Annotated in this window: 59 protein-coding genes and 2 pseudogenes (1 of these 61 cut by a window edge); 32 read left to right on the top strand and 29 right to left on the bottom strand. The window is 63.0% G+C overall.

Annotated elements, in window-relative coordinates; all coding sequences use genetic code 11:
- Together NKH78_RS29090 and NKH78_RS29085 are read right to left on the bottom strand one after the other, a co-directional pair.
- Positions 1–44: the beginning of a hypothetical protein gene (locus tag NKH78_RS29090; protein WP_352739639.1), read on the bottom strand. It extends 256 nt beyond the left edge of the window; only the first 44 of its 300 coding nucleotides appear in the window; it begins with the start codon at positions 42–44; its stop codon lies off the left edge, out of view.
- A gap of 14 nt (positions 45–58) precedes the next feature.
- Positions 59–571 carry a DinB family protein gene (locus tag NKH78_RS29085; RefSeq protein WP_352479264.1) on the bottom strand — a complete coding sequence of 171 codons (513 nt, stop codon included), beginning with the start codon at positions 569–571 and terminating at the stop codon, positions 59–61.
- 77 nt (positions 572–648) lie between these two features.
- On the opposite strand from NKH78_RS29085, the gene NKH78_RS29080 reads away from it, so the two are divergent.
- The 5 genes from NKH78_RS29080 to NKH78_RS29060 all read left to right on the top strand — a co-directional run bounded on the left by NKH78_RS29080 (position 649) and on the right by NKH78_RS29060 (position 4,449).
- Positions 649–1,359 carry a glutathione S-transferase family protein gene (locus NKH78_RS29080; protein ID WP_352884852.1) on the top strand — a complete coding sequence of 237 codons (711 nt, stop codon included), beginning with the start codon at positions 649–651 and terminating at the stop codon, positions 1,357–1,359.
- A 464-nt stretch (positions 1,360–1,823) separates the two neighbouring features.
- Complete coding sequence (gene bluB / locus NKH78_RS29075) at positions 1,824–2,459, top strand: 5,6-dimethylbenzimidazole synthase (protein ID WP_352739643.1); 636 nt, start codon at positions 1,824–1,826, stop codon at positions 2,457–2,459.
- A gap of 155 nt (positions 2,460–2,614) precedes the next feature.
- Positions 2,615–2,911, top strand: a complete 297-nt coding sequence (locus NKH78_RS29070; RefSeq protein ID WP_352884851.1) for a DUF1905 domain-containing protein — start codon at positions 2,615–2,617, stop codon at positions 2,909–2,911.
- Positions 2,912–3,151: 240 nt separating this feature from the next.
- Positions 3,152–3,574: a nucleoside-diphosphate kinase gene (gene ndk / locus NKH78_RS29065; protein WP_352739645.1), complete on the top strand. Its 423-nt coding sequence runs from the start codon at positions 3,152–3,154 to the stop codon at positions 3,572–3,574.
- A 266-nt stretch (positions 3,575–3,840) separates the two neighbouring features.
- Entirely contained in the window at positions 3,841–4,449 is a 609-nt protein-coding gene (locus tag NKH78_RS29060) for a class I SAM-dependent methyltransferase (RefSeq protein WP_352739647.1), read from the top strand.
- 74 nt (positions 4,450–4,523) lie between these two features.
- On the opposite strand, the gene NKH78_RS29055 is transcribed toward NKH78_RS29060, so the two are convergent.
- Positions 4,524–4,793 carry a hypothetical protein gene (locus NKH78_RS29055; RefSeq protein ID WP_254820285.1) on the bottom strand — a complete coding sequence of 90 codons (270 nt, stop codon included), beginning with the start codon at positions 4,791–4,793 and terminating at the stop codon, positions 4,524–4,526.
- A gap of 194 nt (positions 4,794–4,987) precedes the next feature.
- Entirely contained in the window at positions 4,988–5,755 is a 768-nt protein-coding gene (locus NKH78_RS29050; protein ID WP_352705323.1) for a YbaY family lipoprotein, read from the bottom strand.
- Positions 5,756–5,949: 194 nt separating this feature from the next.
- Here NKH78_RS29050 and NKH78_RS29045 point away from each other — a divergent pair, with 194 nt between their 5' ends.
- Both NKH78_RS29045 and NKH78_RS29040 read left to right on the top strand, forming a co-directional pair.
- Positions 5,950–6,750, top strand: a complete 801-nt coding sequence (locus NKH78_RS29045; protein ID WP_352507907.1) for an HvfC/BufC family peptide modification chaperone — start codon at positions 5,950–5,952, stop codon at positions 6,748–6,750.
- Positions 6,751–6,755: 5 nt separating this feature from the next.
- Positions 6,756–7,248, top strand: a pseudogene (locus NKH78_RS29040) (DoxX family protein).
- Between the two features lie 18 nt (positions 7,249–7,266).
- Here the strand turns inward: NKH78_RS29040 and NKH78_RS29035 are convergent.
- From NKH78_RS29035 to NKH78_RS29015, 5 genes are all read right to left on the bottom strand, one after another.
- A complete protein-coding gene (locus NKH78_RS29035) occupies positions 7,267–7,737 on the bottom strand; it encodes a molybdenum cofactor biosynthesis protein MoaE (protein ID WP_352689597.1) in 471 nt (156 codons plus the stop codon).
- A gap of 3 nt (positions 7,738–7,740) precedes the next feature.
- Positions 7,741–7,998, bottom strand: coding sequence for a molybdopterin converting factor subunit 1 (gene moaD, locus NKH78_RS29030; protein ID WP_352507910.1), 258 nt, complete (start codon positions 7,996–7,998; stop codon positions 7,741–7,743).
- A gap of 1 nt (position 7,999) precedes the next feature.
- Complete coding sequence (gene pgsA / locus NKH78_RS29025; RefSeq protein WP_254820290.1) at positions 8,000–8,596, bottom strand: CDP-diacylglycerol--glycerol-3-phosphate 3-phosphatidyltransferase; 597 nt, start codon at positions 8,594–8,596, stop codon at positions 8,000–8,002.
- Between the two features lie 100 nt (positions 8,597–8,696).
- The gene (gene uvrC / locus NKH78_RS29020; protein ID WP_502899872.1) at positions 8,697–10,775 is read right to left on the bottom strand and encodes an excinuclease ABC subunit UvrC; all 2,079 of its coding nucleotides are present in this window, start codon (positions 10,773–10,775) and stop codon (positions 8,697–8,699) included.
- Positions 10,772–11,548 (bottom strand): SDR family oxidoreductase, encoded by a 777-nt coding sequence (locus NKH78_RS29015; RefSeq protein ID WP_352739649.1) that lies wholly within the window; start codon positions 11,546–11,548, stop codon positions 10,772–10,774. Before NKH78_RS29015 ends, uvrC begins: the two co-directional genes overlap by 4 nt.
- Before the next feature lie 420 nt (positions 11,549–11,968).
- Here NKH78_RS29015 and NKH78_RS29010 point away from each other — a divergent pair, with 420 nt between their 5' ends.
- On the top strand, positions 11,969–12,619 hold the full coding sequence (locus NKH78_RS29010) for an outer membrane protein (protein WP_254820293.1): 651 nt from the start codon (positions 11,969–11,971) through the stop codon (positions 12,617–12,619).
- A 75-nt stretch (positions 12,620–12,694) separates the two neighbouring features.
- Here the strand turns inward: NKH78_RS29010 and NKH78_RS29005 are convergent, their stop codons facing one another.
- The 3 genes from NKH78_RS29005 to NKH78_RS28995 all read right to left on the bottom strand — a co-directional run bounded on the left by NKH78_RS29005 (position 12,695) and on the right by NKH78_RS28995 (position 15,324).
- On the bottom strand, positions 12,695–13,291 hold the full coding sequence (locus NKH78_RS29005; protein ID WP_352479252.1) for a glutathione S-transferase family protein: 597 nt from the start codon (positions 13,289–13,291) through the stop codon (positions 12,695–12,697).
- Between the two features lie 492 nt (positions 13,292–13,783).
- Positions 13,784–14,203, bottom strand: a complete 420-nt coding sequence (locus tag NKH78_RS29000; RefSeq protein ID WP_352479251.1) for a hypothetical protein — start codon at positions 14,201–14,203, stop codon at positions 13,784–13,786.
- Positions 14,204–14,697: 494 nt separating this feature from the next.
- The gene (locus NKH78_RS28995; protein WP_352778869.1) at positions 14,698–15,324 is read right to left on the bottom strand and encodes a DinB family protein; all 627 of its coding nucleotides are present in this window, start codon (positions 15,322–15,324) and stop codon (positions 14,698–14,700) included.
- On the opposite strand from NKH78_RS28995, the gene NKH78_RS28990 reads away from it, so the two are divergent.
- Positions 15,323–15,925 carry a TetR/AcrR family transcriptional regulator gene (locus tag NKH78_RS28990; RefSeq protein WP_352778863.1) on the top strand — a complete coding sequence of 201 codons (603 nt, stop codon included), beginning with the start codon at positions 15,323–15,325 and terminating at the stop codon, positions 15,923–15,925. The two genes, NKH78_RS28995 and NKH78_RS28990, sit on opposite strands and share 2 nt — an antisense overlap.
- A 38-nt stretch (positions 15,926–15,963) precedes the next feature.
- Here the strand turns inward: NKH78_RS28990 and NKH78_RS28985 are convergent, their stop codons facing one another.
- The 5 genes from NKH78_RS28985 to NKH78_RS28965 all read right to left on the bottom strand — a co-directional run bounded on the left by NKH78_RS28985 (position 15,964) and on the right by NKH78_RS28965 (position 19,551).
- Positions 15,964–16,716 carry a sulfite exporter TauE/SafE family protein gene (locus tag NKH78_RS28985; protein ID WP_352739651.1) on the bottom strand — a complete coding sequence of 251 codons (753 nt, stop codon included), beginning with the start codon at positions 16,714–16,716 and terminating at the stop codon, positions 15,964–15,966.
- Positions 16,717–16,841: 125 nt separating this feature from the next.
- Positions 16,842–17,294 carry a hypothetical protein gene (locus tag NKH78_RS28980; protein WP_352739653.1) on the bottom strand — a complete coding sequence of 151 codons (453 nt, stop codon included), beginning with the start codon at positions 17,292–17,294 and terminating at the stop codon, positions 16,842–16,844.
- A gap of 124 nt (positions 17,295–17,418) precedes the next feature.
- Positions 17,419–18,267, bottom strand: coding sequence for a 23S rRNA (adenine(2030)-N(6))-methyltransferase RlmJ (locus tag NKH78_RS28975; RefSeq protein ID WP_352739655.1), 849 nt, complete (start codon positions 18,265–18,267; stop codon positions 17,419–17,421).
- Positions 18,264–18,875, bottom strand: a complete 612-nt coding sequence (locus NKH78_RS28970; RefSeq protein WP_352739657.1) for a hypothetical protein — start codon at positions 18,873–18,875, stop codon at positions 18,264–18,266. The genes NKH78_RS28975 and NKH78_RS28970 overlap by 4 nt, the downstream gene beginning before the upstream one ends.
- Positions 18,876–18,879: 4 nt before the next feature.
- A complete protein-coding gene (locus NKH78_RS28965) occupies positions 18,880–19,551 on the bottom strand; it encodes a TetR/AcrR family transcriptional regulator (RefSeq protein ID WP_352739659.1) in 672 nt (223 codons plus the stop codon).
- Between the two features lie 85 nt (positions 19,552–19,636).
- On the opposite strand from NKH78_RS28965, the gene NKH78_RS28960 reads away from it, so the two are divergent.
- The gene (locus NKH78_RS28960) at positions 19,637–20,104 is read left to right on the top strand and encodes a carboxymuconolactone decarboxylase family protein (protein ID WP_352739661.1); all 468 of its coding nucleotides are present in this window, start codon (positions 19,637–19,639) and stop codon (positions 20,102–20,104) included.
- Positions 20,105–20,131: 27 nt separating this feature from the next.
- Here NKH78_RS28960 and NKH78_RS28955 read toward each other — a convergent pair.
- From NKH78_RS28955 to NKH78_RS28935, 5 genes and pseudogenes are all read right to left on the bottom strand, one after another.
- A pseudogene (locus NKH78_RS28955) lies at positions 20,132–21,058 on the bottom strand (aminoglycoside phosphotransferase family protein).
- A 92-nt stretch (positions 21,059–21,150) separates the two neighbouring features.
- Positions 21,151–21,600, bottom strand: coding sequence for a DNA polymerase III subunit chi (locus tag NKH78_RS28950; protein ID WP_352647401.1), 450 nt, complete (start codon positions 21,598–21,600; stop codon positions 21,151–21,153).
- A gap of 38 nt (positions 21,601–21,638) precedes the next feature.
- The gene (locus NKH78_RS28945) at positions 21,639–23,135 is read right to left on the bottom strand and encodes a leucyl aminopeptidase (protein WP_352739665.1); all 1,497 of its coding nucleotides are present in this window, start codon (positions 23,133–23,135) and stop codon (positions 21,639–21,641) included.
- Between the two features lie 81 nt (positions 23,136–23,216).
- Positions 23,217–23,600, bottom strand: coding sequence for a VOC family protein (locus tag NKH78_RS28940; protein ID WP_352507925.1), 384 nt, complete (start codon positions 23,598–23,600; stop codon positions 23,217–23,219).
- 73 nt (positions 23,601–23,673) lie between these two features.
- Positions 23,674–24,840: a flavin-containing monooxygenase gene (locus tag NKH78_RS28935; protein WP_352739667.1), complete on the bottom strand. Its 1,167-nt coding sequence runs from the start codon at positions 24,838–24,840 to the stop codon at positions 23,674–23,676.
- 354 nt (positions 24,841–25,194) lie between these two features.
- Between NKH78_RS28935 and lptF the strand changes: the two genes are divergently transcribed.
- The 7 genes from lptF (at position 25,195) to NKH78_RS28900 (ending at position 33,261) form a co-directional block, all read left to right on the top strand.
- On the top strand, positions 25,195–26,397 hold the full coding sequence (gene lptF, locus NKH78_RS28930) for an LPS export ABC transporter permease LptF (protein ID WP_352739669.1): 1,203 nt from the start codon (positions 25,195–25,197) through the stop codon (positions 26,395–26,397).
- Positions 26,394–27,479: an LPS export ABC transporter permease LptG gene (gene lptG, locus NKH78_RS28925; protein WP_352479326.1), complete on the top strand. Its 1,086-nt coding sequence runs from the start codon at positions 26,394–26,396 to the stop codon at positions 27,477–27,479. The genes lptF and lptG overlap by 4 nt, the downstream gene beginning before the upstream one ends.
- Entirely contained in the window at positions 27,479–29,896 is a 2,418-nt protein-coding gene (locus NKH78_RS28920; protein ID WP_352739671.1) for an LPS-assembly protein LptD, read from the top strand. The genes lptG and NKH78_RS28920 overlap by 1 nt, the downstream gene beginning before the upstream one ends.
- Positions 29,897–30,009: 113 nt before the next feature.
- Positions 30,010–30,936 (top strand): peptidylprolyl isomerase, encoded by a 927-nt coding sequence (locus tag NKH78_RS28915; RefSeq protein WP_352647392.1) that lies wholly within the window; start codon positions 30,010–30,012, stop codon positions 30,934–30,936.
- 13 nt (positions 30,937–30,949) lie between these two features.
- Positions 30,950–31,969 (top strand): 4-hydroxythreonine-4-phosphate dehydrogenase PdxA, encoded by a 1,020-nt coding sequence (gene pdxA / locus NKH78_RS28910; RefSeq protein WP_352739673.1) that lies wholly within the window; start codon positions 30,950–30,952, stop codon positions 31,967–31,969.
- 83 nt (positions 31,970–32,052) lie between these two features.
- Entirely contained in the window at positions 32,053–32,892 is an 840-nt protein-coding gene (rsmA, locus tag NKH78_RS28905) for a 16S rRNA (adenine(1518)-N(6)/adenine(1519)-N(6))-dimethyltransferase RsmA (protein ID WP_352689587.1), read from the top strand.
- 75 nt (positions 32,893–32,967) lie between these two features.
- Complete coding sequence (locus NKH78_RS28900) at positions 32,968–33,261, top strand: DUF1330 domain-containing protein (RefSeq protein ID WP_352739675.1); 294 nt, start codon at positions 32,968–32,970, stop codon at positions 33,259–33,261.
- Here the strand turns inward: NKH78_RS28900 and gmk are convergent, their stop codons facing one another.
- The 7 genes from gmk to fabD form a co-directional block, all read right to left on the bottom strand.
- On the bottom strand, positions 33,262–33,918 hold the full coding sequence (gene gmk / locus NKH78_RS28895; RefSeq protein ID WP_254820312.1) for a guanylate kinase: 657 nt from the start codon (positions 33,916–33,918) through the stop codon (positions 33,262–33,264).
- Between the two features lie 33 nt (positions 33,919–33,951).
- Positions 33,952–34,842: a YicC/YloC family endoribonuclease gene (locus NKH78_RS28890; protein ID WP_352739695.1), complete on the bottom strand. Its 891-nt coding sequence runs from the start codon at positions 34,840–34,842 to the stop codon at positions 33,952–33,954.
- Positions 34,843–34,979: 137 nt separating this feature from the next.
- Positions 34,980–36,200: an endolytic transglycosylase MltG gene (gene mltG, locus NKH78_RS28885; RefSeq protein WP_352479235.1), complete on the bottom strand. Its 1,221-nt coding sequence runs from the start codon at positions 36,198–36,200 to the stop codon at positions 34,980–34,982.
- 93 nt (positions 36,201–36,293) lie between these two features.
- A complete protein-coding gene (gene fabF, locus NKH78_RS28880; protein ID WP_254820314.1) occupies positions 36,294–37,556 on the bottom strand; it encodes a beta-ketoacyl-ACP synthase II in 1,263 nt (420 codons plus the stop codon).
- A gap of 34 nt (positions 37,557–37,590) precedes the next feature.
- The gene (locus NKH78_RS28875; protein WP_006203723.1) at positions 37,591–37,827 is read right to left on the bottom strand and encodes an acyl carrier protein; all 237 of its coding nucleotides are present in this window, start codon (positions 37,825–37,827) and stop codon (positions 37,591–37,593) included.
- Positions 37,828–38,014: 187 nt separating this feature from the next.
- Positions 38,015–38,752 carry a 3-oxoacyl-[acyl-carrier-protein] reductase gene (gene fabG, locus NKH78_RS28870; RefSeq protein ID WP_352739677.1) on the bottom strand — a complete coding sequence of 246 codons (738 nt, stop codon included), beginning with the start codon at positions 38,750–38,752 and terminating at the stop codon, positions 38,015–38,017.
- Between the two features lie 60 nt (positions 38,753–38,812).
- On the bottom strand, positions 38,813–39,778 hold the full coding sequence (fabD, locus tag NKH78_RS28865) for an ACP S-malonyltransferase (RefSeq protein WP_352739679.1): 966 nt from the start codon (positions 39,776–39,778) through the stop codon (positions 38,813–38,815).
- Between the two features lie 247 nt (positions 39,779–40,025).
- Here fabD and NKH78_RS28860 point away from each other — a divergent pair, with 247 nt between their 5' ends.
- From NKH78_RS28860 to NKH78_RS28790, 15 genes are all read left to right on the top strand, one after another.
- Complete coding sequence (locus NKH78_RS28860; protein WP_352739681.1) at positions 40,026–41,951, top strand: LTA synthase family protein; 1,926 nt, start codon at positions 40,026–40,028, stop codon at positions 41,949–41,951.
- Positions 41,952–42,495: 544 nt separating this feature from the next.
- Positions 42,496–42,987 carry a 30S ribosomal protein S6 gene (gene rpsF, locus NKH78_RS28855; RefSeq protein ID WP_254820244.1) on the top strand — a complete coding sequence of 164 codons (492 nt, stop codon included), beginning with the start codon at positions 42,496–42,498 and terminating at the stop codon, positions 42,985–42,987.
- A complete protein-coding gene (gene rpsR / locus NKH78_RS28850; RefSeq protein WP_006203718.1) occupies positions 42,987–43,235 on the top strand; it encodes a 30S ribosomal protein S18 in 249 nt (82 codons plus the stop codon). The genes rpsF and rpsR overlap by 1 nt, the downstream gene beginning before the upstream one ends.
- 214 nt (positions 43,236–43,449) lie before the next feature.
- The gene (gene rplI / locus NKH78_RS28845; protein ID WP_254820243.1) at positions 43,450–44,034 is read left to right on the top strand and encodes a 50S ribosomal protein L9; all 585 of its coding nucleotides are present in this window, start codon (positions 43,450–43,452) and stop codon (positions 44,032–44,034) included.
- Positions 44,035–44,187: 153 nt separating this feature from the next.
- Positions 44,188–45,477 (top strand): cyclopropane fatty acid synthase, encoded by a 1,290-nt coding sequence (locus tag NKH78_RS28840; RefSeq protein ID WP_352739683.1) that lies wholly within the window; start codon positions 44,188–44,190, stop codon positions 45,475–45,477.
- Between the two features lie 81 nt (positions 45,478–45,558).
- Positions 45,559–45,882 carry a YnfA family protein gene (locus tag NKH78_RS28835; RefSeq protein ID WP_352739685.1) on the top strand — a complete coding sequence of 108 codons (324 nt, stop codon included), beginning with the start codon at positions 45,559–45,561 and terminating at the stop codon, positions 45,880–45,882.
- Positions 45,883–45,885: 3 nt separating this feature from the next.
- Positions 45,886–46,854: a small ribosomal subunit Rsm22 family protein gene (locus NKH78_RS28830; RefSeq protein WP_352739687.1), complete on the top strand. Its 969-nt coding sequence runs from the start codon at positions 45,886–45,888 to the stop codon at positions 46,852–46,854.
- A 207-nt stretch (positions 46,855–47,061) separates the two neighbouring features.
- Positions 47,062–48,552, top strand: a complete 1,491-nt coding sequence (locus tag NKH78_RS28825) for a replicative DNA helicase (RefSeq protein ID WP_352739689.1) — start codon at positions 47,062–47,064, stop codon at positions 48,550–48,552.
- 1 nt (position 48,553) lies between these two features.
- Positions 48,554–49,066, top strand: coding sequence for a hypothetical protein (locus tag NKH78_RS28820; protein WP_352739691.1), 513 nt, complete (start codon positions 48,554–48,556; stop codon positions 49,064–49,066).
- 268 nt (positions 49,067–49,334) lie between these two features.
- Positions 49,335–50,753, top strand: a complete 1,419-nt coding sequence (gene radA, locus NKH78_RS28815; RefSeq protein ID WP_352705357.1) for a DNA repair protein RadA — start codon at positions 49,335–49,337, stop codon at positions 50,751–50,753.
- Between the two features lie 46 nt (positions 50,754–50,799).
- Positions 50,800–51,471 carry a CvpA family protein gene (locus NKH78_RS28810; RefSeq protein WP_254820238.1) on the top strand — a complete coding sequence of 224 codons (672 nt, stop codon included), beginning with the start codon at positions 50,800–50,802 and terminating at the stop codon, positions 51,469–51,471.
- Between the two features lie 132 nt (positions 51,472–51,603).
- Positions 51,604–53,073 (top strand): amidophosphoribosyltransferase, encoded by a 1,470-nt coding sequence (gene purF, locus NKH78_RS28805; RefSeq protein ID WP_352479226.1) that lies wholly within the window; start codon positions 51,604–51,606, stop codon positions 53,071–53,073.
- Between the two features lie 74 nt (positions 53,074–53,147).
- The gene (locus NKH78_RS28800; RefSeq protein ID WP_352507942.1) at positions 53,148–53,888 is read left to right on the top strand and encodes an SDR family NAD(P)-dependent oxidoreductase; all 741 of its coding nucleotides are present in this window, start codon (positions 53,148–53,150) and stop codon (positions 53,886–53,888) included.
- An 80-nt stretch (positions 53,889–53,968) separates the two neighbouring features.
- A complete protein-coding gene (locus NKH78_RS28795; RefSeq protein ID WP_352507943.1) occupies positions 53,969–54,598 on the top strand; it encodes a hypothetical protein in 630 nt (209 codons plus the stop codon).
- 136 nt (positions 54,599–54,734) lie between these two features.
- A complete protein-coding gene (locus tag NKH78_RS28790) occupies positions 54,735–54,956 on the top strand; it encodes a hypothetical protein (RefSeq protein ID WP_254820234.1) in 222 nt (73 codons plus the stop codon).
- The last annotated feature ends 110 nt before the right edge of the window (positions 54,957–55,066 follow it).

The following is a 55,066-nucleotide window of genomic DNA, read 5'->3' as shown; positions in this document are numbered from 1 at the left end:
TTTGCAATCTCGGCAGATTGTCCTCTATCCACCGTCCGCTTCACCAGCCGCCCCAGGTTCAGGCGAAAGCCCTGCCCTCCTCGCTACGCTGGAACATCGTCAGGTCCAGTCCGAGGCTTGGCTTGCCCAGAATGGTCAGGATCGCATGTGCCTGGCCGCGGTGGTGGGTCTGGTGGTTGAAGAAGTGGTCGAGCGCCGGCGCCAGCCGCTGGGAGACGGTGCGCATATCCGAGACGGTCATGTAGGAGAAGCGGCCCGACAGCGCCTTGTCGCTCAGGCCGTCGACCCAGTCGATGATCCGTTTGTCCTCGGCCTCGCGCGCCAGCCGCAAGCCTGGCACGGCGCGGTGCAAGATCGTGTCGAGCCTTGCCGGCGCGTCGCCCTCGCCGGTGAAGCGTTTCATCCAGATACGGTCGGCTGCCAGGAGATGGTTGAGCGTTCCCATCATCGAACCGAAGAAGACGCCGACATTGCGGTCGAACTCTTCCTCGTCGAGATCGGCGGCGGCATCGTAGATGCGGCCGTTGGCCCATTGATTGTAGGCCGCAAACATCCTGAAATGCTGTTTCATTCTTCTCTCGACCTGCGGGACCCTGTTTCGCGCGGGTCTGTTTCGGCCATAGTTAGACTGCAAGGACGCTGCCGCCAATGACCATTCTGCTCTACGACCTTGTTGGACGCGACGCCGCTCGCCCATTCAGCCCACATTGCTGGAAGGCGGCGATGGCGCTGGCCCACAAGGGACTCGACACCGCCAGCGTGCCGACCCGTTTCCTCGAAGTGCCGAAGGTGGAAGGCGGCGTCTCGAAGCTCGTTCCGGTGATCCGCGACGGCGAGACGGTGGTCGCCGATTCCTTCGCCATCGCGCTCTATCTCGAGGAGACCTATCCCGAGCGGCCGACATTGTTTTCCGGCGACGGCGGTAAGGCGACGGCGCGCTTCATCGAACGCTGGTCGCAGCTGACCATCCATCCCTACGTCACCACCGCGGCGCTACTGGACCTGCATGCCATGCAGGACGAAGCGAACGCCGCCTATTTCCGGCAGAACCGCGAGCAGCGCTTCGGCAGGTGCCTGGAGGCGGTTTACGCCACCCGCGACGCCGGGCTCGCCGGCTTCCGCGCCTCGCTGGAGCCACTCCGCTCGATGCTCGGCTATCAGCCCTTCATTGGCGGCCCGTCGCCGCCATTTGCCGATTACATCGTTTTCGGCGCGCTGCAATGGGCGCGCATCGCCACGCCCTACCGGCTGCTCGACGACAGCGATGTCGTGGCTCAATGGTTCGAACGATGCCTCGATCTGCATGGCGGCCTCGGCCGCACGGTCGCGCCGGCAGCGATCGCCCCGCTCGCAAGTTGAGCTCGGCAGCTTCATCGGCAACGCCACATTCTGTTCTTGCTTTGTGCCGGCAGCTATGCTACTAATTTCGGTATGGTGCTGATTCGTACCGACGACCCGCCCGGCTTGCCGAGGCGGGTTTTGTTTGCCGATCAAGGTTCAACGGCGTAGATGACGGCAACGTCGCCCGGCCTCGGCTAAAGCGCGTCGCGTTCGACCGGCCTCATGTGACGCGCTTTAGGTTCTTGTTTTGATGCATGTCGTTACCGCAAAACCGCTGCACACCTTTGCGCGGCATGCACTTGTTTGTCGTTGCCGCAAAACCGCTGCACACTTTTGCGCGACATGCATTAGAATTCCCGCCCGGCGAAATGCGACAATGCGGGTAGACGAAGTGTCGCTTGAGGCGCCGCATCACTGCCCGGATCGAAGCAAACAAGACGAAAAACCGGCGAACCGGGCAACCACAACAGAGGCAGCGCGCCATGACCGCAAACCCAGAGTTCCCGGCCGATTTTCGCGCCGGGCTTGCCAAGCTCTTCCTGTGGCGGCGCGACGTCAGGCGGTTCAAGCCGACGCCGCTCCCGGAAGGGGCGCTGGAGCGGCTGCTCGAGCTTGCCAGCGCCGCGCCGTCCGTCGGGCTGAGCCAACCTTGGCGCTTCGTCATCGTCGAGAGCGAAACATGCCGCGCCGCCGTCAGGGCATGCTTCGAGCGCTGCAACGCGGAGGCACTCGCAAATTTTTGCGGTGAACGCGCCTCGCTGTATGGGCGCCTGAAACTTGCCGGCCTGAACGAGGCGCCCTGCCAGCTTGCGGTTTTCGCCGACCGCGCAACCGAGCAAGGGCATGGGCTTGGCCGCCAGACCATGCCAGCCACCATAGACTATTCCGCTGTCATGGCGGTCCACACGATGTGGCTGGCGGCGCGCGCCGAGGGAATAGGGATGGGCTGGGTCTCGATCCTCGACCCGGCCGAGATGGCGACGATCCTGGACGTGCCGCCGGAGTGGACACTGATCGGTTACTTCTGCATCGGCTACCCCAGCGAGAACCACAGCGTGCCGGAACTGGAACGGGAAGGCTGGGAAACGCGGCGGCCGTCTATCGTGACAAAGCGGTAGTGGAATGGCGGCGCTGCCTTCCTCCTTGCGGGGAAGAATGACTCCTCCCCTGCAGGGCTGTGGATATCATGGATGGTTCGCCGATCGTCAGCATTGCCAGCAAGACACCATGGCAAAGCCAGTCGTGAAGGCCTTGACCTGAGGAAGTGCATAGAATGTTTCGCTACGACATGCAGGCCGAGATCTGGATCTATCCGGGCAAGGGCGGCTGGCATTTCGTGACCCTGCCGCCGGAGCTTGGAGCCCGGATCAAGACGGCGATGGTGGGGATGGCAAGGCCCTGGGGCTCGCTTGGCGTGGAGGCCGTCATCGGCCAGACCAGATGGCGGACATCGCTGTTTCCAGACAAGAAATCCGGCAGCTTGCTCTTGCCGATCAAGACCGCGGTGCGGGTCCGCGAAGGCCTCGGGGCTGGCGACACGGCCAACCTGACGATCGAGATGCAGTTATGACGACGTTGGGTCAGGCTGACGACGACGCGCTATAAGGCGGCCAGTCGATCGGACCCAAGTGGGTACCGGTTGTCGGAAAATCCGATGCTCAACAAAAAGATGAGCGGCGGCATGGTTCGACTTGAAAGTCCGCCCCAGCGCAGAAATGCGCGCTGCGCCGGCCTCCCCTTGGCAAGGCGGCGGGCGGCTTGTATAGAGCCCGCCACCCTCAATTCCACTCTCCATCACAAGGACGACCCCATGGCGCTCGAACGCACCTTTTCAATGATCAAGCCGGACGCGACCCGTCGCAATCTCACCGGCGCTATCACCAAGATACTGGAAGATGCCGCCCTGCGCGTCGTCGCTTCGCGCCGGGTGTGGATGAGCCGCCGCGAGGCGGAAGGTTTCTATGCCGTGCACAAGGAACGTCCGTTCTTCGGCGAGCTGGTCGAATCCATGTCGTCGGGCCCGACAGTCGTGCAGGTACTGGAAGGCGAGAACGCCATTGCCAAGAACCGCGAAGTGATGGGCGCCACCAATCCGGCAAGCGCCGCCGAAGGCACTATCCGCAAGCTGCACGCACTGTCGATCGGCGAGAACTCCGTGCACGGTTCCGATGCGCCGGAAACCGCCGCGCAAGAGATCAAATACTGGTTCTCGGATACCGAGATCGTCGGCTAAGCCGGCATTCCGAACCCCATCAAAAGGCCGGCGCAACGCCGGCCTTTTTCGCTAAAGCGCGTCGCGTTCGATCGGTCTCATGCGATGCACTTCAGGTTCTTGTTTTGATGCATGCCGGTATCGCAAAACCGCTGCACGCTGCTGCGCGATATGCAGTAGCGGACATTTTCAGCTTCAGGCTCCTCGACGGGTCACCGGTCCGTTAAGCTCGGAGGGCGGATCAAACGCCGTCCCGACAATGAGGATTTTGGGGAGCCGACAAGGCCATGACCAGCGCCATTCCCGGCTTCTTCCAGGGCACCGAAATGCCAACCAGCGGCTGGTGGGAAGCGCTGTGGCCCGAGCCCGCCAGCGTCCTGGCGGCAGTAGGCATGAAGCCCGGCACGGACGTGGTCGATCTCTGCTGCGGCGACGGCTGGTTCACGCTGCCAATCGCCAGGGTCGCCCGTCATGTAATCGCTATCGACATCGATGCCGATCTGCTCGAAGTCGCAAGGCGGCGGTTGGCCGAAGGCGGCGCGGGCAATTGCGAGTTTGTGGCGGGCGACGCCTATGAGCTTGCCGGGCTGGTGCCTCAGACCGTCGACTTCGTTTTCATGGCCAACGCTTTCCATGGCGTTCCGGACCGGCCGCGCCTTGCCCGCGCCGTGCGGACGACGCTTGACCCTGCCGGTCGTTTTGCCATCGTCAACTGGCACCAGTATCCGCGCGAGCAAACCACGCTCTTGGGCGAGCGGCGCGGGCCAAAGACCGAGCTGAGGCTGTCACCCAAACAGACCATCGCGGCGGTGGAAGCGAGCGGGTTCAAGCTTGCCGAATTGGTTGATGTGCCGCCCTATCACTATGGCGCGGTATTCAAACAAGCGACAAATTGAGAATGCCGGGCGTATGCGACTTTGTCGCTAGGATGTGTGTCGCCCGCCGCCCCCTAGCGGCGGGTTCTGTCAGTCTATTTCGCCTGGCGTTCCTTCACGTTCGCATGTTCATTCGCCGCCTCCGTGTCGGTGGACGGGGTCTTGGTCTCTTCACCTGAAAACGGGCTGCCCTGCCCCGGTGCGAGATCGCCGCTATGGCCGGCCTTGTTGGTCTGGAACGGTTGGCTGTCCGCTTTGAGACCGTGGTCAAGAGCATTGACAAGATGGTCGTCCGCCTTGGCAAGGCCGGTAAAGGCAAGGAGCGATGCACCGGTGGCGGCAAGGATAAGCGTGTGCGTTTTCATGTCTGGACTCCTTTGAGTTAAGGCCAGAACGAGCCGCAGCCATTCTGGCGGCTTCAACGAAGGGACAAATGTCCCTTTTGCCTTACCCGCCATTTTATGTGGAACTAACGCGCCCTCTGCCCGGCCTCTTCCCGCTGAAACACATCGTGATCGACATGCGGCTGCCGCGCGGGCCAATCGGCGCGGACTAAGCGCTAGCTCGCGGCATTGAAGCGCAGGATGTCGCGGCCATCTCTGTCGGCGATGACAAGCTTGCCGGCGTCGACGTGGTAGGATGCTGCTTTGGCCAGCGCCTCGAACAGCGCCTTTTCCTCGGCCATGACCTGAGGCGCGCAGGCCTTAAAGGTCGAGCCGATGTCGCTGATAGCGATCGTCGAGCCGTTTATCCTGGCGGTGGCGAAATAGACGTTGCAAGGGCCGCTGCCGCCGGCCTTGCCGGCTTCGCTGATGCGGAATGTCGCCCGCGGCTCGGCAATCACGCCGACGCCGTCGATATATTCGACCAGCCAGCTTTGGCCGAACACGGAAGGTGCCGCCGGCTCGTCGCCCGGCGCCGCCATTTTCAGCATGATGGTCTGTGGCGCGTCGCTGAGCGGGTCGACCTGATGGCGCGTATCGGTGACGAATAGCAGCCGGTCATCGACGGTGATGCGCGCCTGCAGCGCGTAGGTCATATCAGGCCGGATCACCCGCGGGTCGAAGCTGATCTCGAACTTGATCGGCACCTGGCCGGCCGGCACCACCTTGCGCTCGCCGATGATTGCTGCCGGCGCGTCGGCCAGCGACACGTCGGCAAGCTGCACGGAAAGCACGGCATTGGGCGGCAGCGCGATGCGCTCGCGATACATCACCTCGCCCTTGAGGGTCTTTTCGGCAGCCACGGAACGATCCGGAACGGCAAGTATGCCAACGGCCAGCGGCACCAGTCCGAAGATGAAGAACTCGGCGATCCTGTCCAGCATGATCCTGCTCCCCTTCGGCAAAGGTTTCGCAGGATTGCGGTCAATGAATGGCCGGCGGCGTATGGGCATGGCTGTCCCGGGAATTTGTTTGGACGGCGGGGCGCTTCCAGCGGCCCGCCGCCTTGTCGTCGGCCTTCTTGGCCGCTCCGCAAACTCTGTTCAGTCCACGCTCGGCGACTGTCTCGGAAAAGCCCATGCCGCAGGATGAGCTCCAGTCGGGCGATCTCGGCCGCCGGTTTGACTATGCGGCGGCATTCACCGCCGGTTTGCTCGATCCTGACCGTGCCCCGCCTGACTCTGTCTCGGGGCCGAACGGGAAGGCTGCGATCAAGCGATATGCCGTCTACCGCAACAACGTCACGGTCAGCCTGATCGATGCGCTGGCCGCCAGCTTTCCAGCGACGCTGCGCATCACCGGCCCGGATTTCTTTCGCGCGATGGCGCGCTTTCACATCCGCGAAACGCCACCCACCTCGCCGCTTCTATTCGAATATGGCCGCGACTTTCCCGATTTCATCGAGCGCTACGAACACGCGCAGTCGATGCCGTGGCTGGCCGACGTGGCGCGCATCGAGCGGGCCTGGCTCGATGCCTATCATGCCGCCGACGCGGAGGCGCTGTCGGCTGAGGCACTGGCGTCGATCCCTCGCGAGAGGCTTGCCGACACCGTGCTGCGGCCGCATCCGGCGACGCGGATCGCGCGCTCCCGGTTCCCGGCAGTCACAGTCTTCGCGGCAAACCGGAACGACGCTCCTGTTGGGCCGATCCGGGCAACGGGCGCTGAAGATGCGCTGGTCACGCGGCCCGGCCTCGAGGTCTTCGTCCGCCACCTACCGCCCGGCGGCGCAGTATTTATCTCGCATCTGGTCGCGGGCGAGTCGCTCGGTGCAGCGGCCGCGGCAGCGTTTGCGGAGAGTGCCGAATTCGAGCTTTCCGCCAACATTGCCGGTGTGCTGGAAGCGGGAGCCTTCACGACGGCACATCAGGAAAGGTGAGCACGATGAGCCATAGGCAGAACGCGAGCACCGAACCGCGAGGGTTCGCCGCTCTCGTCGAAAGGCTGAATGCCGCCCTGCGCACGATCGCGACGCCATCGCTGACGCAGCTTGTCCTGCGCTGCGCGCTCGCTGTCCCGTTCTGGCGGTCCGGCGTCAACATGGGACGGTTTTCTACAGTTGAACGATGTCGCAGTGCTGCTTTTCAGCTCGGAACTCAAATTGCATCTGCCGGGCGGTCCTTATGATTTTCCGGCACCCGCGCTGGTGGCGTTCGCTTCAGGGTCAGCGGAGATCGTGTTGCCAGTTCTCCTTGTTTTCGGCCTGGCGACGCGACTGGCGGCGTTCGGGTTGCTGCTGATGACGCTGGTCATCGAGCTCACCGTGCCGGACGGCTCGCCGCTGCACATTACCTGGGCGGCGATGGCGCTTGGCATCATGGCCTGGGGACCCGGCCGGATTTCGCTCGATCATCTGATCGGCACTGACAAAGGTTGAGGGCTCGCGGAAGCCTGGTCAGTCTCGCTTCCAGCGGCTCGCCGCCTTGTCGTCGGCCTCCTTGGCGTCGACCCAGCCGCCTTCGGAACCGTCGCTATGGTGTTCCTTTTTCCAGAACGGCGCCCGTGATTTCAAATAATCCATCAGGAAATTCGCGGCCTCGAACGCCGCCTGCCGGTGGGCGGAAGCGGACACCACCAGCACGATGTTTTCGCCCGGCGCGATCTTGCCGTGGCGATGGATGACGGTGAGCCCCTGCAGCGGCCAGCGCTCGATTGCCTCGCCGGCGATGCGGGATATCTCGGCTTCAGCCATTCCGGGATAATGTTCGAGCTCGAGCGCGGAGAGCCTGCCTTGCTCGTCGCGGCAAAGGCCGGAGAAGGTCACCACAGCGCCGATGTCGTTGCGACCCCTGGTCAGCCTGGCGATCTCGGCGGCGACGTCGAAATCCTCCGCCTGGATGCGCACGACAGGCACCACCGCGGACATGGTTCAGCCACCGGTCATCGGCGGGAACAGCGCGATCTCGCGCGCGCCGGCGATCTTTTCGCGGTGCTCGACATGTTCCTGGTTGATGGCGACGCGGATCACGTCAGGATATTGCAGCGCGTGCTCGTATTCCTCGCCGCGCGATTTCAGCCAGCGCAACAGGTCGGCGACCGTTTCGATGCCGGCCGGCAACTCGACGTCTTCTTCCGGTCTGCCGATCCGCTCGCGCACCCAGGCGAAATAAATGAGCTTCGTCGACATGCTACTCGTCCATGATGTGCTTGAGGCCGGCGCGGAAATAGTCGTAGCCAGTGTAAAGCGTCACCAGGGCGGCGATCCACAGCAGCACCAGCCCGGTCTGGGTGGTCAGCGGAAAGAGCTTGTCGCCGGCCGGGCCCGCAAGCAGGAAGGCGATGGCGATCATCTGGATGGTGGTCTTCCATTTGGCGAGCTGCGTCACCGGCACCGAGACCTTCAAAGCCGCCAGATATTCGCGCAGGCCCGAGACCAGGATCTCGCGGCACAGGATGATGATCGCCGCCCACAGCGACCAGCCGGCGATGCCGGCATGGCGGTCGGTGTCGGCGGCAAGCAGCAGCAGGCAAGTGGCGACCAGCAGCTTGTCGGCGATCGGGTCGAGCATCTTGCCGATGTTGGAGGTCTGCTGCCAGGCGCGCGCCAGATAGCCGTCGAAGTAATCGGTGATCGAGGCGAGCAGGAAAATGATGAGCGCCGACCAGCGCGCGAAGTCGCTCGATTTCAGATGCCCCTCCAGGAAGAAGCATAGCACCACCAGCGGCACCGCCAGGATGCGGGCGTAAGTGAGCATGTTGGGCAGGTTGAACGCGCGCTGGGACATGTTTTGGGAACTCTTTCTGCCTGCTTAGTCAAATCAGAAGCGAATGTGGGGGGTCAACAGGCCAGAATCGATTAGCCAGCCGAAATATCGGCAATAAGTCTTAGCTCTCGTGAAAATGATTGTAGACCAATTTCGCCACCTGTTCGGAAATGCCGTCGACCTTGACCAAGTCCTCGACTGCGGCACGGCTGACCGCCTTGGCCGTACCGAAATGCATCAGCAGCGCGCGCTTGCGGCCCGGGCCGATGCCGCTGATCTCGTCGAGCGGGCTCTTGACCATCTCCTTCTTGCGGCGGGCGCGGTGCGAACCGATGGCGAACCGATGGACCTCGTCGCGCAGCCGCTGGACGAAATAGAGCACCGGATCGCGAACGGGCAGCGAGAATGGGGCCCTGCCCTTGACGAAGAAGCGTTCGCGGCCAGCATCGCGGTCCTGACCCTTGGCGATACCGATGGCGACAACGCGATCCTCGATGCCGAGATCGGCCAGGATCTTGCGCACCGCCGTCATCTGGCCCTGGCCGCCGTCGATGAGGATGACGTCGGGCCAGGCGGGGAAGCCGCCCGCGTCCTCGATATCGTCGCCCGGTTCGGTAGGGCTCGCCTCGCCCGCGCCCTCGGTTTGCCGGGCATCGCCATGTTCCTTCAACAGCCGCGAGAAGCGCCTCTGCATCACCTCGCGCATCATGCCGAAATCGTCGCCCGGCGTGATCTCGGTCGAGCGGATGTTGAACTTTCGATACTGGTTCTTCACAAAACCTTCCGGCCCGGCGACGACCATGGCGCCGACGGCGTTGGTGCCCATGATGTGCGAGTTGTCATAGACCTCGATGCGCACCGGCGGCTTTTCCAGGCCGAAGGTCTCGGCAAAGCCAGTGAGCAGCCGCGCCTGAGTCGAGGTTTCGGCCAGCCGCCGGCCGAGCGCCTCGCGCGCATTCTGCAGCGCATTGTCGGTCAGATCCTTTTTCTCGCCGCGCTGCGGCACCGAGATCGACACCTTGCGGCCGGCGCGGGTGGAGAGCGCCTCCGCCAGCAATTCCTGGTCCTCGACGCCATGCGACAACAGGATGGTGCGCGGCGTCGGCTTGTCGTCGTAGAACTGCGCCAGGAATGATCCCAGTACCTCGCAGGCTTCGAGCGCCGGATCGGCCTTGGGAAAATAGGCGCGGTTGCCCCAGTTCTGGCCGGTGCGGAAAAAGAACACCTGGATGCAGACCTGGCCGCCCTCCTGATGGATGGCGAAGACATCGGCCTCGTCGACGGTCTGCGGATTGATGCCTTGATGGCTCTGCACATGCGACAGCGCCGCCAGCCGGTCGCGATAGATGGCGGCGCGTTCGAAATCGAGGTTCTCCGAAGCCTGCTGCATGGCGGCGGAGATCTCCGTCTTCACCTTCTGGCTGCGGCCGGAAAGGAAATCCTTCGCCTCGGCGACAAGCCTTGCATAATCGCCATGCGAGATTTCGCCGGTGCATGGGCCGGCGCAGCGCTTGATCTGGAACAAAAGGCAAGGCCGGGTGCGGTTCTCGTAGAAGGAGTCGGTGCAGCTCCTGAGCAGGAAGGCGCGCTGCAGCGAGTTGATGGTACGGCCGACGGCGCCGGCCGAGGCGAACGGGCCGAAATAGTCTCCCTTGCGTGAGCGCGCGCCGCGATGCTTGTAGATACCGGGCGAGACATGATCGCCGGTCAACAGGATATAGGGGAACGACTTGTCGTCGCGCATCAGCACGTTGAAGCGTGGCCGCAAGCGCTTGATGAGGTTGGCTTCAAGCAGCAGCGCTTCGATCTCGGTGCGGGTGACGACGAACTCCATCGTCGACGTCTCGCGCACCATGCGGCCGATGCGGCTGGTGTGGAACCGGCCTTGCGCGTAGCTGGTGACCCGCTTCTTCAGGCTGCGTGCCTTGCCGACATAGAGCACGTCGCCGTTGGCATTCATCATGCGGTAGACGCCGGGCGCATTGGGCAGCCGCTTGACCAGCGTCTGGATCACCTCGGCGCCGACCATGCCGTCGGCGTCGCCGGCATGCGGGGTCCAGTCGATGGCGGTGAAGGTGACGTCCGGACCGCCGGCCGCAGGCTCGACGACCTCTTCGGCCGCCTCGTCCTCGAGGTCGATTTCGGGCGGCAGGTCGTCGGCGCCACCGCGCGTTTTTTGTTTCTGGTCCATGGGGCTCATTCCGCCATGCCTGTCACATCGGGCGTCTGCCATGCAAGGTGCTGGCCGCCGTCAAGCGCAATCATCTGGCCGGTGACCGAGCGTGCCGCCCACAGATAACGGATGGTGGCACCGAATTCCGGCAATTCCGGGCCGCGTTTCAGGATCAGCCCGGCAATCTGGGCATCGAAATCGCTGTCGTGCTGGCGCGTGTTCTTCAAGGTCGGGCCAGGACCAATAGCGTTGACGCGGATGCGGGGACCGAGCGCCTGCGCCATCATCTCGGTCGACGCCCACAATGTCGACTTCGACAGCGCATAGGAAAAATAACGCGGCGTCGGGCGCCAGACGCGCTGGTCGATCATGTTGACGATCAGCCCCTCACTGTTCTGCGGCAAGGCCCGGGCGAAAGTCTGCGCCAACAGCGCCGGCGCCTTGACATGCACGGCGAAATGGCGATCCCAGGCCGGCCAGTCGAAATCCTCAACACTGTCGTGCTCGAACAGCGAGGCGTTGTTGACCAGCAGCGACACCGGCCCGAGCGCCGCCGCCGCGCGGCCGACTAGGTCGCCGACCGCCTTCATGTCGGTCAGGTCGGCAGCAACCACTGCGGCCCGGCCATGTCGACCAAAATGACCACTGTTGATTTCGGCCGCCAGTGCCTCCGCCTCGGCCAGCGAGCGATTGCAGTGAATGGCGACGGCAAAACCATGCACGGCAAGGTCCTCGACGATCGCCCTGCCGATCCGCTTCGCCCCGCCCGTCACCAGTGCCGTCGCGGCGACCTTGCTCATCTGTCAATCCTTAATCCGATGCCGATTCCGACCTGCCGGGATCGTGCCGGCAAATTATGGCCCGCCAGAGCGTTAAATCCCATTTCCACCTGGGGCAGGATTGTGGCAAAGTGGCTTGTGGGCGTTCTGGCTCGACCGGAATTCGTACCAGCCCGCCCGCAATATAAGGCGCTGAAGCCCTTACACCAAGCCGTGTGCAGTGCAGCACGGCGAGCCTGCTGACATTGGCTGTTGCGAAGATGCAACGTCAAGGTTCTGCCTCATTCGTGCCAGGGAATGACCCAAGTTCAGGTTCGCTTCAGCCGCATTTCGACACGACATTTGGAACCGTTGAACGCCGGATCCGTTTCACCCCCCGGACGGGTTGAGGGCGCTCATAAACAACAAGCCTGTGTCCTGTGGCTTAAGGAGTAAAGAACAATGCAAGCCAATCTTAAATTTGCGCGACCGCTCGCGGTGGCGTTTGGGCTGTTCGCCCTCGGCGGAACCGCCTATGCCGCGGACGTGGTTCAGGAAGAGCCGCCGGCACCTGCCCCGATTGCAGAACTTCCGGTCGCATCCTGGGCCGGTCCCTATGCCGGTGTGAGCGTCGGCTACGGCTTCGCTGGCCACGCCAAAGCCAAAGACATTGGCGTCGACGTCGACACCAAGGGTTTCGTCGGCGGCGTCTTCGGCGGCTATAATTGGCAGCAGGAGAACTTCGTCTACGGTGCCGAAGCCGATATCGGCTACAACGGCGTCAAGGGCGACGATGCCGGCATCGAGGCCAAGGGTGGCTTCGAGGGCTCGCTGCGTGCCCGCCTCGGCTATGCCGTCAGCCCGGACATCCTGCTCTACGGCACCGCCGGTGGCGCGCTGAAGAACCAGAAGATTGAAGCTGCCGGCGTAAGCGACACCAACACGCAGTTCGGCTGGACAGCCGGCGTCGGTACCGACATCAAGATCACCGACAATGTGTTCGGCCGTGTCGAGTATCGTTACACGGACTTCGGCAGGAAGGACTTCGACGGTATCGGCAAGGTCAAGTCGACCGACAATCGCGTCACTTTCGGCGTCGGTATGAAGTTCTGAGTCGTCCAAGCCACGACACGAAAAAGCCGGGCCTCGCGCCCGGCTTTTTTTGGCACCGGTTGAGGCCGCCCGCCCTCAAGCCGGAATGGCGGGCTTCAGCTCCGGGAATTTCTCGTCGAAGCGTGCCGCCCAGCGCGTCAGCCGGCCGCGGCCCTTTTCCCATTTTCCGGCGAAGCGCAGCGAGAGATAGCCAAGGCAGGCGCGCAATGCGATCTGGCCGAGGGTGATTTTCTTCGGCAGCTTCGGCGGGTTGGCGTTGAGCAGATCGAGCGCGGCTGAAATCTTCGTCCACTGGCGCTCCAGCCAAGGCTGGTAGACCATCTCTTCCGGCCGCGTGCGCCGCTCATAGACCATCGACAGCGCACAGTCGCAGATACCGTCGGCCAATGCCTCCAGCACCTCCGCCTCAAGGCGCCTGTCGGGATTGCGCGGAAACAATGCGTTCTTCGACATCCGGTTGAGATGCTGGGTGATGGCGCGGCTGTCGTGGACCGAGCGGCCGTCATCGAGCACCAGCACCGGGATCTTGCCGAGCGGATTGGCGCCGATCAATTCGGCCGGCCTTTCTTCGGTCTTTATCGGCACGAGATCGACCGCGATGCCAGCATAGAGTGCTGCCATGCGTACCTTGGAACTGTAGGGGGAAGTAGACGCGTAGAGCAGTCTGGGCATTGTCGATTCCTGTTTGCCGGCTACAGCTCCATATGCCCCGTTGGACGCGCAAAAGGACGCCGTAGCATTGTGACTTCGCGCATGACCCTCACCGAAAATCGATTCCGACAGGGGCTCGTGCGTGAGCACTGTTGACCGATCATGCAGGGTTCATCAACGGCCAGAGGCGGAAAACCGCGCCGCCAGCGTACAACCATTGTCTCGACGTCAATCGCGATGCGATAAGCCGCAGTGCGGCGGCAGACGCGAGCGGGTCGGACAATCCAAATCCGATTAGCTACCAACTCGGCCTTGCACCGAAGGTTAGCCTTTGGCAGTCACGAAAATCCCACCGGACTTCGCCGCATGGCGAAGCCCTGGGAGCTGCGAAAAGACGTCTTCCTCCCGCCTCTTTTCTCGTTCTGCCCGACCGTCAACCAAGAAGCGAGGCGCCTGTCCGGCATCCCGCCCTGACTGTCTTGAGTATTGTCCCCGACGGTAGCAGGGCGGCGACTACTTCTTGGCCTTCGCCTTTGCGGGCGCTGCCTTCGGCTTGGCCGCGGGCGCTGCTTTCTTCACTGCCGCAGAAGATTTCGCAGCGGCGGCCTTGGCCGGTGCTGCCTTCTTCGCAGCTGGCTTCGCCGCGGCCTTTGCAGCCGGCTTCTTGGCCGGTGCCGCCTTCTTTGCGGGTGCAGCCTTGGCCGGTGCTGCCTTTGCCTTGGCAGGCGCTGCTTTCTTCACGGCCGGTTTTGCCGCGGCCTTGGCGGCCGGCTTTTTGGCCGGCGCTGCTTTTGCCTTAGGCGCGGCGGCCTTCGCTTTGGCAGCGGGTGCCGCTTTCTTCACAGCAGTTGCGGCCTTTGCCGCGGCTGCTTTTGCTGGTGCTTTCTTTGCCGGTGCCTTGGATGCCGGCGCCTTGGATGACTGCTTAGCCATATCATGCCCCTTCCGTTGTGCCGACGGCCGTTATTGACCCGGCGCGCATTGCATATCTGACTCGCGGCTTGCTAGCCAGCGAAGCATTAGAATGATTTTTGCAGCTTAAGTTTCGGTTACGGCGAGCGCACGACCATTTTACCCGCGCAAAAACCGGCTGCGAATCTTTGTCTCCCGCAGTGAAGTTCTGCGACAGAAATTCTGGCCGCTCTATCTCGACCGGTCTTCTCGTCAAGCTCAGGACCTTTTCGACCAGCTTTGCGCTTCAACGTCCGACGCTCAGCGCGAACATTGTCCAGAACGAAGGCGGTCACCCGCCTCGTCTTGTTCGAAAAGATAAACTACAGGTAAGTAGGAAGCAACGCGACGAGCGCGCCGCTGCACTATCTTGCACGACGCGATGAAAGTAAGCAGACAGATCACATTTCTGAAGGACAGGATATCGTTCGATAGATCCGGTCGAGCCGACCGCGTGATCGAAAGCGCTTGGCCGTTCAGGCGCCGGGCGGCTCACGGCTCATCTGCAGCCGGCGCGAAGGCTCGGCCCTGTGGAGATGGACGGCGAAGGTATCCCATGGCGGCATGACGGAAATCTGTGCCAGGATGCGCCCCGCTTCACCGCGATGATAGCCGCCGTGCAGTACGACGTGGGTCAGCATTTCCTGTCGCGACATCAATACCTTATCCCCGTCGGTGAACACGAAGGCGAGGGGCTCGGACAGCTGCCGCGACGAAACGGTTTCGAGATAATCGGGATACCAGCGATCGGTCGCTGCGACCGCGGCGCGAAGTTCGTCGAACGCCGGCGTGTCCTCAGTGGTGGCGGCGGAGTAGCCATGGCTTGCGTCAACCAGGTGCGCCGAGAATATCCGCGACACCACATGGCTGTGATCGACGAGCCGTATCACGGCCTGCCGTTCCTTGCCGTGAACATGCGGGTCGAGACTCGCGAGCTTTTCCAGCAGTTCGTCATGGCCCAGGCCTGATAGGCAAACAGGCTGCGAAGCAGAGCGAGCGCACTCATGGTCGGTGTCCTTTTCCGGAAATGCGAGTATGTTGTTTATATTTTCAGGAGAATGAGAGGGCGTGTCTACTCGCATTGCAAAACCGCATACGCGCATGCGCAAGCAGCCGCGCCAGGCGCGTTCCAGGGCAACCGTCGAGGCGATCATCGAGGCAGCGGCTCATGTTCTGAGCGGGCTGGGCTGGGCCGGCTTCACCACCAACAAAGTGGCCGAGACAGCAGGTGTAAGCATCGGCACGCTCTACCAGTATTTTCCCGACAAGCTCTCCCTGCTCGCAGCCGTCCGGCGCCGTCACTTCGATCATGTGCTGTCGGTCATTCGCGATTCGGCGGAAGACCAAAAGCCGCTCAGGACATTCGCGCAGGAGCTGGTGCGCGGCATGATCGCGGCACACAGCATTCACCCGACACTACACCAAGTGCTGCTCGACGAGGCGCCTGGCGATCGTGGCTCCAGGGCCGCCCATGCTTCGTTCCAGGCACAATACCTCAATCACTATGCGACTGCTGTCGCCAGTTATCGCAAGCCAAGGAAAGGCGCCGACATGGAGACCGTGGCGCGGGTGCTGTCGTCAGCGATCGAAGGTGTGATCCACAACGCGGCACGCCGGAACATGCTCGCCGCGCCGGAGCTGCAAAAGCAACTCGTCGAACTGATCTGCGCCTATCTATCGGGAGCGGGCCGTACCGGTCGATAGCGCATGGCACGGCGGAAGTCGGGATTTCTGTGTGTCGTTCAAACCCGGCTTGTGAGGTGCGGCAAGGACGATGCCAACAATGCCGCACCTGATGCGGCCAAGAGTGTGAGGACGATCTTTCGAAAAGTCGCCTCGCTAACGCCGATGTAGAGTCTCGCGCCAAGGAGTGTCGGTATCAACATCGCCGGCGCGACGACGGCAAACATCGGCAGCATTTCGAGCTTGATCTTTCCGGCCGCAAGATAGGCGGCCATCGTCATGGAGAGGGTCACAAGGTTGAAATTCTGGATGACAATACGCTGCCTGTCCTTTTCCCATTGGCGCAGCACGCACCACAGCGTTGGAACCGGGCCGGTGAAGCCGCCAAGTCCACCCATGATGCCACCGACCAGACCTATTGCACCGTCTGCAACAAGACCCCCGACCGTGATGGGAGGGAGGCGACGCGCAAAGAGCATCAAGGGACACCAAACGACCAGCAGCGCGCCGAAGACCAGCTTGAACAACTGCACATCCAGCAAGGGCAGGATGGCGACACCGACCGGAATCCCTATGGTCCCGCCGATCAGGAAGGGCAGCAGAAGCCTGAGGTCGAAACCCCGGCGGACGGTGACGGCAGCGATGATCTGACCGGTGAGCGCCCCAAAGACCGCCATGGCAGCAGCCAGTTGGGGTTCCACGGTCCAAACCCAAATCGACATGGCAACCAGGCTGAAAGCGAACCCGGAAAGCCCCTGGACGAAGCCAGCAACGACCGCGCCGAGAGCAACAGTATAAACAAGCAAATTCATGTGGTGCTGTTTCCCCGCAAACTCGTGACAGCAGATCGCGCTTCCCGCGAATGCTGCGCCGCATGGAAACGGTGACGGTCGATCAGGTGGCCGGTGCTAAAAAGTCGGAATCAGCGAGTGCGCGATCAGCGCAGGACGCGGCAGCGGCCGTTGTAGACCATCCAGCGGTCGAAGCCCGACACGCAGAATTCGACATTGTCGCCGATCGAGGCAAAACCCTGGCCTTCCTCGATCAAGTACCAGATGGTGCGGGCGCGACCGTCGGAGAGGCTGACGGTCGCGCCGCAATAACGGCGACCGATCGGCCAGATGTCGTCGGCCGGCAGATAGCGATGCTGGTGGATGCGCTGGAAGTCGACGATCTGCACATCCGGCAGATGCGGCACGTGATGCACCTGATAGGAGAAGCGGTCGGTGATTTTGTTCAGCACCCAGGCCTCGCCGCACACGCCGCTGTCCTCGTCAGTATAGATTGCAAGGTCGGCGGCCTGCACCGCCTGAGTAACGCCGAGAGGCGCAGCCAGCGGCGTGCAAAAGGCAAGCAGTGCGGCAAGGGCGGATTGGGCGAAGCGAGTCATGGCAGCCTCTCAAGGTCGACTGCGCGCACTGTGCGGATTCGCTGGCGCGCGGTCAAGCGGTTGTAGCGACGATGGTTGTGGTGACGCGGTTGCACTGAGGGAACGGCAACGACCGCATCTCAAACTACTCTCCCGCCAGCCAGTCCAGCGTCCAATGCGATGGCTGCTCGACAGCAAGCAGCCGGTGCAGCGCCAGCAGCAGCGTCCGCAACTCGCCCTCCAGGGTGAAGGGCGGATTGACCACCACCATGCCGCAGCCATCGAGGCTCGGCTCGACGGAGGCCGGCCTGATCTCAAAACCGATGTCGAGCAGCCTGGGAACGCCCGTCTGCTTCAGCGCCTTGCGGAAGGCGGCGACCGCCTTGCGGTCCTTGAGCGGATACCAGAGCCCGTAAATCCCTCCTGGCCAGCGCCGATGGGCTCTTTGCAGCCCGTCGACCAAGCGACCGAACTCGCCCTCTTCCTCGAAAGGCGGATCGATGAGGACGAGGCCGCGCTTCTCCTTTGGCGGCAGATGCGCGCCGAGCGCCAGCCAGCCGTCGAGCTCGATCACCCGGGTCTGGAAGTCGCCGTCGAACAGCGACTTCAGCCTGGCGGCATCCTTGGGATGCAGCTCGACCGCCGACAGCCGGTCCTGCTTGCGCATCAGGTGCCGAGCGATCAGCGGCGAACCCGGGTATTTTTTCACGCCGCCGTCCGGATTGAGCGAGCGGACGGCTTCAAGATACGGCGCCAGCAGTGCTGCCGCCGGCGCATCGAGGGCCGCATCGACCAGCCGGCCGATGCCGCCTTGCCATTCGCCGGTCTTTTGCGCTTCGGTCGAGGACAGATCGTAACGGCCGATCCCGGCATGGGTGTCGATGACCCGAAACGCCTTGTCCTTCTGCTTCAGATATTCGATCAGCCGGCTGAGCACGACATGCTTAACGACGTCGGCGAAGTTTCCGGCATGGTAGGCGTGGCGATAGTTCAATTGGAACCCCTGCCCCAGCGAGGCGGCGGCGGCTGCGAGTTCGGATTTTCCGGCCGGCGGCCGCCGAAACGGAATGCCAGCACCAGCCCGGCCAGGCCGGCCGCCATCAGGGAAAAACCGACCGGTCGCGCCCGGCGGTCGACCTCGCCGGCAGCCGAGCGCAGGACGAGATCGACGGCCCGCATCGGAATGCCCTCGGCGTCGCCTGGACCAACGGTGAAAATGTAGGGGCCGGCGGTAACCGTCGGGATCAGGCCGGCCTCGTCGCGAAAGATCCTGTCCGGCAGTTGCGGACTGACCTGCCGAGGATTGTCGGAATGGTTGAACTGCAGCGTCGAGGCAAGCACCGTCCTGCCGCCGGTGGCGACAGTGAGGGTCAACACGGTGCGCTGCTGCGAGACAATACGCTCGGCTCTTGCCGTTAGGTCGACCAGCACGCGTAGCGGCCCGTCGCGTGCGCTAAGGGCCACCGTCACTGGCTTGAACCGGCCCTGGTCGTAAACCCTCCAGGTGCCGATCTCACGGCCGGAGAAATTGGTCATCGCCCAGGGATAGACGACGCCGATGCCGGTACCGATGAGCAGTATCAGGGCGAACAGAGAACGCATGAGGTCAAGACCCGGTATTCGGCGCGCTGGTGCCGTCGCGGGCGCGCTCCATTTCGTCCAGGAGCATGTCAAGGCCGAGATCAAACGTCCGGTCGAATTCGGCGGTACCGAAATAACGCCCGGCCGCAGCTACTTTTGGAAAATCCTGCGCCAGTTGCTCATCGCTGACGGTGGTCACGGCCGAAGGCCCCTTTGCATAGCCGGCAGTCTCGTCGAGGATGGCACCCATCAGATAATAGCCGGTGGTACGGAACAGCCGCGCACCAAGTTCCGGTCCGAAGCCGCCGGCCTCGAACAGGCCGAGGACGCCGTTCAGCCACGCAAGGCAGGTCGGCGAGTTCATCCGGTAGGTGACGAAGAAGCTGGCGAAAGCCGGGTGCTCACGCGCGACGCGGCGGAAATCCTGCACGGCGATGCGCAACCTTTGTCGCCAAGGTAGGTCCGTGTCGGGCATTTCGAGGGAGCCGATCAGCCGGTCCACCAAGGCTTCGAAGAGATGCGCCACCGAAGGAAAGTGGTGATAGATGCTCATCGCCTCGCAGCCGAGTGCAGTCGCCAGCTTGCGCATCGAAAAACCGGCGAGGCCCTCGCTCTCGATCACCTTCAAAGCGGCAGCCTCGATCATCTCGCGAGACAGTCGGCCGCGCGGTCGCTTTTTTTTGATCGATGTGTCCATGGTGCCGCTTGACAACTTACGCTGTAAGGTTCATTTTCGACATTACCTTACATCGTAAGGCTAACAAATGCCAGAGGAGAATGCCATGTCTGTCTGTCGTACTCTTTCATCAAAGCACTCTTCCATCCGCCGTGTCTGCCTGCTCGCCGCCGCCTGTGTGCTGACCCTGGCTGCAGCCCCTTCTTATGCCGATGAGTATGACGCAACCGTCAAGGACATCCAGTCGACCATGGGCGGGGTGCCCGGTTTCGTAAAGCAGTTCCCGAAAGCCGGTCTGCCCGGTGCATGGGCCGAGGTCAAGGCCATCCAGCTCAGCGACAAGACGGCGCTGCCGCCGAAGGTCAAATCGCTGATCTCGCTGGCGGTGGCGGCGCAAATCCCGTGCAACTACTGCATCTGGTCGGACACGCAGGACGCCAAGCGCGCCGGCGCCACCGACGAGGAGATCCAGGAGGCGGTCGCCGTTTCAGCGCTGACCCGCCATTGGAGCACCATCTTCAACGGCATGCAGGTCGATTTCGATACGTTCAGGAAGGAGATGGGCGGGCAGTAATGCTTTCGTTATTAGGGCGGGATCCGTTCAAACTGAATTGGCCCTCCCGCTCTGACTGTTTGTGTGATCCGCCAGCACCTCATTGATGACCCGCCACGATTTTTCCGCCTCGCGCTGATTGCCGTCATGTCCCGAAGCGACGATCAGCGCCTTCCACAACGCCCAGCCCCGAGCGCGCGCCCAGCTGTGCTCGTCAAGGGCAATGGCGTCGCGGAACGCCTGGCGGCTCTCGCCGTAAAATTCCGTCCACGCGATCACCAGGTCACAGGCAGGATCGCCGATAGCCGAACTACCGAAATCGACCACCGCGCACAGCTTGCCATCTTCGACGAGCAGATTGCCCGAGGCGACGTCGCCATGGACCCAGACCGGCGGCCCTTGCTATCGCGAGGCAAGGGCCGTCGCCCACACGGCCTCGGCTGCGGCCTTGTCGATGCCGCCGCCGAGCGCCGAGAGCGCGGCTCGGGTCTCGGCGTGGTAGACCGAAAGCCGGCCAGCGCGGTGGAAATTATGCCGCCCTGCCGGCGGCCCATCGGCAGCGTCGATCCGGTAGAGCGCAACCAGAAAGCCGGCCAGCGAACGGGCGAACTCAGTAAGATCGGCAATCAGTCCACCAGCCGCCGGTCTGCCGCCAAGCCAGCGATAGACGGACCAAGGCCATGGATAGCCTTCCCCGGGCGCGCCTTTGGCCAGCGGCACGGGTATGGGCAGAGGCAGGTGAGGCGCCAGGCGGGGCAGCCAGCGATGCTCCTTCTCGACCTGGGCGACATAGGCGGCAGCGCTCGGCAGCCGCACCGACATGCGATCGCCCAGTCGGAACGTGCGGTTGTCCCAGCCGCCAGGCTCGACCGGCTCTACCGGCAGGTCCGCCCATTTGGGGAACTGCGCGGCAATCAGCCGGCGAACAAGTGCGGCATCTATCGGCATGCCTGGTGTTCGTTCATCGGGCGGCATCGGGCTTGCTCAGGTCTTTTGAATAGCCGGCAGTCCATCTTTTTGGCGTCGCATTCTTGCGGCGCCAGTGATTCCACTAGGCGGCAAATTCCCTAAGCCTTGCGTTCCCAGCGCCGGTCGGGCGTTTGCTGCCAGTAGGTCACGGTGTGGCCCGCCTCCTTCATTGTCTTCCAGTGCGTGCGTGCCGCCTCTAGCTGGGCTGCATCGTGACCGTCGAACAGGAACACGGCGCGCTGGTAGCCGCCAAGCTCCGGCGGCACCGCCCCATCGACCAGGAAGCGTATCTGCGCCTGGTTCGGATTGTCAGGGCCGACGGTCAGAAGCACCGGCTGCTCGGCGGGACGGGCTTCGCGGTCCGTTGCGTGGGCCAGGAATGAATCGTCCCGGAAAGTCCACAGATGCTGGTCCAGCGCGTCGCGCCGTTCCTCGGTGCCGGTCTGCACCACGGCGCGCCAGCCGCGATCGATACTGCGCTCCAGGAGGCCGGGCAGCGCATCCTCCAGCGTCGATTCGGTCAGGTGATAAAACAGAATCTCGGCCATGCGTTCAGTCTACATTTTCGGAATCCCGCCCCAGCCGCTCATTGCTCATAATGATCGCGCAGCAGCCGGTCGAGCAGCCTGACGCCGAAGCCGGAAGCCCATGACTGGTTGATCTCGTTGGAGGGAGCGCCCATAGCGGTGCCGGCAATGTCGAGATGCGCCCAAGGCGTGTCCTTGACGAAACGCTGCAGGAACTGTGCGGCGATGATGGCGCCGCCGTGGCGGCCGCCGATGTTCTTCATGTCGGCATTCTTGGAATCGATCAGCTTGTCGTATTCGGCACCGAGCGGCATGCGCCACACCCGCTCCTGCGTCGCCTGTCCGGCCGCCGTCAGCCGGTCCGCCAACTCGTCATTGTTGGAAAACAGGCCGGCATAATGCTGGCCGAGCGCGACCATGATGGCGCCGGTCAGCGTCGCCAGATTGATCATGAATTTCGGCTGGAAGCGGTCGTTGCAATACCACAGCGCATCGGCCAGCACCAGGCGGCCCTCGGCGTCGGTATTGAGCACTTCGATGGTCTGGCCCGACATCGAGGTGACGATGTCGCCCGGTCGCTGAGCGTGGCCGTCGACGGCGTTTTCGACCAGCCCGACAATGCCGACGACATTGACCTTCGCCTTGCGCGCGGCTAGCGCGTGCATCAGCCCGGTGACGGCAGCAGCGCCGCCCATATCCCCCTTCATGTCCTCCATGCCCGAGGCCGGCTTGATCGAATTGCCGCCGGTATCGAAGGTGACGCCCTTGCCGACGAAGGCGACTGGGCTTTCCTTGGCCTTGCCGCCGTCCCACCGCATGACCGCGATGCGGGCGCCACGCGGCGAGCCCTGCGCTACGCCCAGCAGCGAACCCATGCCGAGCTTCTTCATCTCCTTCTCGGCCAGGATCTCGACCGTGACGCCGAGCGCCTCCAGTTCGGCGATGCGGGTGGCGAATTCCACCGGCCCCAGAACATTGGCCGGTTCATTGACCAAATCGCGCGCCAGCAAGACACCGTCGATCACCGCCGCTTCATCGGCGAAGGCCTTCTTTGCAGCTGCCGGATCGGCGGTGTGAATAGTTACCTTGACCGGCTTTTTTGGCTCGCGCTTGTCGTCACCATTGTTCTTTTTGGTCTTATACTTGTCGAAGGAATAGCTGCGCAGCAGGATGCCTGCTGCGAGCTGAACGGCTTGCCTGCCGCTGATGGCGGCACCGGGAAGATCGAGCACGATGGCCACTTCGGTTGCCTTGCGAAAGGACGCGGCAATCGTGCCACCGAGCTTCAGCCAACCATAATCATCGAGATTGCAGCCCTTGCCGGCACCGACCGCTACCAGCCGCTCGAGCGATGTCCCTTCCGGTGCCAGCACTTCGACCAGGCTGGCGAATTTGCCGGTGAAGTCGGCGACCGGAAAAGCCCGCTCGAGGGTCTTTGCCGGATCACAAGCCCTGGCGGCATCGCTGAGGTCGCCCTCGTCGGCCGCCAGAACGAAAACGCTGCCCTTTTTGGGCGCGGCGATTTTGGCGAAGGCGATCGAGGGTCTCGAATTCATGATGTCCTGCTTTCGGGAAGTGCGTTGGATTATCGCGAGAGGCGTTCGATTGGTCGGACCGAAAGGTGCCGTGTTGTTGCGTCAGTGAGCGGCGGGTTGAAACAGCTCGATGACATTGCCCGATGGGTCTTCGAGCAGGGTCTGGGAACCGCCGACGCCCGTTATGATATCGTTGCGAAAGACAAGTCCAGCACTCTTGAGGCGCGCGACCTCTTCTTTCAGGTCCGGCACCACCAACAGGATGCGGTTCCAGCCTCCCGGCACCGGCTGCCTGCCATCCGGCATAGCCCGTGCACCCGAACTGCCGGGTCCGCTTAGAAGGAGCCGTAACGCGCCGCGCGTGACGGAGGCAAAAGCCGGTCGCGCGTCCTGTTCGACGGTAAAGCCCAGTTGTCCACAGTAGAAATCGATCGAGGTGGCGACATCATCGACCATGTAGCGAATGCTGACTGGCGTCATGATCACTGACCTTTCGGTTCGAGCACGCTCCAACAAGGCGTGTCAATTGCGGGCGGTACAATCGGCATAGCCCTGCTCACTATCGCTGCTTGACAATCCGCGCCGCTATCGCCCTGGCCTGAATGCGGGCATTGGCGAAACAACCGCGAATGCTCGGCCGCATGCCGGTAAACCACAGGCCGGGCAATTTCGGATCGGCATCGCCGCCGTTGAAAAGCGGAACGCCCTTGCCGTCGAGAACGCCGAGCTTGCCGACCATCTGCTCCAGACCGGTGCGATAGCCGGTCGCTGCAATGACGATATCGGGCGTGATCAACCTGCCGTCATTCAATACGATGCCGTCTTGGCTAAATTCCCGCAATGGTGGCACCACCACGATCGTGCCTGCCTTGATGGCGCGAACCGCGCCGTCGTCGGCTGCGATCGCGGTGTAGTCGGCGCTCAGACGGCTCGCACCGCCTGTGGGCGCCGGCGGAAGCCCAAATTTCGTCAGGTCGCCGAAAACCAGGCGCTGGGTTGTCGCCATCACCGCATCGGCCAGCCGCACCGGCAAGCTCGCCATTAACGGTGAAAGCCTGTGGACGGCGACCTTGCCGATACGTTTCGGCAGCAGAGAGGGGCCGTTGCGGGCCGACAGCCAGATGCTTTGGGCGTCTGCATTCGCCAGATGATTGAGTGCGTCGAAACCCGAATTGCCGGCACCGACCACCAGCACCCTTTTGCCGGCGTAGTCCCTCGCATCGCCAAAATCGGCCGAATGGATAATCCGGCCTGCAAAATCCTTCTTGCCTTTCCACGCGGGAATAAACGGCTGCCGGTCGCGCCCGGTGGCGACGACGACATGGCGCGCCAGACGACGTCCGGCGTTCGTCCGCACGGTCCAGTGATCGCCGTCGAACGTGACCTCTTCAACGGCAACGCCGAATGCGACCGGCAGACCATGCGTCTGGCTGAAATCGTTCAGATGGCGAATGACGGCCGATTTATGCGGAAAAGCCGGGGTGCCTGCGGGATAGCCGACACCGGGGAGCGTCGAGAGATCGCGATGGGTATTGAGGTGCAGCCGCTGGTGGCGCCGATGCCAGGGTTCGGCGAGCCGGCTCTCCTTTTCCAAGACGAGCGTCGGTACGCCGGCCTTCATCAAGGCGTGGGCGGCGGCAAGGCCGGCCGCGCCGGCGCCGACCACGATCGCGCCGTCCAAGACGGTTTCCCGACCGGTTTGACTGCGCAATCTTTCCGCTTCCATGCTGGGGCTCAACAGATCCTGACCCGTCTTATCACGCCGCGGCGGTCGCGACCGGCGCGACATTTGGTCGTTTTGCCGCATTTGACAAGACTTTGGCCGAAATCGCTCCCATATGCGATATCGAACCACCTACGATTCGTCGCGGCACGGCCCCGCTTCCCGCCGCAACCTGTTGTTAACCAACAATGTTCGCCCTTTCTTATCCATTGCCGCCGACACTCCGGCCCAGCGGAATGTACGATACGGGACAGAACCCGGATCGAACCGTCAAACTGAGCCAGTTGTACAGCCGGCGCCGGACGACTACCTTGTTCCAAGGCATGATGCCGTTCGAAATCGCCGAGAAAAGCCTTCATGAAGGTCGTTGAACGTTACATCATGCGCCGTGCCTTCGCGGTATTCGCGCTGGCGCTCGTCTGGACGCTGGCGATCGTCTGGACGACTCAGGTCCTCGCCCGCATCGACCTCGTCACCGATAGCGGTCAATCGGCCCTCACCTTTTTCGAAGTCGCAGCGCTGATCATCCCGACGATCGTTCCGATCGTCGTGCCCTTCGCCCTGGTGGTCGCGGTCGCCCAGATCCTCAGCGTGATGAATTCGGATTCGGAGCTCGCCGTCATCAATGCCGCCGGCGCTTCACGCTGGACAATAGTCAGGCCGATCATGCTTCTGGCACTCGCAGCCAGCATTTTTTCGTTCGCGGTCGACAATGGCGTTGACCCCTACGCGCGCCAGAAGAACCGCGAGCTGATAGCATCTTCGCGTGCGGATCTGTTGTCGTTGATCATCCAGGAAGGCACCTTCCGCAAGATCGATGACGGCCTGTTCCTGCAGGTTGGCGAACGGCTTCCCGACAATCGCCTCGGCGGCATCTTCGTCGCCGATTCGCGCGAAGAAGGCGTCAATCTCGTCTATTATGCCAAGTCCGGCAGCATCATCGAACGCGGCGACGAGAAGGTGCTGATGATGAATGACGGGGTGATCCATCGCAAAACCATGACCGGCGACCTCTCGGTGATCCGGTTCACCTCCTATGCCTTCGATTTGTCCGCTTTCATGTCGGCATCATCCGACATCCTGCTTTTGCCGAAGGACCGGACGACCCAGTATCTGCTCAATCCCAGTCCGAACGACAAGATGTACCAGCAAAAGCCGAACAGGTACCTGGCCGAGCTCGACCAGCGTTTTTCCGAGTGGTCCTATTCGCTCGTCTTCGCGCTGATCGCGCTCGCCGTCGCCGGAGATGCACGCTCGCATCGTGAGGCGCGTGTGCACCCGCTGATCACGGCAATCGCGATCGCGCTGTTCGTGCGCTGGCTCGGGTTCTTTGCCGCCGGCAAGGCCGACAAGGTGCCGCAATATGCCTATATGGTCTACGGCGTCCCGATCGTGGCATCGGCGATCGCCATCTGGTTCATTGTTTCCAACCGGACCATGGAACTGCCTGTTGCCTGGGCCGACTGGGTGACCAATCTTGCCGGCCGCTTCAGTGAGGGCTGGAGCGCCATCAAGCTCCGTTTTGCTGGGCGCGGCGCTTCCGGACAGGGAGCCGGCTGATGGGCTGGACTCTGGGTCGATACTTCTTCTTTCGCTATGTGACGATCACCATTTGGTTCTTCATCGGTCTTTTGGCGCTGGTGTTCCTGATCGATTTCACCGAGCTTTCCGGCCGCACGACCGGCGTGCCAGGCTTCACTTACGGAACTGCCTTCGCCATTTCCGGGCTCAGGATGCCGATGATCATGCTGCAGACGGTGCCGTTCGTCGGCCTGTTCTCGGCGATGGCGACCCTGGTGTCGCTCAACCGCAAATATGAATTGGTAATCGCCCGTTCCGCCGGGGTTTCAGCATGGCAGTTCCTGCTGCCATGCTGCATCGGGGCGCTGCTGTTTGGTGCCTTGTCGGTCGGCGTCATCAATCCGATAGCCGCGCACGCCTATTCCTGGTCCGAGCAGATCGAGACCCAGCTCCGTTCGGGCAAGTCGAATACGGTCTCGGCCGATGCCGCACCCTGGATCAGGCAGAAAACCAGTTCCGGCGATACCATCATCGGAGCGCGCGCCATTCTCAATCAAGGCTTGGAGATGGCCGACGCGGTCTTCTTCAGCTTCAGTCCGCAAGGCGATATCATCGAGCGCAAGGATGCGGCGCGCGCGTTTTTGCGGGACGGCTACTGGGAATTGCAGGACGTCAAGGTGTTCCGGGACGGCACCATCCAGTCGTTACCCAGCGATCGGCTGCCGACCAATCTCAAGCCGGAATTCGTGCAAGAGCGGTTGGCGCGCCCTGAGACTATCCCCTTCTACGATTTGCCCGGCAAAGTCGAGGTGGCCCGCTCCTTCGGCCTCAAGGCAAATGCCTTCGCCATGCAGTTCGATTCCCTGGTGGCGCTGCCCTTCCTGCTCGTGGCGATGACGCTGATTGCGGCAACGGTATCAATGCGATTTGCGAGGATGGGGCAGTCGGCGACGATGATTCTGGGTGGCATCGTGGCCGGCTTTCTGCTTTATGTCGTTTCGGTGCTGGTCAAGGCATTCGGCGTAGCGGGATTCGTACCCACAGCCGTAGCGGCTTGGGTCCCGGTTGTCGTGGCTATGTTCTTCGGGGTGACATTCCTGCTATACAAGGAAGACGGCTAGTGAGCGAGGCGGTTTTGCGCAGCCATAGGCACGCCGGTTTGGCACGCCTCTCTGCGGCGAGCGCCTTGGCATGCCTGCTTGCTAGCGTCGCCCCGGCTGCTCCGGCTTTTGCCCAGGACGTCAGTGAGCTGGCAACGAAGGTTCCGAGTGGCACGCAGATGCTGCTGGCAGCCGATACGCTGGTCTACGACAACGACAAGCAGACCGTGACGGCCGTCGGCGGCGTCCAGATCGACTACGGCGGCAACCGTCTCGTCGCCCAGCGGGTCGAATACAACCGCAACACCAAACGCCTCGTCGCCAGCGGCAATGTCGAACTCGTCAATAGCGACGGCACCAAGATCTATTCGCAGCATGCCGACATCACTGACGATTTCGCCGACGGCTTCGTCAACGCGCTGCGGGTCGAGACCATAGACAAGGCCTACTTCGCCGCCGAAAGCGCGGAACGCATGGGCGGCGTGCTGACGACATTCCACAATGGCGTCTACACCGCGTGCGAGCCGTGCGAGGACAAGCCCGACAAAGCGCCGACCTGGCGTATCAAGGCCAGGAAGATCATCTGGAACGGCGAAAAGAAGACGGTTCGCTTCGAAAACTCGAACTTCGAGTTCTTCGGCTTTCCGCTGGCCTATCTGCCGGCTTTCGAGATCGCCGACCCAACGGTCAAGCGCAAGAGCGGCTTCCTGATTCCCGGCGTCGCCTACAAGAGCGACCTCGGCGTGGGTGTTAAAGTCCCCTATTATTTCGCGCTCTCGCCGACCTACGATCTCACTGTCACCGGCAGCGGCTATACCAAGCAAGGTTTCCTCGGTGAGGCCGAGTGGAGGCAGCGCTTCAACAATGGTCAGTACAGCCTGAAAATTGCAGGCATCCGGCAGGAGAATCCCGACGCCTTCATCGACGACAATGGCCACAACGTCAATTCGGGTACCGAAGGCGACCCGAACAGGTTCCGCGGCATGATGGGCACCCAGGGCCAGTTCGCTATCAACCCGCGCTGGGACTTCGGTTGGGACATCCTGCTGCAGAGCGACAAGAATTTCGCGCGCACTTACGACATCGATGGCTTCAACGACAGCGTGCACCGCTCCGAGGTGTATCTGACGGGACTCAACGATCGCAATTACTTCGATGTGCGCGCCATGCACTTCGACGTTCAGGAAGACACTCTCGCCAGCGATCCGACCGCACGCGCCGCCAAGCAGCCCTGGGTGCTGCCCTCGCTCGACTACGCCTATATCCCCGACATGCCGGTGGCCGGCGGGCAGCTCTCGTTCGACGTCAACGCGCGGGTCATAGACCGCGACAGGCTCGATACGGCTCTTGCAGATTCGGGCGTCCCTTCGTCCGTCAACAACGTTCGTGGCATCGACGGTCAATCCGGCCGTCTTACTGCGGAAGCCGAATGGAAGCGCACCATCACCACCGATGGCGGGCTGCTGCTGACGCCGCTCCTGGCGCTGCGCGGCGACGCCGGCTATGTCAACGCCTCCTCCGCCTCGCTTGACGCCATCAACCAGATGGCGACCAATCTCGGCGTTGAGGACGATATGCGTTCATCGCTTGCCCGCTTCATGGCGACCGCCGGCCTTGAGATGCGCTGGCCGGTGCTGTTCTCGATGACCAGTTCCAGCCATGTCTTCGAGCCGATGGCGCAAGTATTCGTGCGTCCGAACGAGCAATATGTCGGCGGGCTGGCGGTTCCCAACGAGGACGCCCAGAGCTTCGTCTTCGACGCCACGACGCTGTTTGAGCGCGACAAATTCTCGGGCTATGACCGCATGGAAGGCGGCACACGCGCCAATGTCGGGCTCCGCTATTCCGGCGCATACGACAATGGCTGGGGCACCAATGCGGTGTTCGGCCAATCCTACCAGCTCGGCGGCCAGAACTCGTTCGGCACGCCGGATCTGGTCAATGTCGGTGCCTATTCGGGTCTTGAAACTGCAACCTCCGACTATGTCGGCCTTGTCGGCTTCAACAGCCCCAGCGGATTTTCCGGCTCGGTCAGCGGCCGTTTCGACGAGCAGAGCTTCGAGATCCGCCGCGCTGAGGTAAAGGCCGCCTTTTCAGGCCTGCCGGTATCGCTGAGCGCCAAATACGCCTTCATCCAGGCGCAGCCGCTCTATGGCTTCTCCACGGATCGCCATGAGGTCACGCTCGGCGCCTCGACGCATCTTGCCGAGAACTGGCGCGTCTTTGGCACCGGCACATATGATCTTGAGCAGAGCGTGCTGGTCAAGGACGGCGTCGGCTTTGCCTATAGTGATTCGTGCTTTACCTATTTGATGACGTTTTCGGAAAGACGTGACCTTAACACCAGGGAAGTGTCGCAGAACGTCGGCTTCAACCTGTCGTTCCGCACGCTCGGCGATTTCGGTTCGTCGCAACGCTCCATCGACACCATCCAATAACGGCAGTCGGCAACGGGGCGGCTGGCGGACGACATTGTTTCGCCGCATAGAGCAGGCACGGATTTCGGCGACCTGAACTGGGATGGGTTGGGTCGAATCGGGATGGAATTGGGATGCTTTCGATGAGGAAATACCTCTTTTCGGCAGGGTTCGCGCTGCTGGTGGCGTTCTCGACCACCGCAGTGACGCGGCCGGCTTTCGCCACCGAGATCAAATACGTCGTCAACAACGTACCGATCACCACAGGCGACATCCAGCATCGGGCCGCTTTCCTGCGCCTGCAGCGCAGAAAGGGCGATGCCGGCCAGGAAATGATAGATCAGACGCTGCGCTCGGCCGAGGCTCGGCGCCTAGGCATCCGCATCAGCGATGCGCAGGTCGATGCCGCCTATCAGCGTTTCGCCACGAACAACAAGATGCAGCTCAAGCAGCTTGACGGTGTGATGGCGCAATCAGGCGTCACCAAGGAGCACTTCAAGGAATTCATCCGAGCGCAGATGGCCTGGAACCAGGCGCTGTCCGCGCGCTACCGCTCCGCCGACGGGGGCGGCGCCATAAGCGAGCAGGACGTCGTCAAGCGCATGCTCGAAAAAGGCGGCAGCAAGCCGAGCGCCACCGAATACATGCTGCAGCAGGTCATCTTCGTCGTGCCGGCAGCCGAGCGCAGCGCGACGCTGGCCAAGCGCAAGCGCGAAGCCGACGCCATGCGCGCCCGCTTCAACGGCTGCAACACCACGCGCGAATTTGCCAAGGGCCTGATCGACGTCACCGTTCGCGACCTCGGCCGGGTGCTGGCGCCGCAACTGCCGCCGGACTGGGCCGAGCAGATCAAGGCCACCAAGGTCGGCGGCGCCACCGCGACGCGCGAGACCGACCGCGGCGTCGAATTCGTCGGCATCTGCTCGTCGCGCGAAGTGTCGGACGACAAAGTCGCGCAGATGGTGTTCCAGAGCGAGGGCTCGAGCGACAAGAACGCCGACGAGCTCTCAAAGAAATACGTCGAGGAGTTGCGGAAGAAAGCCCGCATCATCGAGCGCTGAAGTCGGCATCGCCGTGCCTGATGCAGAGCTTCCGCTGGCGTTGAGCGTCGGCGATCCGTCCGGTGTGGGGCCGGACATCGCCATCGCTGCTTGGCAGGCCCGCGACAGCGCCGGCGTTCCGTCTTTTTATCTCCTTGCCGATCCGGCGCTGATTGCCGCGCGGGCGCACGGGCTCGGCACCGATATCGCGATTGCCGAGACGACGCCGGCGCTAGCGCCTAGTGTGTTTTCGCGCGCGCTGCCGGTGGTGGCGCTTTCCGCCCGTTTCGTCGACAGTCCCGGCCGCCCGGATCCAGCCAACGCCGCCGGAATCATCGAGGCGATCGACCGCGCCGTTGCCGACTGCCTGGCCGGCCGCGCTGCCGCGGTCGTCACCTGCCCGATTGCCAAGAAGCCGCTCTACGATGCCGGCTTTCGCTTTCCCGGCCACACCGAATATCTGGCGCATCTGGCATCGCTTCACACCGGCACCGAAGTGATGCCGGTGATGCTGCTTGCCGGTCCGGACCTGCGCACCGTGCCGGTCACTATTCACATCGCACTGGCCGAGGTGCCGAAGGCGCTGACGACCGACCTGATCGTCGCCACCGGCCGCATCACCGCTGCCGACCTTGCAAACCGCTTCGGAATTGCCAAGCCGCGGCTCGCCATCGCCGGCCTCAACCCTCATGCCGGCGAAGGCGGCGCGATAGGCACCGAAGACGAGCGGATCGTGCGCCCGGCGATCGACAGGCTGAGGCAGGAAGGAATAGAAGCCTTCGGGCCATTGCCGGCCGACACCCTGTTTCACGCTCGCGCCCGCGCCGGCTATGACGTGGTGCTCTGCATGTATCATGACCAGGCGCTGATCCCCGCCAAGGCGCTGGCGTTTGACGAGGCAGTCAACGTCACGCTCGGCCTGCCCTTCATCCGCACCTCGCCCGACCACGGCACCGCCTTCGACATCGCCGGCAAGGGCATTGCCCGTGCCGACAGCCTGATTGCGGCGCTGAAACTCGCTCGCCTGCTTGCCGATACCGGGAAAAGGCCGTAGGCCACTGGGCCCAATGAGCCCAATTCGATGGCCTTAACCCGACGAGCCCAGCCCGATGAGCCCAGCCCGAGGAGCCCAACCCGATGAGCATAGACGGCCTGCCGGCACTGCGCGAGGTGATCGAGCGCTATGGGCTGCAGGCGAAAAAGGCACTCGGCCAGAATTTTCTGCTCGACCTTAACCTGACAAGCAAGATTGCGCGGACCGCCGGCGACCTGAGCGACGTTACGGTTATCGAGGTCGGTCCCGGTCCGGGTGGGCTGACTCGGGCCCTGCTCCTCAACGGCGCCCGCCGGGTCGTCGCGATCGAGCGCGACGAGCGCTGCCTGGCGGCCTTGGCCGAGATCGCGAACCACTATCCGGGTCGGCTCGAGATCGTGGCCGGCGATGCGCTGAAAACTGATTTTGCAGCGCTTGCCAAAGGAGCGCCGGGAAGCGGGGGGTCGGCGAAAATCGTTGCCAACCTGCCTTACAATATCGGCACCGAATTGCTGATCCGCTGGCTGACCGTGACCGAGTGGCCGCCTTTCTACGCGTCGATGACGCTGATGTTCCAGCGCGAGGTCGCCGAACGCATTGCAGCCAGCCCCGGCAGCGAGGCCTATGGCCGGCTCGGCGTGCTTGCAGGCTGGCGGACGGAGGCGAGGATTGTCTTCGACGTGCCGCCCCAGGCGTTCACGCCGCCACCCAAGGTGACGTCCTCGGTGGTGCATCTGGTGCCGCGCGCCAGCCCCTTGCCGGCAGAGGTCAAACGGCTTAGCCGCGTCACCGAAGCGGCGTTCGGCCAGCGCCGGAAAATGCTGCGGCAGAGCGTGAAAAGCCTCGGCGGCGAGGCACTGCTCACCCGCGCCGGCATCGATCCGACCAGGCGTGCGGAGACGCTCAGCGTCGAGGAATTCATTCGCCTGACCAACGCGGTGTGATGCCGGGAAGCGCCCGCGTGGAATTTCCGCTCTCATGGCATACATAGCCGGACAAACCCTGCCCGGAGACAAACAGTGGCCGCCTATGTCATCTCCGACGTCACGATCCGTGACGCCGAGGCTATCGAAGCCTATCGCGCCCGCGCGGCTGCCTCCATCGCCCAGCATGGCGGGCGCTATCTGGTACGCGGCGGCGAGGTGGAAAGGCTGGAAGGCGACTGGTCTCCCGGGCCGCTGATCATCGTGGAATTCCCCGACATGGACACGGCGCGGCGTTGGTACCGCTCCGCCGAATATGCCGCGGCATTGGAACTGCGCGACGCCGCGCTCAGCCGCAATCTGATCCTGGTCGCGGGGACAACGCCTTGATCAATCCGTTTTCTCATCGAGCAGCCCCGAGACGAAATCGAACAGGCCCGGCCGGCGATCGCGTCTGAGCCGTTCGGCCGTGACGATGCCGCGCACCTCGGCGAAAGCGCGGTCGAGATCGTCGTTGACGATGACGAAATCATACTCCTTCCAGTGCTCGATCTCGTTGCGGGCGTTCTTGAGCCGCGTCTCGATCACCGCTTCCTGGTCCTCGGCGCGACGCTTCAGCCGCGCCTTCAATTCCTTCATCGATGGCGGCAGGATGAAGATCGAGACGATGTCGGCGCGCATCTTCTCCTTGAGCTGCTGAGCGCCTTGCCAGTCGATATCGAACAGCATGTCGCGGCCTTCGGCCAGCGCCTGTTCGGCCGGCTCGCGCGGCGTCGCGTAGCAATTGCCGTGCACCTCCGCCCATTCGAGCAGCGCATCGGAATCGCGTAGCCGCTCGAACTCGCGCATGGTGCGGAAGTGGTAATGGACGCCCTCGATCTCGCTGCCGCGGCGTGGCCGCGTGGTGACCGAGACCGACAATTCGAGGCTGGAATCGCTCTCCAGCAGATTGCGCGCAATCGTCGACTTGCCGGCGCCTGACGGCGACGACAAGACCAGCATCAGCCCGCGGCGCCGAATGCGGGAACCCAAATCCCTAGCGGTCATGGGGCTTGGCAGTCATGTGGCTTGGCATCGGGATCATTCCAGATTCTGGACCTGTTCGCGAAACTGGTCGACAACCGCCTTCAGTTCCAGCCCGATGGCGGTGACCGCGGCAGCATTCGACTTGGAACACAGCGTATTCGATTCGCGGTTGAATTCCTGTGCCAGGAAATCGAGCTTGCGGCCGATGGCGCCACCGCCGGCGAGCAGCGCCCGCCCCGACGCCACGTGCGTCTTCAGCCTGTCGATTTCCTCGCGTATGTCGGCCTTGGTGGCCAGAAACGCCGCTTCCATATGCAGCCGGCTGGCGTCCAGGTTGGCGGACGCGTCCATCAACAGGCGGATCTGCTCGGCGAGCCTGTCGCGGATCGTGGCCGGCTCGCGTGATGGATCGGCCTCGGCCCGCAGCGTCAGCGCCTCGATGGCATCGATATGGCCGGACAGCAGGGAACGAAGTGCGGCACCTTCGCCCTGGCGCGCCTGCTGCAGCCCGTTCAGTGCTGCTTCCAGCGCCGACAGTATCGCGGTATCGAGCGCACTGCGCGCCTCTTCGGTTTCGATGGTTTCGGGAATGTCGAGCACGCCGCGCAGCGCAAGCAGCCCGTCGGCCGCCGCAGGGGCTACCCCGAACTGCTCCTGCAGCCGCTTGGCCAAGCCCGCCAGATCCTTCAGGAAAGCCTCGTTGACCACGGGTTGCGCTTGTGCGCCGGCGGCGCGGCCAATGGTCAGCGTCATCTGAAAATTGCCGCGCGCAAAACGCTTTTGCACCGTCTGCCGGACGGCCGGCTCCAGCCGGTCGAAACCTTGCGGCAGCCGCAACCTGACCTCGACGCTTTTGCCGTTGACGGACTTGGCTTCCCAGGCAATCGAAGTACCGTCGTGTTCGGCGACACTGCGCGCAAAACCGGTCATGCTCTGCAAGTTCATGTAGCCGTGCGTCCCTTTGCCGAATGCCCTCAAGCCGGAGCGATTTTCTCCGGGCAGGATCATGTGAATTCCAATGCCATAGCAGCCCTTGCACATCCACCCGGACATGCACAGGGCCAACCTGATGGCGTCCGGCCCTACTGGGCGGCGGTGGCGCCCGCATCGTCAACGATGGCTCCCGCCGGCGTGTCGGCTCCGGTATTGGTTGCCCCGGCCTTGGCGGCGTCCTGCGCCTGCTTTTTCAGCAGTGCCCGGTAGCGAGCGACATTCTCGTTATGCTCATCGAGCGTCGAGGCAAAGACGTGGCCGCCGCTGCCGTCGGCGACGAAGTAGAGATCGCTGGTCTTCGACGGATTGGCGACGGCCTCCAGCGCCGCACGGCCGGGATTGGCGATCGGCGTCGGCGGCAAACCGTTGATCAGATAGGTGTTGTAGGGCGTCGGCTTCTGGATGTCCGACTGATAGATCGGGCGATCGATGGGTTTGCCCTTGCCACCGAACAGGCCGTAGATGATGGTCGGGTCCGACTGCAGCCGCATACCCTTGGCCAGCCGATTGAGGAAGACGGCGGCTACGCGCGAGCGTTCATCGCCCTTGCCGGTCTCCTTCTCGACGATCGAGGCCAGGGTGACAAAATCCTCAACATTGGCGATCGGCAGATCCGGCGCTCGGCGCTGCCAGACCTCGTCTACCAGCTTCTTCTGGTCGGCCAGAAGCTTGTCGACCATCTGCTGGCGTGTTGCGCCGCGGGTGAAGCGCAGCGTGTCGGTGGCGAGGCTGCCCTCAGGTGGGGTGGTCGACGGCATATCGCCGGTCAGCGCGTCCTGCTCGGCGATCCGTTGCAGCGCCTGCTCCACCGTCAGCCCCTCGGGGATAGTCAGCGAATACATCACCGACTTGCCGCTCTTCAGCAGTTCCATGATGTCGTGCATCGACGCCTGCGGCTTGATCTCGTATTCGCCGGCCTTCAGGGCGGAATCATTGCCGAAGGCGCGCACGCCAAGGCGGAAAATGCGGGCGTCGCTGATCAGTCCTCGCCGCTCAAGCTGGTCGGCGATCTCCTGGACGCCGCTATTCGGCTTGACCAGGAAAGTGTCCCCATTGGCCGACGGGCCGGGCTCGTTGAACTCCTGCTTGCCGAAATACAGCGCAACGCCTGCCGCCAGAACCATCAGCATCACCGAAGAGATGACGAAGTTCATGAACACGACGAACTGGCTGCGCGAGGCACGCGAGCGCTTCGGCGGCGGCGTGCCGGCCTCGGGCCGCAACGCCTCGCTGGCCGTTTTCGGCACGATCGGGCCGGACGTTGCTGGCCGTTGCCCGAATTCCCCGTTATCGGCCGGATTTGTGTTCATAGCGCCCTACCATCTGATCTTGCGACGAATCCCCTCGGGCAGAGTAGGGGCGAATATGGCAAAATTGACGGCAGACGGAAACCGGCAGAGCGGTCAGCCATTGTAGCGCTGGAAGACGAGCGAGGCGTTGGTGCCACCGAAGCCGAAGGAGTTGGACAGCGCCACGTCGATCTGCCGGGCTCGCGGCTTGTGCGGCACCAGGTCGATCGCCGTTTCGCGCTCCGGATTGTCGAGATTGATGGTCGGCGGCGCGATGTTGTCGCGAATGGCGAGGATGGAAAAGATCGCCTCGGCAGCACCAGCCGCGCCCAGCAGGTGGCCAATCGACGATTTGGTCGACGACATCGATATCTTAGAGGCGGCGTTGCCGACCAGCCGCTCGACGGCGCCGAGTTCGATCGTGTCGGCCATGGTCGATGTGCCGTGCGCGTTGATGTAGTCGACATCTGCGGGCGTCAGCTTCGCCCGGTTTAGCGCCGCTGTCATGCAACGGAAAGCGCCGTCGCCATCCTCGGCAGGCGCGGTGATGTGATAGGCGTCGCCGGTCAGACCGTAGCCGGTGACCTCGGCATAGATCTTGGCGCCGCGGGCCTTGGCGTGTTCGAGTTCTTCGAGCACGACAACACCGGCGCCCTCGCCCATGACGAAGCCGTCGCGATCGCGATCATAGGGGCGCGAGGCCGTTTGCGGCGCGTCGTTGCGCTCGGTGGAGAGCGCGCGGCAAGCGGCGAACCCGGCGATCGACAGTCTCGTCACCGGCGCTTCGGCGCCGCCTGCGACCATAACGTCTGCATCGCCCCAGATGATCAGGCGGGCCGCGTCGCCGATGGCGTGCGCACCGGTCGAGCAAGCGGTGACAACGGCGTGGTTTGGGCCTTTCAGCCCATGCCGGATCGAGACCTGGCCGGAGACGAGGTTGATGATCTGGCCGGGGATGAAGAACGGGCTGATGCGGCGCGGGCCGCGTTCCTTGAGGATCATCGCATTCTCGGCGATGCCTTCGATGCCGCCGATGCCAGAACCGATCAGCACGCCGGTGGCGCACTGATCCTCGTGCGTCTTCGGCTGCCAGCCGGAATCCTTGAGTGCCTCGTCGGCGGCCGCGATTCCGTACAGGATAAAATCGCCGATCTTACGCAGTTCCTTCGGCTCGAGAACGGCTTCAGGATTGAAAGTGGCGTTGGAGCCGTCACCGCGCGGAATGACGTGGGCGACCTTGCAGGCAAGGTCTTCCACCTCGAATTCGGTGATGCGCTTGGCTGCGCTGCGGCCGGTTAGAAGCTCCTTCCAGCTGTGCTCGAAGCCCATGCCGAACGGCGAAAGCAGCCCAAGGCCCGTGACGACGACACGCCTCATCGCAGGTCCTCCTCGGTGATGACTGCAAATAGCGTCAGGCCGAGGCCTTGTCGATGTATTTCACCGCATCGCCAACAGTCAGGATGGTCTCGGCGGCGTCGTCCGGGATCTCGACACCGAACTCTTCTTCGAACGCCATGACAAGTTCGACCGTGTCGAGGCTGTCCGCGCCCAGATCATCGATGAAGCTCGCCTGCTCCGTCACCTTGTCGGCATCGACGCCAAGGTGCTCGATGACGATCTTCTTGACGCGCTCTGCGGTGTCACTCATTTGGGCATCCTCGTCTTTTGGTTGTCTGTCTTCGTTAGCGGGCAGAATGCCGCTAATCAAGCTGAAAGATGGTCCTGCCGGAAACGCAGCGGAACAGGACCGGTTTTTGCCCGAACCGCCGGGTTGCGGGCGGCATTACACGAAAAATCCCGTGCATCCAAGACGGAATGAAGCGTTTTCCCAAGTGTTAGATCATTGCCATGCCGCCATTGACATGAATGGTCTGGCCGGTGACGTAGGCTGCCTCGTTGGAAGCTAGGTAGGCGACGGCAGAGGCGACTTCGGCGCCCGTGCCCATGCGCCGGGTCGGGATCGCCGCCATGATCGCCTCTTTCTGCTTGTCGTTGAGCTTGGCGGTCATCGCCGATTCGATGAAGCCCGGGGCGACGCAGTTGACGGTGATATTGCGGGTGGCGATCTCCTGCGCCAGCGATTTGGTAAAGCCGATCATACCGGCTTTGGAGGCGCAGTAATTGGTCTGGCCGGGATTGCCGGTGACGCCAACCACTGAAGTGATGTTGATGATGCGGCCATGGCGGCGGCGCATCATCGGATGGGTAAGCTCGCGGGTCAGCCGGAACACGGCGGTCAGGTTGACCTCGAGCACGCTATCCCAGTCGGCGTCAGCCATGCGCACGAACAACCCGTCCTTGGTGATGCCGGCATTGTTGACGAGGATGTCGACGCCTTCGAGGTCGGCCTCCGCCTTCTGGCCGAGCGCCTTGACGTCGTCGCGGTTGGAAAGATTGGCCGGGAAAAGCTTGACCCGGTCGCCCAGTTCGGCGGCCAGCGCCTCCAATTTCTCGATACGTGTGCCTTGCAGGCCGACGATGGCGCCCTGGCCGTGCAGCACGCGGGCGATCGCCTCGCCGATACCTCCAGATGCGCCGGTGACGAGCGCCTTGCGGCCGGTCAATTCGAACATTCTTGCCTCCTGATCTGAGCGAACACCCTTTGCATGGAGCGGGGTCAAATCGCCAGTTGATTATGCAAGCGCCGCCAGCGCCGCCTCGACATCCGCCGCGGATCCGATGGCAGTGGTGGCAATATCGCGGTTGATGCGGCGGGCCAGCCCCGACAGCACCTTGCCGGCGCCCACTTCGTAAAGCGTCGCAACGCCGTTGCTGCTGAACCACTCAACCGTTTCGCGCCAGCGCACGCGCCCGATCACCTGTTCGACGAGGCGGCGGGCAATCTCGTCAGGATCGCTCGTCGGGGTCACCGTAACATTCGAGACAAGCGGCACGACCGGCGCACGCTTCGTCACGGCGGCCAGCGCCTCCCGCATGATCTCGGCCGCAGGCTTCATCAATGCCGAATGGAAGGGCGCCGAGACCTGCAGCATCAGCGCCCGCTTGGCGCCCTTCTCCGTGCATAGCTTTGCCGCCAGTTCGACCGCCGGCCTGGCGCCGGAGATCACCAGCTGGCCGCCGCCATTGTCGTTGGCGATCTGGCAAACCAAGGCTTGCGCGGGATCTTTGGCGGTGCCTTGGGCGGCCTCTGCGCAAGCGGCCTCGACGTCGGCCTGTTCCAGCCCGATGATCGCCGCCATGGCGCCCTCGCCGGCCGGTACAGCCGCCTGCATGGCATTGCCGCGGATACGCAACAGCCGGGCGGCGTCGGCGACCGAAACGAAACCAGCGGCCGCAAGTGCCGAATATTCACCGAGCGAATGGCCGGCGACATAGGTGACCTTGCCGTTCAGGGAGAAGCCGCGCGCCTCCAGCGCCCGGACTGCGGCAAGTGACACCGCCATCAGCGCCGGCTGGGCATTGGCGGTCAGCGTCAGCGTCTCTTCCGGGCCTTCCCAGATCAGCTGCGATAGTTTTTCACCGAGCGCGTCGTCGACTTCCTCGAAGATCCGCCGCGATTCCACAAAAGTATCGGCGAGGTCCTTGCCCATGCCGACAGCCTGGCTGCCCTGCCCCGGAAAGGTGAATGCTATGGCCATCGTCGGCTCCCAGCTGCTGGTTCTCGCTGCCTGTGACGCAAGGCGTGCGCCCAAGTCAAGTCCAACCTTGACCGCTCAGCGTCGGCCGAGTGCCTGTTTCGGCAGGCTTTTTGGCGATCACTCATGATGAAAACCGCTCACGATTTGTTTGCTGGCTCTTCTTATTTCCGCCGCAGGCGCTAGGCTTTGCGTGACAGTTCGATGACAATCGAGTGACGCCTTTGTTGCGGGCCGGGGAACTATTGAAGTGGCAAAGACCAAGCAGAGCGCAGCCGAGGCGGCGCCACAGTTTCTTGAAGGCGATCCGTCGACTGGCTATCTGCCGGCGCGCAGATGGCCTGTCATCCGCTATGGCCTTATCAGCTTTCTGGCTGCGGCCATCCTGGTGTTTGCCATCGAACTGATCGTGCGCGGCAACTTTGCCGGCACCATTGATTTCTTTCTGCAGCCTTTCAAACCCGGCTGGACCACGATTGTCATTTTTGCGCTGATCCTCATCGGCCTCGACGCCGTGCTCGGCCGCAGCCATCAGAGCCTGATGATCGTCGCGCCGCTGACATTGTCGCTGGCGTTCGTCGGCCACCAGAAGTCGCTCTATCTCGGCGATCCGCTCTATCCGACCGATTTCCTCTATTCCCGGCAGATCGTGGCACTGATGCCGCTCCTGGTCCGCGATCGCCCGGGAACCGCCATTGCCCTGGCGATCGGCATCGTCGGCGGGCTGTCGCTGCTCGTCTATGGCTGGCGGTTATGGCGCCGCCGCGTTCCGGCGCTCAGCCACAAGGGCCGCCTTGCCCGGCTGACGCTGACGGTGCCGCTGATCGCTTTCTTCGTCTCCATCATGGACTATGCCACTTTCTCGTGGACGCGCGACCGGCTACAGATCATCCCGATTATGTGGGACCAGAAGGAAAACTATGCCTCGAACGGTTTTGCGCTCGCCTTCGCGCTGAACGTCCCGATGGCGCATGTCTCGGCGCCGCCCGGCTATTCCGACAAGGCGATCGAAGCGATCGGCAAACCGCAGGTGATCGCCTCGGTACCCGCCGAGAAGCCCGACATCATCGTCGTGATGAGCGAATCCTTCTGGGATCCGACCAAGCTGCCCGGCGTCACCATCACACCCGACCCTATCCCCAATGTGCGGGCACTGCGCACGGGCTACATGTTCTCGCCCGAGTTCGGCGGCATGACGGCCAACATCGAGTTCGAGGCCCTGACCGGCTTTTCCAACGCCTTCCTGCCGGCGGGCAGCATTCCCTACCAGCAATATGTGCGGACACCGACTCCCTCGCTGGCGACCTTCCTGAAAAGTCAGGGCTACCGGGCACGCGCCATCCATCCCGGCACCAACTGGTTCTGGAACCGGGGGGCCGTCTATGCCGATTTCGGCTTCAACGACTTCAAGTCCGAGGAGACGTTGCCGCCCATGCAGAAGCGCGGACCGCTCGCGTCGGACGCTGCGATGACCGACGAGATCATCCGCGAAGCCGATACCAGCGCCGAGCCGGTCTTCTTTTTCGCCGTCAGCCTGCAGAACCACGGGCCGTATGAGCCGTATCGCTATAACAATCCGACCCACAAGGTGCAGGCGCCGATCAGCCAATGGGCACGTGAATCGCTGTTGAGCTACGCCGAAGGCTCTTCCGATGCGGACCGCGGCCTCGAGCGGCTGATCGAATGGGCGAAGAAACGCGAGCGGCCGACCGTCATCGCATTCTTCGGCGATCACCTGCCGCCGCTTGGGCCGGTCTACGTCGAGACCGGTTTCCTGAAGGACAATGTCGCGCCGCGCAAGGAGGCGGCCGACCAGATGCTGCAGCACCACCAGACGCCATTGATCGTCTGGTCGAACCGCAGCGGCCCGGCCGAGGATCTGGGCGCCGTCAGCCCGGCCTTCCTGCCCTATCATATCCTGAAAACGGCCGGCATCAGCCATCCCTATTACACCGGCTTCCTCGGCCAGCTGCGAGAGCGCTACCGCGTCATCGACCGCAATTTGCTGTTGGCACCGGGGGGCGAGGCCACCCCCGATTGGTCGCGTCAGAAAGAGATCGACCCGGCAATCCGCGACTTCCGTCTGCTGCAATACGACATGATGTTCGGCAAGCGCCATGCGGCGCCCGATTTCTTCCCCGAAACCACAGGCAAAGTGGCTGCGCACACGAGCTGAGGCAGCTGAAGTTGCAGCGTGATGCGCGAACTCCGATCGTGTCGTCGAGAGATGGGAATTGTTGTAGCTGATTGCCGACTGCGTAGAGCTGTTCGATTTGTTGGCGTTACCTCGATCGTCTCCCGCGATTATACGAACAGGGCATCCGGTTTGTTTTGTCAGGCGAAATGCGGGAAAACATTCTTGGGTCCGGGCAGGGAATCCGTAAGACCTTGCGAATGAGGCCAGCAGCCGAATAAAATCGGACAACTTGCGTGCAACTCATCTGCTTACGACACGTCGGCCGTTTGCCCTTGCCTTGCAGCCAAATTCCTGTATAGACGCCCGCAATCTGCCGGTCCTTGCTGGGGGCTGAACGGAGGGCCGGAGGTTTTTCGAAACCTTCGCGTGAAGCCAGAAGCGCTTCCGCCTCCCGTGTCTCCGCTCTCGACCGTCTCGTCATGCTCCTTTCTTCCCCGCCTTCGCAAGGATTGCGGGTCAGAGAAGTTGCAGAGGCTTTTGCCGCCGGGAACCGGGAGAGAAAACGAAGAAAGGCACGAACACTATGGCTCTATACGAACATGTGTTTCTTGCTCGGCAGGACCTCTCGCAGCAGCAGGTCGATGCGCTTGTCGAACAGTACAAGGGCGTCATCACCGCGAATGGCGGGTCCGTCGGCCGGGTCGAGAACTGGGGACTGAAGTCCCTCACCTACCGGGTCAACAAGAACCGGAAGGCATATTATACACTCATGGACATCACCTGCCCCCCGGCCGCGCTCAACGAAATGGAGCGCCAGATGGGTCTGTCCGAGGACGTACTGCGTTTCCTGACCATCAAGGTCGATGCGCATGAGGAAGGTCCGTCGGCAATGATGCAGAAGCGCGAAGAGCGCTCGGAACGCGGCGGCTTCGGCGACCGCGACCGTGGCCCGCGCTCATTCGGCGACCGCGATCGCGGTGACCGTGGTGATCGTCCGCCGCGCAGCTTCGGCGATGGCGGTGCCGATCGTGGCCCGCGCCGTCCGCGCGAAGGCTTTGAAGGAGCCGCAGAATAATGGTCGACATCAATCAGATCCCAACCCGGCGCCCCTTCCACCGCCGCCGCAAGACTTGCCCGTTCTCTGGCGCCAACGCGCCGAAGATCGACTACAAGGACGTGCGGCTTCTGCAGCGCTACATCTCCGAGCGCGGCAAGATCGTGCCATCGCGCATCACCGCCGTCAGCCAGAAGAAGCAGCGCGAACTCGCCAAGGCGATCAAGCGTGCCCGCTTCCTCGGCCTGCTGCCCTACGTGGTCCGCTAAATCTACGCGGGCGGTTCGCCGCCCGCTTTTTGTCACCGGCCACGACGGGCGTAGCCGGATCGAACACCAAATCCCGGGTTGGATTTCGACAAGAGATCCTAACTGCCGCGACAGGCAGGACAGCGACACAGGCGGCGACGCCCCAGCTTCCTGACCTGTTCCAGAGAACTCGGCGCCGATCCTGAGGATAGCGCCCAAGCGAAGGAACAAAACCATGGAAGTCATTCTTCTCGAACGCGTTTCCCGCCTCGGCCAGATGGGCGACACTGTCAAGGTCAAGGACGGATTCGCCCGCAATTTCCTGTTGCCGCAGGGCAAGGCGCTGCGCGCCAACGAAGCTAACAAGAAGAAGTTCGAGGGACAGCGGGCGCAACTGGAAGCCCGCAACCTGGAGCGCAAGTCCGAGGCCGCGCAGATTGCAGAAAAGCTCGACGGCAAGAGCTTCATCGCCGTGCGCTCGGCCGGCGAGACCGGTCAGCTTTATGGTTCGGTCTCGACACGCGACATCGCCGAGCTGGTGACGGCGGAAGGTTTTTCGGTCAACCGCAACCAGATCCTGCTCAATCAGCCGATCAAGACCATTGGCGTCACCAATGTGGCGATCGCGCTGCATCCGGAGGTCGAGGTTACCATCACGCTCAACATTGCCCGCACGGCCGACGAAGCCGAGCGCCAGGCCAAGGGCGAAACGCTGACCACCGCCGAAGCCATCTACGGCGAGGACATCAACGATAATGCGCGGCCGGAAAACTTCTTCGATCCGAATGCGGAGTTCGAGGGCGGCGAAGACAACGGCTGATCCTCATTCGTCGGCATTCGCCGGCTAATCGCTATTCTGGACCAATGCCCGGGCCTCGTACCCGGGCATTTTTATGCCAAATGGAACTTTTCGAACCCCTATATCTTGATGCAGAATAAGACAGCCTGTCTGACCGAGAGGGGACATTTGGTCATGAATATTCTGCTGAAACGCATTCTCGACCGCCTGGTCCGCACAGGCAATCTCAAGGTGACAGGGCCGCAAGGCTCGATGGTGACTTTCGGTGACGGCAGCGGCGAGCCGGTGCACATGCATATCAAGACAAGGCATGCCGAGCGCGCCATCACTTTCGATCCGATGCTGGCGGTGCCGGAAGCCTACATGGACGGTGAACTCGACATTCTCGAGGGCGGCGTGCTGGGGTTGATGCGCATTGCGTTCCAGAACATGGGCAGCGGCGGTATCGATGCCACCTGGTCGAAAGCGATCGAAGGTCTGCGCCACGCCTTCCGGCGCCTGCAGCAGATCAACACGGCGTCGCGGGCGCGCCGCAACGTGCAGCGCCATTACGATCTGTCGGGCGACCTCTACCGCCTCTTCCTCGATGAGGACATGCAATATTCCTGCGCTTATTTCGAGCAGCCGGATATGACCCTCGACGAGGCACAAGCGGCCAAGAAGCGCCATATTGCCGCCAAGCTCAGGCTGAGGGCCGGCCAGACGGTGCTCGATATCGGCTCCGGCTGGGGTGGGCTTGGGCTTTATCTCGCCAAGGCGTTCGACGTCGACGTACAGGGCGTGACGCTGTCGACCGAGCAGCACGGCGTCGCCACCGACCGCGCCCATGCGCAAGGCCTGCAAAACCGGGTTCATTTCGACATCAAGGACTATCGCGAACTCAATGAACGTTTCGATCGCATCGTCTCGGTCGGCATGTTCGAGCATGTCGGCGTCAATCATTTCCGCACCTTCTTCGACAAGTCGGCGACGCTGCTGAAGCCGGACGGCGTCATGCTGCTGCATACGATCGGCCGCTCCGGCGTGCCGTGGGCGACCAGCGCCTTCATCCGCAAATACATCTTCCCGGGCGGCTATATTCCGTCGCTCTCCGAAGTGATGCCGGCCATCGAAAAATCGGGGCTCGTCGTCACCGACATCGAGGTTCTGCGGCTGCATTATGCCGAGACGCTGAAGCATTGGGGCGAACGCTTCGCCGCCAACCGCGACAAGGCCAAGGCGATTTATGACGAGCGCTTCTGCCGTATGTGGGAGTTCTATCTTGCCGCCTCGGAAGCTGCCTTCCGCTGGCAGGATCTGGTGATTTTCCAGATCCAGATTGCCAAGAAGAACGACACGCTGCCGATGACGCGCGACTACATGGCCAACTGTGAGAAGGCGCTGGAGATGCGCGATCTTGGACGTCGTGAAAAGGCTCCGGCGGCCAAGCCCGCTCGCCGCCGCAAAGTGGCGGATCCGGAGTAGGCGGCCGGCGATCGTCCCATTGCCGCTTGCCATTGCCGGCTGGCACGCTGAAAAGGCACCCGTCAACGCGGGACCTTTTTTATGACCTACCTCCTCTACGTCGCTGCCGCACTTGCCGAGATCGCCGGCTGCTTTTCGTTCTGGGCATGGTGGCGGCTGGAAAAATCGCCGCTGTGGTTGGCGCCCGGTCTCGTCTCGCTGGTGCTATTCGCGTGGCTGCTGGCGCTGGTCGACACCAGCGCGGCGGGCCGGGCCTACGCCGCCTATGGCGGCATCTACATTGCCGCCTCGCTGGCCTGGCTGTGGCTGGCGGAAGGCGTGCACCCCGACCGCTGGGACCTTGCCGGTGCCGCGATCTGCATCGTTAGCGCCTCGGTCATTCTGCTCTCACCTCGGACTGCCTAAGCGATGGAACTGCCCGTCCCGCTTAGACAAGGCGTCGACCGCCTTCTCGAACAGGTGCCGTTGCCGATGCTTAAGCAAGCGGCAAAGACCCTGTCAGACCGCTACCGCGCAGAGTTGCGCGACGGTCGCCTGCACATGGCCGAAGACATTGCGGTGAAGGCCTATCTGGCAACGCGGCTGCCGGCGACCTATGCTGCCGTCCGCGCCAGCCTCGAGGCGGTAAGCGAGGCGCGGCCCGATTATGCTCCGAGAACCCTGCTCGATGTCGGCGCCGGCCCTGGCACGGTGCTTTGGGCCACAACGAATCTCTGGCCGGATCTCCAACAGGCGGTGCTGCTCGAGGCCGGCGCCGCCGTGCGAAGGGTCGGCGAAGCGCTTGCCGCGGATGCGATCACGGCCAGGACCGCCTGGCGGACCGGCGACGTCACCGTCGACCTGGTCGATCTGGAGCCGGCCGAGCTGGTGACTTCAGCCTATGTGCTGGATGAGATCGCGCCGGCATCGCTGGCAAAACTCGTCGACCGGCTCTGGCAGCTGACCGCCGACACGCTGCTGGTCGTCGAGCCGGGCACGCCGGCCGGCTGGCAGCGTATTCTTGCCGTGCGGCGGCAGCTGATCGAGACGGAGGCGCACGTGCTTGCGCCCTGCCCGCATGAGGCGCCCTGCCCGCTCGTCGCTCCCGACTGGTGCCATTTCGCCCGCCGCGTCGCCCGCTCGCGCCTGCACCGTCTGGCCAAGGATGCCGAGGTGCCGTGGGAGGACGAGAAATTCATCTTTGTCGCGGCTTCCCGCCATCCGACCGCTCCGCCTCAAGCGCGAGTGATCGCACCGCCGAATTCGGGCTCCGGCAAGGTCTTGCTGAAGCTTTGCCAACAGGATGGGAGTGCTGCCGAGCGACTGTTCACCAAGCGCGATGGAGGGGCGTTCAAGGCCGCGCGGCGACTGGACTGGGGTGATGCCTTGCCGGAATGACCGGCAGCTATTTTCCTGTTTTGTTCTCGCCCAAGAACGGCTAGGCTCGCCATCTTGATTCGAGTCAATTGAGATTCTTTCCACCGAAAGAACCTGGCTGTGAATCGCGGGCATCAAAGTTGGTTGGTTGGGGACTGATGCAGATAAGTCATCACCGACTTGTCTCGTTCTGATATCGAGAGACCGGGGATCAGGACCGGGGACATCATGGCAGAGGCAGCACGAAAATTCGGCGTGGCGGAAACACCGCTCTATCGCGAGGCGCCGAATAACATCGAGGCCGAGCAGGCGCTGCTCGGCGCCATACTGGTCAACAATGATGCCTTCTACCGCGTCTCAGACTTCCTGAAGCCCGGCCATTTCTACGAGCCGCTGCATAGAAAGATCTTCGAGGTCGCGGCCGAGCTCATCCGCATGGGCAAGGTCGCGACGCCAATCACGCTGAAGACCTTCCTCCCGGCCGATGAGAAGGTCGGCGACATGACGGTGGCGCAATATGTCGTGCGGTTGGCGGTCGAGGCCGTCACGGTCGTCAACGCCACCGACTATGGCCGCGCCATTTACGATCTGGCCACGCGGCGCGCGCTGATCACGGTCGGCGAGGACATGGTCAACATCGCCTATGACGCGCCGGTCGACATGTCGCCCTCCGACCAAATCGAGGATGCCGAGCGGCGCCTGTTCGAGTTGGCCGAGACCGGCCGCTATGATGGCGGCTTCGAGAGCTTCACCGACGCCGTCAAGACCGCCGTCGACATGGCCAATGCCGCCTATATGCGCGACGGGCATCTGTCGGGCGTCGCCACCGGCTTGCGCGACCTCGACCGCCGCATGGGCGGCCTCCAGTCGTCCGACCTGATCATCATTGCGGGGCGCCCCGGCATGGGCAAGACCTCGCTCGCCACCAATATCGCTTTTAACATCGCAGAGGCCTATGTCCCCGCACAGCAGGCCGACGGCTCGTTCAAGGCGGCCAACGGCGGCGTCGTCGGCTTCTTTTCGCTCGAAATGTCGTCCGAACAGCTGGCCACCCGCATCATTTCCGAACAGACCGAAATCCCGTCGTCGAAAATCCGGCGCGGCGAGATCAGCGAGATGGATTTCGAAAAGCTCGTCGCGTGCTCGCAGACGATGCAGAAAATCCCGCTGTTCATCGATCAGACCGGCGGCATTTCCATTGCTCAGCTGTCTGCCCGTGCGCGCCGCCTGAAGCGCCAGCGCGGCCTCGACGTCATCGTCATCGACTATATCCAGCTGATGCAGGGATCGAGCGCGAAATCATCGCAAAACCGCGTCCAGGAGATCACCGAGATCACCACCGGGCTCAAGGCGCTGGCCAAGGAGCTGGCGGTGCCGATCATTGCGCTGTCGCAGCTGTCGCGCCAGGTCGAGAGCCGCGACGACAAGCGCCCGCAGCTTTCCGATCTGCGCGAATCCGGTTCGATCGAGCAGGACGCCGACGTGGTGCTGTTCGTCTACCGCGAGGAATACTACCTGAAGAACCGCGAGCCGAAGCCGGGCACCGACGAATACATCAAATGGGAACACGAGATGAACGAAATGCGCGGCAAGGCCGAAGTCATCGTCGCCAAGCAGCGCCACGGCCCAACGGGGTCGGTCAGCCTCGCCTTCCAGGGCGAGTTCACCCGCTTCTCCGACCTTGCCGAGGAGCATCATTTGCCGGATCGGTTTGAGTAGCATGGGTAACCACTTCAGATGCGCCGCCGTTCTTGCTTTTGCGCTCATTGGCGCGGTTGCCGCCCTCGCAACCGCCTCTGCTTGTTCCATGCCTCCAGATTGGACGCCGCAGCGAGCGTTTGCGGAGGCCTCCCTGGTATTCCGAGGCATGGTTACTGAAACTGAGCTTAGCCCAATCAAACTTGGAACTGTTCCGCCTGATGAGGGTGATGGCCGAATACTGGTTAACGTACGATACGAGATTGCCGAGGTGTTCAAGGGCAAACCGGAACCGAATGGCGTGGTCTCCACGACCACTCTGATCATGGGTGGATGCGGTGTGCCTGTTCTGGCCGGGCAGAATTTCCTGTTTTACGTGGATGCGATCACTGAGGAAGCGCGGAAAGCGGAGCCGGAGTTTGCCACCCAGACACAGGGCATGATTTCCATCTACAACTCGCAGATGCTGCCACCCAATCCGGAATTGCTCGAGGAGGCGCTTGCCGAAGTTCGCGCTCTCGCCAAGAAGCACTGAATTTGAACCAGCTCGCTAAACCACGCCCCGAAAATGCGGTCGGCGCTCTACGGCGCCCCCCTCTGTCCTGCCGGACATCCCCACATGGGGGGAGATTGGCCGTCGCTCGCGACGCCACTCTTTTTTGCGACGCGGAAAATTGGCGAAATCCTACGTTCAGTCCGATCTCCCCCCTCGTGGGGGAGATGTCCGGCAGGACAGAGGGGGGCGCTGTCCCGCCTCCCTATCCTGCGCTGGCACCTGCCACACCCGAACCGGGCCACGCCTGATGGCCAAATCGCGCGTCCAGTTCATCTGCCAGAATTGTGGTTCGGTGCATCAGCGCTGGGCCGGCAAATGCGATGCGTGCGGCGAGTGGAACACGCTGGTCGAGGAAGGTACGTCCGGCGGCATCGGCTCGGGTCCGGCCAATAGCCGTAACGCGCGCAAGGGTCGCGCCGTAGTGCTCACCACCTTGTCCGGCGACATCGAGGACGCGCCGCGCATCGTCTCCGGCATCGGCGAGCTCGACCGCGCCACGGGCGGCGGCTTCGTGCGAGGCTCGGCGCTGCTGGTCGGCGGCGATCCCGGCATCGGCAAGTCGACGCTGCTCACCCAGGCCGCGGCCGCGCTGGCGGCAAAGGGCCACCGCATCGTCTACGTCTCGGGTGAAGAGGCGGTCGCCCAGATCAGGCTGCGCGCCCAGCGGCTCGGCGTCGCCGACACCCCGGTCGAGCTCGCCGCCGAAACCAATGTCGAGGACATCCTCGCCACCATCGCCGATGGCAAGCGGCCGGATCTGGTCATTCTCGATTCGATCCAGACGCTGTGGACCGACATGGCTGATTCGGCGCCCGGCACGGTGACCCAGGTGCGTGCCGCGGCCCAGGCGATGATCCGCTACGCAAAATCCACAGGGGCGGCGATCGTTCTGGTCGGCCATGTCACCAAGGAGGGCCAGATCGCCGGCCCACGCGTCGTCGAGCACATGGTCGACGCGGTGCTCTATTTCGAGGGCGAAGGCGGCCACCACTTCCGTATCCTGCGCACGGTCAAGAATCGATTCGGGCCAACCGACGAGATCGGCGTCTTCGAAATGTCGGACAAGGGCTTGCGGGAAGTCGCCAACCCGTCCGAGCTTTTCCTCGGTGAACGCCACGCGAAGTCGCCGGGCGCCGCGGTTTTCGCGGGCATGGAAGGCACACGGCCGGTGCTGGTCGAGATCCAGGCGCTGGTAGCACCGTCGTCGCTCGGCACGCCGCGCCGCGCCGTCGTCGGCTGGGACGGTGCCCGGCTGTCGATGATCCTGGCGGTTCTGGAAGCTCATTGCGGCGTCCGCTTCGGCACCCACGACGTCTATCTCAACGTTGCCGGCGGCTACCGCATTTCGGAGCCGGCGGCCGACCTGGCGGTGGCTGCGGCACTGGTTTCCTCGCTCACCGGTCTTGCCCTTCCCGCCGATTGCGTCTATTTCGGCGAAATCAGCCTTTCGGGTGCGGTGAGGCCGGTTGCACATGCGCAGCAGCGCCTCAAGGAAGCCGAAAAGCTGGGTTTCGGAAGCGCGGTTCTGCCCTTGGGCAGCGAGGAACTTGTCGGTGGTAATGGGGTCGGGGGGATCGGAGCCGGCGCTTTCCAGCCCACCGAGCTTGCCGATCTCGTGGCGCGCATAGCCGGCTCACGGCGCAGCCGCGTCGACGAGCGAGAGTGATGCGGCTCGTCGAGCCGCGAAAAAGAGATCGGAGTGGGGCGAAAACATGCCGATTACGCTGCTTGACGGAATTCTCGTCGGCTTCACCCTGGTCTCGGCGATGCTCGCCATGGTTCGCGGCTTTTCGCGCGAGATCCTGTCGATCATCTCCTGGGCAGCCGCCGCGGCGGCCGCCTTCTTCTTCTACAAGCCGGTGCTGCCTTACATTCAGCCCTATATCGACAACGAAAAGGCCGCCATGGCCGCGGCCGCCGGTATCGTCTTCATTGTCGCGCTGATCGTCGTTTCGGTCATCACCATGAAGCTCGCCGACTGGATCATCGATTCCAGGATCGGCGCGCTCGATCGTACACTTGGCTTCCTCTATGGCGCGGCGCGCGGCATCCTGGTCGTCGCTGTTGCGCTGCTTTTCTTCAATTGGCTGGCCGGCGCCAAGGCCCCAGGCTGGATTGCCAACGCCAAGTCAAAGCCGCTGCTCGAATCGATCGGCGCCAAGCTCGAAAGCCTGCTGCCCGAGGATCCGGAAAACGCTATCCTCAACAAGCTCAATCCGAATCAGCCAGCCACCGAGACGCCTCTGGCCCCAGACGCCCCTGCAGCGGAAGCACCTGCCGCCGGCGACGACGCCACCGCTCCGGCACCCGATGACAGCGACGCGCCACCGGCCGACAATGCGCCCGCGACGCCGGCACCTGCAAACCCGGCGCCGGCAAACTGATTTCGACAGACTTGCCAATCTGCAGACTTGGCGAGGCATCAAGACTGACGATCATGTGAACGCCGCACGACGTGCGTTGCTTTCGATGCGCTATGACCTTATATGGCGACTTTAGCGGAGCTTGAGCCCCCAATGGCAGACGCAGACGACGTGCTTTCCGCCGAAGCCGACGACCATTTCCACGACGAATGCGGCGTGTTCGGCATTTTCGGCCGGCAGGACGCCGCAGCCATCGTAACCCTCGGCCTGCATGCGTTGCAGCATCGAGGCCAGGAAGCGGCCGGCATCGTTTCCTACGACGGCACCCAATTCCATGTCGAACGCCATGTCGGCCTGATCGGCGACACCTTCACCAAGCAGCGTGTCATCGACAGCCTGCAAGGCAACCGTGCCATCGGCCACACGCGCTATGCCACCACCGGCGGCTCCGGCCTGCGCAACATCCAGCCTTTCTTCGCCGAACTTGCCGATGGCGGCTTTGCCGTCGCCCACAACGGCAATCTCACCAACGCCATGACCGTGCAGCGCGCGCTGCAGAAGCAAGGCGCCATCTTCTCTTCCACCTCCGATACCGAGACGCTCTTGCATCTGGTTGCCACCAGCAAGGAGCGCGACCTGAATTCGCGCTTTATCGATGCGGTGCGCCAGGTCGAAGGCGCCTTCTCGCTGGTGGCGATGACGTCCAAGAAGATGATCGGCTGCCGCGACCCGCTCGGCATCCGCCCGCTGGTACTCGGCGATCTTGACGGTGCCTGGATCCTCGCCTCGGAAACCTGTGCGCTCGATATCATCGGGGCGCGTTTCGTGCGTGACCTGAAGCCCGGCGAAATGGTCGTCGTCACCAGCAAGGGGATCGAAAGCCTGTTCCCGTTCGAGCCGCAGAAGACCCGCTTCTGCATTTTCGAATATGTCTATTTCGCGCGGCCGGATTCGTCTGTCGAAGGCCGCAATGTCTACGAAGTGCGCAAGCGCATCGGCGCCGAGCTGGCGCTGGAAAGCCCGGTCGAGGCGGACATCGTCGTGCCGGTGCCGGATTCGGGCACGCCGGCGGCGATCGGCTTTTCACAGGCCGCGGGCATTCCGTTCGAGCTCGGCATCATCCGCAACCACTATGTCGGCCGTACCTTCATTCAGCCCGGCGATTCGATCCGCCACATGGGCGTCAAGCTCAAGCACAACGCCAATCGCCGCATGATCGAAGGCAAGCGGGTGGTTCTGGTGGACGATTCGATCGTGCGCGGCACCACCAGCCAGAAGATCGTGCAGATGGTGCGCGATGCCGGCGCGAAGGAAGTGCATATGCGCATTGCCTCGCCGCCGACGCGCGCCTCATGCTTTTACGGCGTCGACACGCCGGAGAAATCGAAGCTGCTGGCATCGCGCATGTCGGTGGAGGAGATGGCCGAGTTCATCCGCGTCGATTCGCTCGGCTTCCTGTCGATAGACGGGCTCTATCGCGCCGTCGGCGAAGCCGGCCGCGACAACGAGCAGCCGCAATTCTGCGACGCCTGCTTCACCGGTCAGTATCCGACCCGGCTTGCCGATTTCGAAGGCTCCGACAATGTGCGCACGCTGTCGCTGTTGGCGGCAGGTGGGTCGTAGGCCTTGCCGGTCCGTTTGTCTCCGTCCCCTTGGCCCCTTACGGCGGTTTCACCTTGCCTGTCGGAATCCATCGTATGAGCCTTGACCTCTCCGGCCGCGTTGCGGTCGTCACCGGCGCGTCGCGCGGTATCGGCTATTTCATCGCCAGGGAGCTTGCCGCGGCCGGTGCGCATGTGATTGCAGTTGCTCGCACCGTCGGCGGCTTGGAAGAACTCGACGACCAGATCAAGGCAGATGGCGGGCAGGCGACGCTGGTCCCGCTCGATCTTGCCGACATGGCGGGGATCGACCGGCTGGGCGGCGCCATCCACGAGCGCTGGGGCAAGCTCGATATACTGGTCGCCAACGCCGCTGTGCTCGGCGTCATCGCCCCGATCGGCCATGTCGAGGCCAAGACCTTCGAGAAGGTGATGACCATCAACGTCACCGCAACATGGCGGCTGATCCGCTCGGTCGACCCGCTGCTCAGGCTTTCAGATGCCGGCCGTGCTATCGTGCTGAGCTCCAGCCTTGCCCACTCCGCACGCGCCTTCTGGGCGCCTTATGCGGCGTCGAAGGCGGCGGTCGAGGCCATGACGCGTTCATGGGCGCATGAGACCGAAAACCTGCCGCTCAGGGTCAATGCCGCCGATCCCGGGGCAACGCGCACCGCGATGCGGGCGCAGGCCGTACCCGGCGAGGATCCTGAAACACTGCCGCACCCTTCGGAGATCGCCAAGCGTATCGTGCCGCTGGCCAGCCCTATGCTCAAGGAGACCGGGCTGATCTTCCAGGCCAAGCACAATCGCTTTGTCGCCTACCGGCAGCCGGAGTAGCCACACATCGCATTTTGCCGGAAGAATTGCGCCGGCACCAACGTTGTTCGGGTGCCACAATTCGAGGAACGGAGGACCATATGCGGAGACTGCTTCTCTTGACTGCCACCGCGCTGCTTGCAGTTATCGGCGCCACGTCGTCGCAGGAGGCAACGATGAGCTTTTTCGTCACCAGCGTCGGCTCCGGCAAAGGCGCCGATCTCGGCGGTGTGGCCGGCGCCGACGCCCATTGTAGTTCACTGGCCGAAGCCGCGGGCGTTACCGGCAAGACATGGCGCGCTTATCTCTCGACCAGCGATACCGATGCACGCGACCGTATCGGCAAAGGCCCGTGGTTCAACGCCAAGGGCGTCAAGATCGCCGATGATGTCGCTTCCCTGCATAGCGATGCCAACGCCATCACCAAACAGACGGCACTCGACGAAAAGGGCCAAATGGTCAACGGCCGCGGCGACACGCCCAACCGGCACGACGTTTTGACCGGCTCCAAGCCGGATGGCGCGAAAATAGCCGACCAGACCTGCGGCGACTGGACGCTGAGCGGAGCAGAAGGTGTGGCGATGATGGGTCATCACGATCGTACCGGCCTCGATGATTCGGCAGCCGCCAAATCGTGGAATTCCTCGCATGCGTCACGCGGTGGCTGCAGCCAGGAGGCGCTGAAGGGCACCGGCGGCGACGGCCTGTTCTATTGTTTTGCGGTGAACTGAACCACAGCCGGAAAACGACCGACATCACGCGGCTGTGATGCCGTGGCTTAACGCCGCGCTTTGGCCCAGCTTTCGCCGCTGGGCCGGAGTTGCTAGGATCGTGCGACTCCCAAACAAGCAGAGCGAGGAAATACTCATGGCGGCACCGAGCGTAGCGTTAGTCTGGTATCTGGTGATCGCCGGCCCGCAAGGCGGCATGGTCGTGCTGCCCAGCACATTCGACACCCGCGAACAGTGCGCCTTCGCCATAACCGAATACCAGAAGCAACCGACGCCGGCCGGCTGGTCGGTGCAGTGCGTGCCGAGCGCCTCGCCCTTCGCCGACGAGGGCGACGCCGAGGAGCCGTCGGCGCAGTAGGACAGCGTGATCTCCCCCCTGTTTGGACCGGGGACATCGCGAACAGGTGTGCGAGGACATCGCGAACAGTTTGGCGCGCTTTGCGCTGGGGGGTTCGGGATGCCATTCGA

The sequence above is a fragment of the Mesorhizobium sp. M0910 genome, from assembly GCF_040319465.1.
In the GTDB taxonomy this organism is placed as follows: Bacteria; Pseudomonadota; Alphaproteobacteria; order Rhizobiales; family Rhizobiaceae; genus Mesorhizobium.
The sequence above is the reverse complement of the archived record's forward strand: the minus strand, read 5'-3'. Positions and strand labels throughout refer to the sequence as shown.

Excerpts from the sequence above, each read along its gene's own strand:
- NKH78_RS29080 (WP_352884852.1), top strand. The coding sequence starts at position 649 with ATGACCATTCTGCTCTACGACCTTGTTGGACGCGACGCCGCTCGCCCA.
- gmk (WP_254820312.1), bottom strand. The coding sequence starts at position 33,918 with ATGACCGCTAGGGATTTGGGTTCCCGCATTCGGCGCCGCGGGCTGATG.
- NKH78_RS29085 (WP_352479264.1), bottom strand. The coding sequence starts at position 571 with ATGAAACAGCATTTCAGGATGTTTGCGGCCTACAATCAATGGGCCAAC.
- rpsF (WP_254820244.1), top strand. The coding sequence starts at position 42,496 with ATGGCTCTATACGAACATGTGTTTCTTGCTCGGCAGGACCTCTCGCAG.
- rplI (WP_254820243.1), top strand. The coding sequence starts at position 43,450 with ATGGAAGTCATTCTTCTCGAACGCGTTTCCCGCCTCGGCCAGATGGGC.
- NKH78_RS28980 (WP_352739653.1), bottom strand. The coding sequence starts at position 17,294 with ATGACTCGCTTCGCCCAATCCGCCCTTGCCGCACTGCTTGCCTTTTGC.
- NKH78_RS28830 (WP_352739687.1), top strand. The coding sequence starts at position 45,886 with ATGGAACTGCCCGTCCCGCTTAGACAAGGCGTCGACCGCCTTCTCGAA.
- NKH78_RS28835 (WP_352739685.1), top strand. The coding sequence starts at position 45,559 with ATGACCTACCTCCTCTACGTCGCTGCCGCACTTGCCGAGATCGCCGGC.
- NKH78_RS28995 (WP_352778869.1), bottom strand. The coding sequence starts at position 15,324 with ATGCGCGTATGCGGTTTTGCAATGCGAGTAGACACGCCCTCTCATTCT.
- moaD (WP_352507910.1), bottom strand. The coding sequence starts at position 7,998 with ATGTCGACGAAGCTCATTTATTTCGCCTGGGTGCGCGAGCGGATCGGC.
- NKH78_RS28790 (WP_254820234.1), top strand. The coding sequence starts at position 54,735 with ATGGCGGCACCGAGCGTAGCGTTAGTCTGGTATCTGGTGATCGCCGGC.
- NKH78_RS29000 (WP_352479251.1), bottom strand. The coding sequence starts at position 14,203 with ATGGCTAAGCAGTCATCCAAGGCGCCGGCATCCAAGGCACCGGCAAAG.
- radA (WP_352705357.1), top strand. The coding sequence starts at position 49,335 with ATGGCCAAATCGCGCGTCCAGTTCATCTGCCAGAATTGTGGTTCGGTG.
- NKH78_RS29055 (WP_254820285.1), bottom strand. The coding sequence starts at position 4,793 with ATGAAAACGCACACGCTTATCCTTGCCGCCACCGGTGCATCGCTCCTT.
- NKH78_RS28820 (WP_352739691.1), top strand. The coding sequence starts at position 48,554 with ATGGGTAACCACTTCAGATGCGCCGCCGTTCTTGCTTTTGCGCTCATT.
- NKH78_RS29015 (WP_352739649.1), bottom strand. The coding sequence starts at position 11,548 with ATGAGCAAGGTCGCCGCGACGGCACTGGTGACGGGCGGGGCGAAGCGG.
- NKH78_RS29005 (WP_352479252.1), bottom strand. The coding sequence starts at position 13,291 with ATGCCCAGACTGCTCTACGCGTCTACTTCCCCCTACAGTTCCAAGGTA.
- NKH78_RS28890 (WP_352739695.1), bottom strand. The coding sequence starts at position 34,842 with ATGAACTTGCAGAGCATGACCGGTTTTGCGCGCAGTGTCGCCGAACAC.
- NKH78_RS28800 (WP_352507942.1), top strand. The coding sequence starts at position 53,148 with ATGAGCCTTGACCTCTCCGGCCGCGTTGCGGTCGTCACCGGCGCGTCG.
- NKH78_RS29045 (WP_352507907.1), top strand. The coding sequence starts at position 5,950 with ATGCCGCAGGATGAGCTCCAGTCGGGCGATCTCGGCCGCCGGTTTGAC.
- NKH78_RS28795 (WP_352507943.1), top strand. The coding sequence starts at position 53,969 with ATGCGGAGACTGCTTCTCTTGACTGCCACCGCGCTGCTTGCAGTTATC.
- NKH78_RS28935 (WP_352739667.1), bottom strand. The coding sequence starts at position 24,840 with ATGGAAGCGGAAAGATTGCGCAGTCAAACCGGTCGGGAAACCGTCTTG.
- rpsR (WP_006203718.1), top strand. The coding sequence starts at position 42,987 with ATGGTCGACATCAATCAGATCCCAACCCGGCGCCCCTTCCACCGCCGC.
- uvrC (WP_502899872.1), bottom strand. The coding sequence starts at position 10,775 with ATGAGCCCCATGGACCAGAAACAAAAAACGCGCGGTGGCGCCGACGAC.
- NKH78_RS28875 (WP_006203723.1), bottom strand. The coding sequence starts at position 37,827 with ATGAGTGACACCGCAGAGCGCGTCAAGAAGATCGTCATCGAGCACCTT.
- bluB (WP_352739643.1), top strand. The coding sequence starts at position 1,824 with ATGACCGCAAACCCAGAGTTCCCGGCCGATTTTCGCGCCGGGCTTGCC.
- lptF (WP_352739669.1), top strand. The coding sequence starts at position 25,195 with ATGAAGGTCGTTGAACGTTACATCATGCGCCGTGCCTTCGCGGTATTC.
- NKH78_RS28985 (WP_352739651.1), bottom strand. The coding sequence starts at position 16,716 with ATGAATTTGCTTGTTTATACTGTTGCTCTCGGCGCGGTCGTTGCTGGC.
- NKH78_RS28990 (WP_352778863.1), top strand. The coding sequence starts at position 15,323 with ATGCGCAAGCAGCCGCGCCAGGCGCGTTCCAGGGCAACCGTCGAGGCG.
- NKH78_RS28970 (WP_352739657.1), bottom strand. The coding sequence starts at position 18,875 with ATGCGTTCTCTGTTCGCCCTGATACTGCTCATCGGTACCGGCATCGGC.
- fabG (WP_352739677.1), bottom strand. The coding sequence starts at position 38,752 with ATGTTCGAATTGACCGGCCGCAAGGCGCTCGTCACCGGCGCATCTGGA.
- NKH78_RS28965 (WP_352739659.1), bottom strand. The coding sequence starts at position 19,551 with ATGGACACATCGATCAAAAAAAAGCGACCGCGCGGCCGACTGTCTCGC.
- rsmA (WP_352689587.1), top strand. The coding sequence starts at position 32,053 with ATGAGCATAGACGGCCTGCCGGCACTGCGCGAGGTGATCGAGCGCTAT.
- NKH78_RS28950 (WP_352647401.1), bottom strand. The coding sequence starts at position 21,600 with ATGGCCGAGATTCTGTTTTATCACCTGACCGAATCGACGCTGGAGGAT.
- NKH78_RS28960 (WP_352739661.1), top strand. The coding sequence starts at position 19,637 with ATGTCTGTCTGTCGTACTCTTTCATCAAAGCACTCTTCCATCCGCCGT.
- NKH78_RS28915 (WP_352647392.1), top strand. The coding sequence starts at position 30,010 with ATGCTTTCGATGAGGAAATACCTCTTTTCGGCAGGGTTCGCGCTGCTG.
- NKH78_RS29035 (WP_352689597.1), bottom strand. The coding sequence starts at position 7,737 with ATGTCCGCGGTGGTGCCTGTCGTGCGCATCCAGGCGGAGGATTTCGAC.
- NKH78_RS29070 (WP_352884851.1), top strand. The coding sequence starts at position 2,615 with ATGTTTCGCTACGACATGCAGGCCGAGATCTGGATCTATCCGGGCAAG.
- purF (WP_352479226.1), top strand. The coding sequence starts at position 51,604 with ATGGCAGACGCAGACGACGTGCTTTCCGCCGAAGCCGACGACCATTTC.
- NKH78_RS28825 (WP_352739689.1), top strand. The coding sequence starts at position 47,062 with ATGGCAGAGGCAGCACGAAAATTCGGCGTGGCGGAAACACCGCTCTAT.
- NKH78_RS28810 (WP_254820238.1), top strand. The coding sequence starts at position 50,800 with ATGCCGATTACGCTGCTTGACGGAATTCTCGTCGGCTTCACCCTGGTC.
- NKH78_RS28840 (WP_352739683.1), top strand. The coding sequence starts at position 44,188 with ATGAATATTCTGCTGAAACGCATTCTCGACCGCCTGGTCCGCACAGGC.
- NKH78_RS29060 (WP_352739647.1), top strand. The coding sequence starts at position 3,841 with ATGACCAGCGCCATTCCCGGCTTCTTCCAGGGCACCGAAATGCCAACC.
- NKH78_RS28945 (WP_352739665.1), bottom strand. The coding sequence starts at position 23,135 with ATGAATTCGAGACCCTCGATCGCCTTCGCCAAAATCGCCGCGCCCAAA.
- pgsA (WP_254820290.1), bottom strand. The coding sequence starts at position 8,596 with ATGTCCCAGCGCGCGTTCAACCTGCCCAACATGCTCACTTACGCCCGC.
- ndk (WP_352739645.1), top strand. The coding sequence starts at position 3,152 with ATGGCGCTCGAACGCACCTTTTCAATGATCAAGCCGGACGCGACCCGT.
- NKH78_RS29050 (WP_352705323.1), bottom strand. The coding sequence starts at position 5,755 with ATGCTGGACAGGATCGCCGAGTTCTTCATCTTCGGACTGGTGCCGCTG.
- fabF (WP_254820314.1), bottom strand. The coding sequence starts at position 37,556 with ATGAGGCGTGTCGTCGTCACGGGCCTTGGGCTGCTTTCGCCGTTCGGC.
- fabD (WP_352739679.1), bottom strand. The coding sequence starts at position 39,778 with ATGGCCATAGCATTCACCTTTCCGGGGCAGGGCAGCCAGGCTGTCGGC.
- NKH78_RS29010 (WP_254820293.1), top strand. The coding sequence starts at position 11,969 with ATGCAAGCCAATCTTAAATTTGCGCGACCGCTCGCGGTGGCGTTTGGG.
- mltG (WP_352479235.1), bottom strand. The coding sequence starts at position 36,200 with ATGAACACAAATCCGGCCGATAACGGGGAATTCGGGCAACGGCCAGCA.